Genomic DNA, 56,626 nt, shown 5'->3' with positions numbered 1-56,626 from the left:
TCGGTTTCCTCGATCCGGATATCGGCAGGCGCCACCCACTGGCCATTGGCCTTGTAGGTTTCATGCACGACCATGCCCTGCGTGAACAGGCCCTTGAACGGCTCGTCGATGCCGACATGACCGGCGACCTTCATCGCGCGGGTGAAGAAACGCGAATAGAGCAGATGCAGGATCGCGTGTTCGATGCCGCCGATATACTGGTCGACCGGCAGCCAGCGGTCGGCAACCGCGCGATCCGTCGGCTCGTTTTCCCATGGCGCGGTGAAGCGTGCATAGTACCAGGACGAATCGACGAACGTGTCCATCGTATCGGTCTCACGACGCGCATCGCCGCCGCATTTCGGGCACTTCACATGACGCCAGGTCGCATGACGGTCGAGCGGATTGCCCGGACGGTCGAACTCGACATCATCCGGCAACTTGACCGGCAGATCGGCGCGCGGCACCGGATTGACGCCGCAAGCCTCGCAATGGATCATCGGGATCGGGCAGCCCCAATAGCGCTGGCGGGAAATGCCCCAGTCGCGCAGGCGGAACTGTACCTTGCGGCTTGCCTGCGGACGATTGCCGAGCGTGGTGTTTTCCAGACGGTTCGCCACTTCATTGAAGGCGGCTTCCGGCGAAAGCCCGTCGAGGAAGCGCGAATTGATCATCACGCCATCGTCGGTATAGGCCGTCTCGCCAATGCTGAAGCTTGCCGCATCCTCGCCCTTCGGCAGAACGACAGGCGTGACCTTCAATTTGTACTTGTTGGCGAAATCCAGATCGCGCTGATCGTGCGCCGGACAGCCGAAAACGGCGCCCGTGCCATATTCCATCAGGACGAAATTGGCGACATAGACCGGCAGTTCCCAGTTCTCGTCGAACGGGTGCCTGACCTTCACGCCAGTATCAAAGCCCTTCTTCTCGGCCGTTTCGAGCGCCGCCAGCGATGTGCCCTGATGATGGCATTCATCGATGAAGCCGGTGAGCGGTGCATTGTTTTCGGCCAGCTTCTTCGCCAGAGGGTGATCGGCGGAGATCGCAACGAATGCCGCACCAAACAGCGTATCCGGGCGGGTCGTATAGACTTCGATTTCCGAGAAACCTTCCGGCGCGGTCTTGTCGTCCAGCCCGAAGCGGACCTGCAGGCCTTCCGACTTGCCGATCCAGTTGCGCTGCATCAGGCGGACCTTTTCCGGCCACTGGTCGAGCGTATCGAGACCGGCCAGCAATTCCTCGCTGAAATCGGTGATCTTGAAGAACCATTGCGTCAGTTCGCGCTGTTCGACCAGCGCGCCCGAACGCCAGCCGCGACCGTCCACCACCTGCTCGTTGGCAAGCACGGTGTTGTCGACCGGGTCCCAGTTGACCTTGGAAGTCTTGCGCGTCACCAGGCCCTTTTCAAAAAGGTCGATGAACAGCATCTGCTGGCGATGATAATATTCCACGTCGCAGGTCGCGAATTCACGCGCCCAGTCGAGCGAAAGCCCCATCGATTTGAGCTGGCCGCGCATGGTGGCGATGTTCTGGTAGGTCCATTCCTTGGGATGAACCTTGTTCTGCATCGCAGCATTTTCCGCAGGCATGCCGAATGCATCCCATCCCATCGGATGGAGCACGTTGAAACCCTTGGCGCGCTTGTAACGGGCGACAACATCACCCATCGCATAGTTGCGCACATGGCCCATATGGATGCGCCCCGACGGATAGGGGAACATCTCGAGCACATAATATTTCTCGCGGCTGTCGCTATTGTCGGTTTCGAAAGTCCGGTCTTCTTCCCAGACTTTCTGCCAATGAGCTTCCGCCACGCGCGGATTATAACGTTCGGCTGCCATGACCGTATTTACTCGCACGAAGGTGATGCAATAAGGAGAGTCGATATTTAATGGCGACCTTCACCACGTATTGGCGAAAGCGTCAACCTTTTGCGGATGAAAAGCCTGAAAGCGAGAGTTTCATGTCGGATATCGTAGCGAACCTGAACGCGGTCAAGGCCGCAATCGCCAGTGCCGAAAAGGAAGCACGGCGCGAAAAAGGCTCTGTGACACTCGTCGCGGTATCGAAAACCTTCGACGCCGACGAGATCCGCCCGGTGCTCGACGCGGGCCAGCGCGTCTTCGGCGAAAACCGCGTGCAGGAAGCGCAAGGCAAATGGCCGCAGCTGCGCGGGGATTATTCCGGCATCGAACTGCATCTCATCGGCCCGCTGCAATCCAACAAGGCCGCCGATGCCGTCGCTCTCTTCGACGTCATCGAAACCGTCGACCGCGAGAAGATCGCCGCCGCCCTGGCCGCCGAGATCAAAAAGCAGAACAAGACGCCGAAGCTCTACGTTCAGGTGAATACCGGGCTGGAAGAACAAAAGGCCGGGATTGCCCCGAAGGAAGCGGTCGCCTTCGTCGAACGCTGCCGCAAGGAACATGGCCTCGCAATCGAAGGGCTGATGTGCATCCCGCCTGCGGATGAAAATCCCGGCCCGCATTTCGCACTCCTGGAAAAGCTTGCCCGTGAGGCTGGCGTTGAAAAACTCTCCATGGGCATGTCGGGCGATTATGAAACCGCCATCGGCTTTGGCGCGACATCGGTGCGTGTCGGCTCGGCCATCTTCGGTGGGCGGAGCTATGCCAACCCCGCCTGAATTGTGACCCCTACTGCTTGTTTTTGTCGCATGATCCTGCGCAAAACCGCATCACACTTTTGCTGGAAATGCTCCTAATGCAGGACGATCTCGCCCTGCACATTCCTCCAGTCCGAAGGGCCAAGCAGCCGGAAATGCGTGTAGCTGACCGAATGCAACGGCCCGTCGATTTCCCGATTCCAGAATTCGATGAAATGATTGAGCACCGGAAAATCCGGCGCGAGGTCATAATCCTGCCAGACGAAAAGCTGCAGCAGATGCGGATGATCGGGCAGGTGATAGAAGACTTTCGCCGTCGTCAGGCCGTAGCCGGCGAGTTGCAGTTCAAAGGCTGATTTCGCGTTCAAAGCGGACGTCGTCATGGCGATTTCCCCTTTTTGTGAAGAGCCATATTGCATGGCTCCTGATTAGAAGATAATCACTCCAAATGGTTTTTAAACTGTAAAAACAATATATTAGCAACAGTCGGCGGCGAGTGCTGCCAGTTGCCGTTTCTGACGATGCGTCATTGTGGATCATGGACGCGCCGATTGTCTAATTTACCTTGCCCGCAATGGAAGGTAGACAGGCACCCGATGGTCTCGCCATTCACGGCAGGCCGTCTCATCCGGCGGGAGGTGCCGGGCAGTTTTGGGTGCATTATGCGTGCGGGACATGTCTGTCCGGTTCGCACAATGCTGAAGGAGGACATCATGTCGGAAAAGCTTTACCCGGTTCTTGCCGAGGCAAAGAGAAACACGCTCATCGACAACGCAACCTATCTCGACTGGTATCAGGAAAGCGTGAGCGACCCGGACGGCTTCTGGGCAAAGCACGGACGGCGCATCGACTGGTTCAAGCCCTTCACCAAGGTCAAGAACACCGATTTCAACGGCGACGTGTCCATCAAATGGTATGAGGACGGCGTCACCAATGTTTCCTACAACTGCATCGACCGCCACCTGAAGAGCCGTGGCGACGAGGTCGCCATAATCTGGGAAGGCGACAATCCCTATATCGACAAGAAGATCACCTATCGCGAACTCTATGAAAACGTCTGCCGTCTGGCGAATGTGCTGAAGAAGCACGGCGTGAAGAAGGGCGACCGCGTCACGATCTACCTGCCGATGATCCCGGAAGCCGCCTATGCGATGCTGGCCTGCGCGCGCATCGGCGCGGTGCACTCGGTCGTCTTCGCCGGCTTCTCGCCAGAAGCGCTGGCCGGCCGTATCGTCGACTGCGAATCCACCTTCGTCATCACCGCCGATGAGGGCGTGCGCGGCGGCAAGCCGGTTCCGCTCAAGGAAAACACCGATACCGCCATCGACATTGCCGCCAAGCAGTATGTGATGGTCAACAAGGTTCTCACCGTGCGCCGTACCGGCGGCAAGGTGAGCTGGGGTCCGGGCCGCGATCTCTGGTATCATCAGGAAGTGGCAAGCGTCGAACCGACCTGCGATCCGGAACCGATGAACGCGGAAGACCCGCTCTTCATCCTTTACACCTCCGGCTCGACCGGCAAGCCGAAGGGCGTGCTGCACACCACCGGCGGCTATCTCGTCTATGCATCGATGACGCACCAATATGTCTTCGACTATCACGATGGCGACATCTACTGGTGCACGGCGGATGTGGGCTGGGTGACGGGCCACTCCTATATCGTCTATGGCCCGCTGGCCAATGGCGCGACGACGCTGATGTTCGAGGGCGTGCCCAACTTCCCCGATCAGGGACGTTTCTGGGAAGTCGTCGACAAGCACCATGTCAACATCTTCTACACGGCGCCGACCGCCATCCGCGCGCTGATGGGTGCGGGCGATGAATTCGTCACTCGCTCGTCGCGCTCATCACTGCGCCTGCTCGGTTCGGTCGGCGAGCCGATCAATCCGGAAGCCTGGGAATGGTATTACAACGTGGTTGGCGACCAGCGCTCCCCGATTGTCGATACATGGTGGCAGACGGAAACCGGCGGCATCCTCATCACGCCGCTGCCCGGCGCAACGGACCTGAAGCCGGGTTCTGCGACGCGCCCGTTCTTCGGCATCAAGCCGGAACTGGTGGACAATGAGGGCGCCGTTGTCGAGGGTGCCGCAGACGGCAATCTGTGCATCATCGACTCCTGGCCGGGCCAGATGCGCACGCTTTACGGCGACCACAAGCGCTTCGTCGAAGCCTACTTCTCGACCTATAAGGGCAAGTACTTCACCGGCGACGGCTGCCGTCGCGACGAGGACGGTTACTACTGGATCACGGGCCGTGTCGACGACGTGCTCAACATTTCCGGCCACCGCCTCGGCACGGCGGAAATCGAATCGGCGCTCGTCTCGCATCACTCGGTTTCGGAAGCCGCTGTCGTTGGCTATCCGCATCCGATCAAGGGACAGGGCATCTATTGCTACGTCACGCTGATGACCGGTGAAGCAGTTCAGGATGAGGACGCCCTGCGCAAGGAGCTGACCCTGCACGTGCGCAAGGAAATCGGTCCCATCGCCACGCCGGACAAGATCCAGTTCTCGCCGGGCCTGCCGAAAACCCGCTCGGGCAAGATCATGCGCCGCATCCTGCGCAAGATCGCCGAAGACGAGTTTGGTGCACTGGGCGATACCTCGACGCTGGCCGATCCGGGCGTCGTGGACGACCTGATCGAAAATCGGCAGAACAAGAAATGACAAACGAAAGGCCGGGGATTTCCCGGCCTTTTCACACTCCCCAATTCTTTGACTTGCCTGAGAATTGAAGGGCCTTACACTTGCTCCCAGTCAATCAATTCCTGGAACTGGTATGGACTCCATCTTCAAAGATACATGGTTTCTACATTGGTTGACTGCGTCGGGTGGACTCGAAGAATTTGAGCAACCTATCTTCATCGAAATTACCGCAGCCTTCAGGACCTTGGAGCACTTCGTTTCGCCGCCCAAGCTCGATATTCTTCTCAATCGTTCAAAACATATAATTCCAGAGATCGGAATTCTGGGTCGGTCCCACAACAGTATGTTATTTTCGTTGAACTTCGATCCAGACAATCCCAACCTTAAACCAAGCCTTACGAACGGAACGCTTCAGCGCCAATTGCTGCATGAAATCCATCACTGCATGCGCATGGCGGGACCGGGCTATGGATGGACACTTGGTGAGGCGTTAGTGAGCGAAGGCATGGCAGGCCATTTCGTTCAACATCTCATGAACACTCCACCGGAACTATGGGAACGTGCAGTCCCCATCGACCGGCTGAAGGTGCATTGCCCGACAGTCGCAGAATTGCAGTCTACCGATTACGATCACGCCGAATGGTTTTTTGGTAGAGGAGAAATTCCTCGTTGGCTTGGTTATTCAATGGGATTCGAACTCGTGCGGCTCTGGCGTGAAACCGTTCGGCCGGAAACCCAAGATCAATGGATCAACACGCCTTCAAGTGAAATTCTTGCCATTGGTGAAAAAGCCGGACTGATCAAAGATTAAAAATCTATCGTCCGCCCCTTGATCTCCCAGTCACCATAACGGGCGGGATCCTTGCCGCCGCGACCGCCGATTTCGCGAGGCGCCTGAGCTTCCTTTTCGGCGGCACGGCGCGCCTCGGCTTCCTTCAGCGCGCGCTGGGCAGCGGGCGGCAGATCGTCAAACGGGCGCTTGTCCACGTTTTCCGGGCTTTCGGTTGCTTCGGTTTTCTCGCTCATCGGTCACATTCCTGTTGGCTGCGTCAGCTCCCATTATTGAAGCGAAGCCTGTTCATACCCATCATATAGGCAGAAAGGCACCCGCTGCAAAACCCTTGCAGGCCATGCAGCTTCAGATTTTGGAGACCGCCACGGATGAATATGACGAAAACTGCCATGCTGATCGCCCTCATGACGGTCATGTTCATGAGCATCGGCTATTTGTTAGGCGGCGGGGGCGGCATGATGATCGCGCTTGTGATCGCCGTCGCCATGAACCTGTTCGGTTACTGGAACTCCGACAAGATGGTGCTGCGCATGTACAATGCGCAGCAAGTGGATGAGCGCAGCGCACCGGACTATTACCGCATGGTGAGCGGCCTTGCCGCCAATGCGGGCCTTCCCATGCCGAAGGTCTACATCATCCATGAGGACCAGCCGAACGCTTTCGCCACGGGCCGCAATCCCGAAAATGCCGCCGTTGCCGCCACGACCGGCCTTCTCAACCGGCTTTCACCCGAAGAAGTGGCGGGCGTGATGGCGCATGAGCTGGCCCACGTCCAGAACCGCGACACGCTGACCATGACCATCGTCGCAACGCTTGCCGGTGCCATATCCATGCTCGGCAATTTTGCCTTCTTCCTTGGCGGCAACCGTGAAAACGGCAACGGCATCATGGGTGTGGTCGGCACCATCCTCGCCATGATCGTCGCACCCTTCGCCGCAATGATCGTGCAGATGGCCGTCAGCCGCACACGCGAATATGCCGCCGACAAGCGCGGCGCGGAAATCTGCGGCAACCCGCTTTGGCTGTCCTCGGCACTGGGCAAGATCGCGCGGGGCGCAAAAGCCATCCCGAACGAGGAAGCCGAACACAACCCGGCAACCGCGCATATGTTCATCATCAACCCGTTGAGCGGACGCGGTGCAGACAATCTTTTCTCGACCCACCCGGATACTGATAACCGCATTGCAGCGCTTGAACAGATGGCCGCCGAAATGGGCATCCGCTCTGCCGGAATGGCTCCTCGTGCCGCGGCCCCTTCCCAAAGCAGTGGTCCATGGGGTAATGCAGGCGGTAACAGCAATGGCGGTTCCGGTTTTCGAGGGCCGTGGTCATAAGGCATGATCCCGAAAAGTGGGAACCGGTTTTCGGACAAGATCATGCTTAAACAAAAAGTAGCAGAACAGCGTGAACGATAAAAAGCCTGCGCCGAAGCGCGGAAACAAAAAGCCGCTAACCAACAACAGCGCCGCAGACCTGCGCCCCGGTCTGGCGGCGCGTTTGTGTGCGGCGCGCCTTCTCGGCGCGGTGATCGAAAAGAACACCTCGCTTGACGGCCTGACCGACAATACCCACGGTCATCCGCAATATCTGGCGCTGGAGCCGCGCGACCGCGCACTGGTTCGCGCCATTCTTGGCTCTGCGCTGCGCAATCGCGGCAGCATCGAGCGCGCCATCAACAAGCGGCTCGACCGGCCATTGCCGGAAAATGCGGTGGCGCTGAAACATCTTCTGCATGTCGCCATCGCCCAGATTTTCTATCTCGACCTCCCCGACCATTCGGCGGTTGATCTGGCCGTGGAGGCGGCGAACAGCGACCCGCGCAACCGCAAATATGCCGGTCTGGTCAATGCGCTGCTGCGCAGGCTGTCGCGCAACAAGGAACGTGCGCTCGCCCACACGCTTGAGCCTGAAACGAACGTGCAGGAATGGTTTGCAAAGAGCATCACCGAGGCCTATGGCGCGGAAAAGGCAGCAGCCATTCTCGCCATGCACGCCTATGAGCCGCCAATCGATTTCACGGTCAAGGGCGACGCGGAAGCGTGGGCCGAAAGGCTGGGTGGCGTGGCGCTCCCCAACGGCTCGGTGCGCCTGCAGACTGTCGAAGGCAATCTCACCGATCTGCCCGGATTTGCCGAAGGCGACTGGTGGGTGCAGGATGTGGCGGCAAGCCTGCCTGCGCGCCTGATGGGTGACATCAAGGGCAAACGGGTTGCCGACCTGTGCGCCGCCCCCGGCGGCAAGACGGCGCAGCTTTTGCTCCAGGGTGCGGATGTGACCGCGCTCGACCTTTCCGAAAACCGGCTGAAGCGCCTGCGCGGCAATCTGGAACGGCTCGGTTTCGAGGCGAAGACCGTCGCCACCAATCTTATGGATTTCCAGCCGGACGAACTGTTCGATGCCGTGCTTCTGGATGCGCCCTGCTCGTCCACCGGTACGGTGCGCCGTCACCCCGACGTGCCATGGACCAAGACGCCGCAGGATATTGCCAAGCTTGCCGAACTTCAGGGCAAGCTTCTGGCGCATGCGGCCACCCTGGTCAAACCCGGCGGTGTAATCGTATTTTCCAACTGTTCCCTGCACCCGCTCGAAGGCGAGGAAATGGCGCGCAAGGCGGCGGAAAATCCGCTGCTGGAGCCTTTCCCGATCACGGAGCAGGATTGTTCCGGTCTGGAGGGGCTGGTAACGGCGGAAGGCTTTTTGCGGTCCACGCCGGCAGACCTGCCGCCGGAGCGTTTTGACGGCAATCCGCAGATGGCCGGCATGGACGGTTTCTTCGCCGCCCGCTTCAAGCGTCGGGCCTGAGACCGGATATAAGCAGACAAGTCGGATAATTTGCCATAACGGGCCGGGATGCCCGTTATGGTTAACGCTCGATTCACCATTTCTGTACAATTGTATCAAGGGAAACCGGCCTTTCGATCTGGCCGCAGCATGATGACAAACAATACGGAGAAAGACCGGGTGGCAGTCGCCCTCAGCGAAACCCCACATCTTTGGGGACTGGCCGTTGCACAGGCGTGGCGCAAGTTCAGCCGCCGTCTGCGTATGGGGCCGCTTTATCGCTGGCGCTTCACCGGCTTTACCCCGGACCGAATCCTGATCGCCCCGCCTGACCTGCGCGTCGCCGACCCCCAACTGGCGCAGGAGTTTTACCACGGCCGCTTTGCGCTTGCCGGTCGACTGGTCGAGACCGGCGGGTTGTCGCCTTTCGCCGTCGAGCCGCCGACACCGGAGTGGGAAGCGGCACTTCAGAGTTTCGGCTGGCTGCGCCATCTGAAAAGCGCCAACAGCGAACTGGCAACCGCCAATGCGCGCGCGCTCGTCGATGACTGGATGCGCATGTTCGGCAAGCGCATCGGCGGTCTTGCCTGGTCGCCGGAAGTCACCGCGCAGCGCATCATCGCCTGGCTGCAGCATTCCAATCTCATTCTGTCGGGCGCGGAACTTCCCGCCTATCGCAAGTTCATGCGCTCGCTCGCCATGCAGGTGCGTTACCTGCGCACCGTCGCTGCCGCCATGGATGATGGCGAGGAGCGCTTGCGCGCCCGCATCGCATTGGCTTTCGCCGCTCTGGCGCTGCCGGTTTCGCCGCCGACGGCACGTGCCGCGCGGCGCAATCTGGAATATGAGCTGAAGCGCCAGATCCTGCCCGATGGCGGACATATTTCGCGCAATCCCGTTACGGTTCTGGAGCTGCTGGCCGATCTTCTGCCGCTGCGCCAGACCTATGCCAATGGCACGGAATCCCCGCCCAAGGCGCTGATCGAAGCCGTCGAGCGCATGTTGCCGGCCCTGCGTTTCTTCCGTCATCAGGATGGCAGCCTTGCGCTTTTCAACGGGGTCGGCCCCACCATGCCGGAACGCATCATTTCGGTTCTGCGGCACGATGAAACTGCCGGATCGCCGCTGACCCACGCGCCCTATTCGGGCTATGAACGGCTTTCGATGGGTTCGACCACCATCATCGCCGATACCGGACTGCCGCCGCCGGTCACCGCATCGCGGGACGCCCATGCCGGCTGTCTCGCTTTTGAAATGTCCTCCGGACGCCAGCGCTATATCGTCAATTCCGGCGTCGACCGTTTCGGCCCGCCGGAATTTCGTCCATTGGGCCGTTCGACGGCTGCGCATTCCACCGCTACCATCAATGACACGTCCTCGTGCCGTTTCAGCCTGAATGCGGGCCTCTCCAACATGATCGGCACGCCGATTATTGCAGGCCCGACGCGCGTACAGCGCGACCGGATCGAGGAGATGGGGCGGCAGGGTTTTGTCGCCAGCCATGACGGCTATGCGCGCCTGTTCGGCATCTATCACGAGCGCCGCCTCGTGCTGTCGCATAATGGCAGCGTCATCCAGGGCGCCGACCGCTTCTATCGCGGCGACGGTCGTCCGTTGAAATCAAACGGACGCGACAATATTGCCGTCCGTTTCCACCTGCATCCCTCGGTCGATATTTCCTTCGATGAGAACGGATTGATCGTCCTTTCGGCTGACCGCGACGATACCTGGGTCTTTTCCTGCTTCGAGGTTGCGCCGCAGCTGGAAGATTCGATCTTCTTTGCAGGCTTCCGCGGTCCTGTGACATCGAAGCAGATCGTGCTCTCCTTCCCGGCTTCCGAATTGCCGGAAGTGAACTGGCAGTTCAGCCGCGTCGCACTCGGCAGTTACGTGTAATTCGCTCTCCCGCTCCTCCCCTTCGAGACGGCGCTGCGCGCCTCCTCAGGATGAGGGTGGAGCGTAATTAATCAGCCTCAACGAACGCACGCTGCGTTTGCGAGTCGACAGCGACATATCCATTCTGGAACGCTCTTCAAGCACCACCGCCCTCACCCTGAGGAGGCGTCCTGAGCTTGTCGAAGGGCGCCGTCTCGAAGGGTCGAGGATCAATGGGATCGAATGCGGGGCAAGAAATACCTCTTCACCGTTCATTTCCGGCCTTTTGCGGTAGGATTCTCGGCGCGCCTGTGTTAGGGCGAGCCGTCCACTTTCCTGAACGCATCCGTTTCAGCAACGAAGAGACCAACTCCCTATGGCTGTCAGCTCCAAGCATATTCCCGCTCCCGATCTTCATCGGGTGCGCCGCGCCCTCCTTTCCGTTTCCGACAAGACCGGTCTGATCGATTTCGCCAAGGCGCTTCACGCGCAGGGCGTCGAAATCCTTTCGACCGGCGGCACCGCCAAATCGATTGCCGCCGAGGGCATTCCGGTGAAGGACGTGTCCGAAGTAACCGGCTTCCCGGAAATCATGGACGGGCGCGTCAAGACGCTGCATCCGGCAGTCCATGGCGGCCTGCTCGCCGTGCGCAATGATCCGGAACACGTCGCGGCCATGGAAGCACACGGCATTGGCGGCATTGATCTCGCCGTCATCAATCTCTATCCGTTCGAGGAAGTCCGCTTCAAGGGCGGCGACTACGACACGACCGTCGAGAATATCGACATTGGCGGCCCGGCCATGATCCGCGCTTCCGCCAAGAACCATGCCTATGTCGCAACGGTCGTCGACCCCGCCGACTATGCCGACGTGGTGGCCGAACTGGAAAAGCATGCAGGCTCCCTGCCGCTCGCCTTCCGCAAGAAGCTTGCAGCCAAGGCCTTTTCGCGCACCGCTGCCTATGATGCGGCTATTTCCAACTGGTTTGCCGAAGCGATCGAGGAAGAAACCCCGGTGTATCGTTCGGTCGCAGGCAAGCTGCATTCCGTCATGCGTTACGGTGAAAACCCGCACCAGACGGCCGGTTTCTATCTCACCGGCGAAAAGCGCCCCGGCGTCGCCACCGCGACCCAGGTTCAGGGCAAGCAGCTTTCCTACAACAACATCAACGACACCGATGCGGCTTTCGAGCTGGTGGCCGAATTCGATCCGGCCCGCACCGCAGCCGTCGCCATCATCAAGCACGCCAATCCTTGCGGCGTGGCGGAAGCTTCCACCATCAGGGAAGCCTATCTCAAGGCGCTCGCCTGCGATCCGGTTTCGGCCTTTGGCGGCATCGTCGCGCTCAATAAAACGCTCGATGAGGAAGCAGCCGAAGAGATCGTGAAAATCTTCACCGAAGTCATCATCGCCCCGGACGCCACCGAAGGTGCACAGGCCATCGTGGCGGCCAAGAAGAACCTGCGCCTGCTCGTGACCGGCGGTCTGCCGGACCCGCGCGCCAAGGGCATTGCCGCCAAGACCGTTGCCGGTGGCCTGCTGGTCCAGTCGCGCGACAATGGCGTGGTGGACGATCTCGATCTCAAGGTCGTCACCAAGCGTGCGCCGACCGAAGCCGAACTCAACGATCTGAAATTCGCCTTCCGCGTCGGCAAGCATGTGAAGTCGAACGCCATCGTCTATGTGAAGGACGGCGCTACGGTCGGCATCGGCGCAGGCCAGATGAGCCGCGTGGATTCAGCCCGTATCGCAGCCCGCAAGGCGGAAGATGCAGCTGAAGCCGCCGGTCTTGCAGAGCCGCTCACCAAGGGCTGCGTGGTCGCTTCCGATGCGTTCTTCCCGTTTGCAGACGGTCTTCTGTCAGCCGTTCAGGCCGGTGCAACCGCCGTCATCCAGCCGGGCGGTTCCATGCGGGACGATGAAGTGATCGCCGCTGCCGACGAACACGGCATCGCGATGGTCATGACCGGCATGCGCCATTTCCGGCATTAATGCATGTCTCCCAAAAGTGGGAACCGGTTTTGGGATAAAGACATGCATGGAAACTAAAGCTTAAAGCGTGTCATACGAGTACGATAAAATGCGACACGCTGTTAAAGCTTATACGCATTATAAAACAGGCATTTACCGAGGCCCCGAAACCAGCCGTTCCGGGGCCTCGTTTTCATTGAGTTTCATATTGTTTCGTTTAAATTCGTTTTCAGAATAGACCGGATCAACGGAGGAGCCCGCCCCATGACGCAGTTTATCGGTTCCATCGACCAGGGAACCACGAGTTCGCGTTTCATCATTTTCGACCGGCAGGGCGATATCGTCGCGAGCGACCAGCGCGAACACGAGCAGATTTATCCAAAGGCGGGCTGGGTCGAACACAATCCAACGGAAATCTGGCGCAATACGCAGCACGTCATTGCCGCAGCGCTGAAGAAGGCAAACCTGAAGGCAGCCGACATAGCTTCCGTCGGCATTACCAACCAGCGCGAAACCACTCTGCTCTGGGACCGGAAGACCGGCGTGCCGCTCCATAATGCGGTCGTCTGGATGGATACGCGCACGGACGAGCTGGTCGCCCGTTACACGAAAGACGGCGGCGCGGACCGCTTGCGCGAAAAGACGGGCCTGCCGATCTCGACCTATTTCTCCGGCCTCAAGCTGCGCTGGATACTCGATCACGTTCCCGGTGCCCGTGAAAAGGCCGAAGCTGGCGACGCGCTTTTCGGCACCATCGACACATGGCTGGTCTGGAACCTCACCGGCGGCACCGATGGCGGCATTCACATCACCGATGTGACCAACGCCTCCCGCACCCAGCTGATGGATCTTTCGACGCTGAAATGGGATGAAGACATACTTCTTCTTTTCGATATTCCGTCAGCCTGCCTGCCGGAAATCCGTTCCTCGAGCGAGGTCTATGGCGAGATCGCCCTGCCCTCGCTTTCCGGCGTCAAGCTGGCGGGTATTCTTGGTGACCAGCAGGCAGCGCTCTTCGGCCAGGCCTGTCTGGAACCGGGCGAAGCCAAGAACACCTATGGCACCGGATGCTTCATGCTGATGAACACCGGCGAGAAACTGGTGCCCTCCAATTTTGGCCTTCTGACCACGGTTGCCTACAAGCTGGACGGCGCGAAGCCGGTCTATGCGCTGGAAGGGTCAATCGCGATCACCGGCGCTCTGGTGCAATGGCTGCGCGACAATCTCGGCATCATCAGGCACAGCAGCGACATCGAAACGCTGGCCCGCACCGTCGAAGACAATGGCGACGTCTATTTCGTCCCGGCCTTCTCCGGCCTCTATGCGCCGCACTGGCAGGATTCCGCGCGCGGCATCATCGCTGGCCTCACCCGCTTCGCCAACAAGGGGCACATCGCCCGCGCGGCGCTGGAGGCGAGCGCCTATCAGGTGCGCGAAGTGCTGGATGCGATGGTGAAGGATTCCGGCGTCGAGATCACGGAGCTGCGCGCCGATGGCGGCATGACCGTCAACGAGCTGCTCATGCAGTTCCAGTCCGACATTCTGGACGTGCCGGTCGTGCGCCCGAAAATCATCGAGACCACGGCGCTGGGCGCTGCCTATGCGGCGGGACTGGCCGTCGGCTACTGGAAATCGACGCGGGACATCGTGGAAAACTGGCAGGTGGGCCAGCGCTGGCACCCACGAATGCCGGTCGAGGAAAGCACGCGCCTGTTCCACTCGTGGGAAAAGGCCGTGCAGCGTTCGATGGGCTGGATCGAATAGAGCCGTCTCGAAAAGACCGGAACCGGCTCCGGCCCGTCAATGCGGGCCGGATGCAAGCGGCCTGTCGGCCGGATAAGGCGTAATGGCAGCCAGATAGAGCCCCACGACAAAAAACAGCAGCAGCACCGACATGCCAATCGCCGCGCAACCAGTGAGAGCGGTGATCGTCGCGACCAGAAACGGCCCGAGAAATCCCGTCGCCCGGCCCGCCAGCGCATAGATGCCGAAATAGCGACCCGATTCCTCCGGCCTGATGCTGCGCGCAAACCACGAACGGGCGGACGCCTGCACCGGCCCCAGAGCGGCCCCGATCATCAGCCCGTAGACGAGAAATGCCTGTTCCGCAGCCGTCGAGAACAACCCATTTCCCTCGGAATAGCCAACCGGCAAAAGCCCGAGCAGGAAATAATCCGTTCCGGTGGAAACGATACCGAACGAGGCGATGAGCAGAAGCACCAGCGATCCGAGCACGATGGCTTTTGAGCCGAGCCTTGCATCAAGACGAGCCGCGACGAGGCAGCTCAGGATCGCCGACACATTGGTGATCATGCCGAAGAGGCCGATTTCGTTGATGCTCCAGCGAAACAGTGAAGCGGCATAGCCCGCGCCGAGCGCGACAATGGCATTGAGCCCGTCCTGATAGACAAGGCGGGCGGCAAGGAAGCGGACTATTCCCGGACGCTTCCGCACTTCCCTCAGCGTCGACTTCAGTTCCGTCAGGCCGCTGCCGACCGCCTGGCGCAGCGGCTGGCCGCGCGCCTGATCCGGCGTGAACAGGAACATCGGCATGATGAAAACGAGATACCACAGCGCCGCGATGGGGCCGGTGATGCGGGCATCTTCGCCGCTGGCAGGGTCAAGCCCGAAGAGTGGCGGAAGCCCGATCAGGGTCCTGCCCGTCTCGGGTGACGACGCCAGAAAGACCACGACGAAGATCAGCACCAGCACACCGCCCAGATAGCCGAGCCCCCAGGCCAGATTGGATACTTTGCCAATCTCCCTGGCGGGGACGAGCCGCGGCATCATGGAATCGTTGAAGACGATGGAAAACTCCGCCGAGATCATGGCGATGCTGAATGCCAGAAGCACCCAGAACAGGTTTGCGCCCGGCACCGCGAACCACAGCGTCATCAGGCCCGCGATCTTCAGGACGGCAAAGAAGCCGATCCACGGTTTGCGCGCGCCGGTCTTGTCGGCAATCGATCCCAGAACGGGCGACAGCAGTGCGATCACGAGGCCCGCGGCGGCAAAGCCGTACCCCCAGGCGATCTGCCCCGCTTCCGGCGTGTCGGCCATGCGTGAGTTGAAATAGGGACCAAAGATGAAGGTTACGATGACGGTGAAGAACGGCTGCGCCGCCCAGTCGAAAAATATCCAGCCCCATACGCCACGCCGCGAGGCATGGCTGCGGGCAGCCATAAGCTGATCGCTCAATTACTCTTTCCTTCCCCCCACGCCCGAAGCGGCTTCCGACGATAGAGCACCATGCGCCTTTTGGCGTATAAAGACCACTCCAGCCCGATACATCTGCACACGATGCTTTGCGAAAACCGGTTCCGGATTTCATGCAGATGCACGCAGGCCAGCCGAGCCGTTCGGCTGCATCGTTCCTTCAATGTGTCGGATGAATTTCAGGCCCAAATCATATTAGCGGGAGCTTATACCCCGAAATGTGCACTGGAAAGAAATAAAAAGGGCGGCCACAACCGCCCTTCTGCAATAGAATTTCCCGACCTGCCTACTGGGCGAGATCGGACATCAGGCCCGCTGCAACCGCCAGTCGCGAAACGGTCAGGTCGCCACCTTCCGTCAGCGCGACCATGCGGTTCTGCACCTGCTCGATGCGGGCGCCATCGGCTGCAAACCAGGCTGCCGCCGGGTCCTTGTCCTTGGCGAAACGCTTGAGCGCCGCAATGGTGATGCCGCGTGCAGCCTGCGTGATCGTATCGCTTGCCCGTGACAGCGCCAGCCCGTCATAATAGTCCGTGACGGGGATGGAGCGCGCGGCTTCCTCGATGCGACCGATGCGGAAGGCTTCCGAAACACCGAAATAGGTCTTGGCGGTAACCACCCGGTCGGCGCCCGCCAGATGCGCGATCAGCGCAATGTCCGGCATGATGCCTGCAAGCTGCAGATTGGCAAGACGCTGTGCCAGCTTTTCCGGCGCACCCATTTCCACGAAAGCGGCCTTGTCGGCCTGAAGCGTGGTTTTGAGATATTCCGGCATCAGGCCGTCGAAACGCGGTTCCAGTTCGGCGCGCGCCCTGGTGATCGTATCCACCAGTTCCGTCAGGTTGGCGCGCGTCGTGTCGTTGCGCAGCACCCATGCCGTCGTCGCCTGCAGCATTTCGCCGACGAGATGGTAGAACTGGTTCTGCACATCGCCCGCAACGCGATTGTCCAGCGCATCGATGGCGTCATAGATCGTGTCGATGTCGAAGCCGTCACGCACCGCCACATAGGCGCGGACGATATCGGCAGGCGACTTGCCGGTCGTATCGGCCAGGCGGCTGATGAAGGTGATGCCCCCGCGATTGATAACATCGTTCGCCAGCAAGGTAGCGACGATTTCACGGCGCAGGCGATGGCCGGAGATTTCCTCGGCATAGGTCTTCACCATGCGCTTGGGGAAATAGCCCATCAGCAGCGACTGGAAGTACGGCTCGTCGGGAAGCTGGCTCGCCACCAGATCGTCACAGAGCGAAAGCTTCGCATAGGCCAGCAGAACCGCCAGTTCCGGGCGGGTGAGCGGCTGGCCAGCCTTCTGGCGCTCGGCGAGCAATGCGTCCGACGGCAGGTTCTCCACCTTGCGGTCGAGCAGCTTGCGGGCTTCCAGTTCCGCCATGAAGCGCGCCTGATAGGGCAGCTCCGCCAGTCCCTGACGTTCGCTTAGCGAAAGCGCCAGCGGCTGCAGATAGTTGTTGCGCAGCACCAGTGCCGAAACATCATCGGTCATGCTGACCAGAAGCTTGTCGCGCGCCGGGCGCTTGAGCTTGCCCGAGCGCATGGCAGCAGCCAGCGCGATCTTGATGTTGACCTCTACGTCCGAGCAGTTGACGCCCGCCGAATTGTCGATGGCGTCCGTGTTACCGCGACCGCCCGACAAAGCATATTCGATGCGCCCGCGCTGGGTCACGCCAAGGTTTGCGCCTTCGCCGATCACCCGCGCACCGACTTCCGAGCCGGTGATGCGGATCGCATCATTGGCGCGGTCGCCAACCTGCGCATCCGTTTCAGCGGAGGAGCGGATATAGGTGCCGATGCCGCCGAACCAGAGCAGATCGACCTTCGACTTCAGGATCGCCGTCATGATTTCCTGCGGCGTTCCGGAGGTCTTGCCGAGGCCGATGGCATTGGCCGCTTCCGGCGAGAGCGTGATCGTCTTCTGGCTGCGGCTGTAGATGCCGCCGCCAGCCGAAAGCTTGGAGCGGTCATAGTCCTGCCAGCTCGAACGCGGCAGCTCGAACAGGCGCTTGCGCTCGGCAAAGCCGTCCGCCGGAACCGGGTTCGGGTCGATGAAGATATCGCGATGGTCGAACGCCGCCACGAGGCGAATCTGTTCGGAAAGCAGCATGCCGTTGCCAAAGACGTCGCCCGACATGTCGCCCACGCCCGCAACCGTGAAAGGCTCGTTCTGGATATCCATGTCGAGTTCGCGGAAATGGCGCTTCACGGCTTCCCACGCGCCGCGCGCGGTGATGCCCATGCCCTTGTGGTCATAACCGGCGGAACCGCCCGATGCGAAGGCATCGTCCAGCCAGAAATCATGCGCCTGGCTGATGGCATTGGCCGTATCGGAGAAAGTGGCCGTGCCCTTGTCGGCGGCGACGACGAAATAAGGATCGTCATTGTCATGGCGCACGACTTCCGCCGGCGGCACGACATGGCTGTCCTCGATATTGTCGGTAACGGACAGGAGCGTGGAGATGAAGACCTTGTAGGCATCGCGGCCGGCTTCGAACACCGCATTGCGATCGCCGCCGACCGGCAGACGCTTCGGATAGAAGCCGCCCTTGGCGCCGACCGGCACGATAACCGCGTTCTTGACCTGCTGCGCCTTTACCAGCCCCAGCACTTCGGTGCGATAATCCTGCGCGCGGTCCGACCAGCGCAGGCCGCCGCGGGCGACCGCGCCGAAACGCAGGTGCACGCCTTCCACTTCCGGCCCGTAGACGAAGATTTCGCGGTACGGGCGCGGGTCAGGCAGGCCGTCGACCAGACGCGGATTGAGCTTGAAGGCGAAGGTGACGCGCGGCTTGCCCTCGGCATCCGGCTGATAGGCGTTGGTGCGCAGCGTCGCTTCGATCAGATTGCGGAAACGGCGCAAGATCTGGTCGTCATCAATGCTCGGCACGCCCAACAGCGCGGTTTCGATGCCATCGACCAGCTTCTTTTCAGCCGAATCCCGGCGCTTGGCCGACGGGTTGAAACGCAGGTCGAACAGCGAATAGAGGTCGCTGGCGATTTCAGGATAACGGTTCAGCGCTGCCGCGATGAATCCCTGCGAATAGGCGATGCCCGCCTGCTGCAGATAGCGCCCATAGGAACGCAGGATCATGATCTGGCGTGCCGTCAGGCGCGCGGTCTGCACCAGCGCATTATAGCCGTCATTATCGGCCTGACCGTCCCAGACATTGCGGAACACGTCTTCCAGCATCTCGCCATCGTCGGAAAGATCGACCGGTGCCCCATAGGCGTTCACGAGCTGCATGTCGTGCAGGTAGACGGTTGCGCCGTCTTCGCCTGCCTGCGGCAGGTCGATGGTCTGCTCGCTGACGACACGGAAACCCATGTTTTCCAGAAGCGGCACGCGCTGCGACAGCACGACCGGCGCACCGTGATGATAGATCTTCAGCGAAACCGCATCGGGACCATCGGTGCGATAACGATAGAAATCCACGAAAAGCGGAGCCTCGGCGCTGAGGCTGGCAATGCGTTCCGCATCGACCAGCGCTTCCGGCGCCGTGAAGATTTCGCGGTAGGACGGCGGAAAGCTTGCGGCGAGCGCAACGGTCTTCGCATCGGCGCTGTCGGAGCTTTCACGCACCGCATCGTCCCAGGTGCGGACGATGGCGCGCACTTGCGCTTCCAGCGCTTCCCGGTCCACATGCGGCGTGGAACGCTCGTGACGGCGGATGACGAACTGGACGCGCGTCAGGCCGTTCTGCAGGAAGACCGGATGGAATTCAAAACTGTCGCCGCCATAGACGTCGACCAGATAATGCCCGATCTTCTCGCGCACGACCGAGTCGTAACGGTCGCGCGGGATATAGACCAGCACGGTGGCAAAACGGCCAAACCGGTCGAGACGCGGAACAGCGCGCACCCGGGGACGCTCGCCCAGCGCCAGGATCAGTTCGGCATTGGCCGTCAGGCTTTCCACATCGATCTGGAAAAGCTCGTCGCGCGGATATTCCTCCAGCACGTTGATGAGCGCCTTGCCCGAATGGTCCTCGCGGTTGAAGCCGAGATGCTTGATGACCGCATCGGCCTTGGAACGGATGAAGGGAATGCCCGCAACCGAACTCGTATAGGCGACCGAGGTAAAGAGGCCGACCAGGCGCAGTTCGCCGATGGCCTCGCCCTTCTCGCCGAATATCTTCACGCCGACATAATCGAGATAGGAACGGCGATGCACCAGCGAAAGCGAGTTCGCCTTGGTGACGATCAGCGGCTCGTTGCTGTCGAGGAATTCGGTCACTTCGCGCGGCGTCACCGTGTCGTCGTCATCCTTGCGCAGGACGCGGACCTCGTGATCGTTGAGAATGCCGAGCGTTTCCTTGACCGGCACGAGTTCGCGCTTGTCGCCCTTGCCCTTGAAGGTCAGCTCGCGAAGTCCGAGGAAGATGAAACGGTCGTCGCGCAGCCATTCGAGAAAGGCGATCGCTTCCGGCATGGCCGGATCGCCCGTCATGTCGTGCACGCGCTTGTAATCGGCGATCGCGCCATCGAGGCGCTTCAGCATCGGCTTCCAGTCGCTGACGGCGGCGCGAACCTGCCCCAGCACGCGCTTGATGGCGGCGGTCAGGTCGGCCTTGGTCTGCTTGTCGAGAGCCGGGAGATGGATCTGCACCAGGCTGACGCGCTCGACGCCCTTGGCAGGCGCAAGCTGCGATGCCTCACCCAGAATGACGAGCTCGTCCTTCTCGCGCGCAATGTCCAGAACCGGATGCACGACCATGAAAATCTGGTTGGCATGGTCGTTCAGCTCACCCATGATGGAGTCGAGCAGGAACGGCATATTGTCGTTGACGATGGTGATGACGCTCACCGGGCGACCATGGCGTTCGATACCGTTATCGACGCTGATGATGCTCTTGCCCTTGCGATAGGATTCCAGAGCGGCATAGCCGTGACGGGCTGAACTGTCGAGAGCGGCGGCATCGTAAGCGGCCAGATCTTCCGGCGGCGCCCATTCGAAGAGAAGCTGCGAGAAGGCTGTAAGCGCCTTCGACTTTCCTCCCTTCTTCTCCTCCTTGCCTGCCTTTGAACCCTTAACCTTGCTCGACCGATCCTGCTTTGCAGTCACGTCGGATACTCCTGTCATGATGGCAATGCGCGCCAAACTAGCAGATTAGGCACCGGATTCGATGGCAATTCGTTGAAAATAACGAAAAATTTCCCGGAAAGTCAGAAAAACCGCATTTAATCCATTTAATTTGGAACAAAACTTCGAAAACTTCCCGCGAAATTTCGGATTATGCCAGTGGATTTCTCCACGGCGCGCAGAAATGGTGCCGGAAGGGCAAAGCCGCAGGCCGGTTTTGCCATGTTTCAGACTAAAGTTGCAGATGATTCTGACGGAACCGAACGGCTCTCATAACTCGATCAGGTGATCGTCGAGTTCGTTAACATTGTCCGCCCCTGCCGGGAAATGCGTCTCCAGCAAAAGGCCCGCCTGACCGATCGCCAGCACGAAACCCTCGGCCACCTGCGCCCGCGATGCATGATGGACGAGCGTCGCCACGATCGCATTCCACTCGTCCTGTCCGACCCGCGCATTGATGCCCGCATCGGCGATCACCTCGGCATAATGTTCGGCCATGGAGACGAAGAGCAGGATGCCGGTGCGATGCTCGGTGATGTGCACATTGCGCGCCAGAAACTGTTGCAACGCATTGAGATGCGCGCGCTTGTAACGGATGCGGCGCGGCACCAGCAGCATGCGGATGGCCGGAAAGACCCACAGCACCAGCATCGCGGTCAGGAAGGCCGCCAGCACCGCAAGCCCGAACATGGGCAGGCGGACATCGAACCAGTACCAGTGCGCCAGAAACGCCACGACGACCGATGCCAGCAGGATGCCGCAGGTGGCGACAAAGCCCGCCGCAAAGAAATAATCGTCGCTGGAACGGGCCAGAACCGCATAGATTTCGCCGCTGGTCTCGGCTTCCGCCTTGCGGATCGCCTCGGCAATGCGGGCATGGTCCTCGGCGCCAATCAGCGTGTGATGCTTCATCCCTGCGTCTCCCTACCAGCTGCCCGAGGCGCCGCCGCCACCCGATGAACCACCGCCGCCGGAGAAACCGCCGCCGCCCCCACCGGACGACCAGCCACCGCCGCCACCCCTGCCGCCAGACCCGCCGCCGCGATTGTTATAATCCACCACCATGCCGAGCCACTGATACCGGCCCGGCCCGATCTTGCGCCCGAAAACCGGCGTCAGGATCGCCATGCCGAAACCGCCGAAGAAGATCAGGCACCAGAAGGCAATGAAGACGACGAACACCCAGTCGACATCATCGGAACTCGACTGCACATTGCGCCTGGCGCGCGCTTCAAGCTCGGCGGCATCGCCGGAAAGCACCGAAAGAATGCCGTCAACGCCCTGCACGATGCCTTTCGAATAATCGCCCGTGCGGAATTCGGGAATGATGGTGCCATTGATGATGACGCTTGAAAGCGCATCGGTCATCACGCCTTCGAGGCCGTAGCCGACCTCGATGCGCACCTTGCGGTCATTGGGCGCCACCACCAGCAATATGCCGTTGTTTTCCTGTTTCTGGCCAAGCGCCCAGGCGCGGAACAGACGGTTGGAATAGGTTTCGATGTCTTCGCCATTGAGGCTCGGGACTGTCACCACGACCACCTGATCCGACGATTTGGCTTCGAAATCGGCAAGCTTCTGCGTGAGGCTCTGGCGCTCTGCCGGATCGATGATCCCCGCCGCATCCACCACGCGGCCAGTCAGGGTCTGTGCGGGTTTCGATGCATCCTGTGCCAAGGCTGCCGTATGCAGCATCAAGGCTGCGGAAAACAGCAGAAAGACAAGCGCAATAAGATGCCGCGGCCAATAAAAGCCGCGACGATCACGCATGGGTGCTGCACCCGCCTCCAGACGCATCATGAGACGCGCCGTCAGTTGAAGTTGACTTTGGGCGCGGTCTGGCTGCCTGCATCGGCGCTGAAGCTCTGCATGGGCTGCGCATCGCGATACCAGATCCACGTCCAGATCATCGTCGGCATGGTGCGCAGCGACGTATTGTAGACGCGAACCGCCTCGATATAGTCACGGCGGGCGACGGCGATGCGGTTTTCAGTGCCTTCGAGCTGCGATTGCAATGCAAGGAAGTTCTGGTTGGCTTTCAGGTCCGGATAACGCTCGACCACCACCATCAGGCGCGACAGCGCGCTCGTCAGGTTGGCCTGATTATCCTGAAACTGCTTGAAGAGTTCGGGATTGTTGAGCGTTTCGGGCGTGATCTGCACCTGCGTCGCCTTGGCGCGCGCCTCGATCACGGCCTGCAGCGTCTCCTGTTCGTGAGCGGCATAGCCCTTCACGGTCTCGACCAGATTGGGCACGAGATCGGCGCGCCGCTGATACTGGTTCTGCACCTCGCCCCAGGCGGCCTTCGCCCGTTCCTCATTGGTCGGGATAGTGTTGAAACCGCAGGCGGAGAGCAGCGGAACCAGAACAGCCAGACCAAGAGCGATGAAAATACGGCGGCCCAGGGCTGCAAGCGAGAAAGAAGTGGCAACCGTCGTACCCGACATGGATTTCTCCTGAAAAGGGCGCTTTGCCAAGCGCCGGGGAAACAAATTCAACACCCGCATGAGTGCGTTCACGCAAATGCGAGCCGTCAAATCAGCAAGATAGTCGAAATTCACTCGTTTTCCAGTCGGTTTGGACAACAAGGTAAAACCGCGACCGCCTGTTTCAGGGATGCAGGCGGAAAGCGCCGCTTTCGACCGCAGCGCGAACAGCGGCAAGCGTCTGACTGCGAGACCACCCTTCGGCAGCCAGCACGTGCGGCTCTAGCGGCCCCAGCGCGGACAATTGCCCGTGCAGTTCCGCAATCGGACCCGGATCGGCAAGCGTATTGCCGCCACGCTCGCGGCAGCGCCGGATCGCCTCATCGAGAGATGGACGCAGAACCACATAGTGAAGCGGCGTGGCAAGGTTTCGGAATGGCTCGAGGAACCATGGCCCGATTATGCCGTCGACGATGACGAAATAGCCGCCGTCGGCATAGGCCTTGGCCGCCTTGGTCAGCGCATCCATCACAATGACATTTTGCGCATGGGCTTCCGGCAGATAGGGCTGGATCGCACCATTCTTGATGAAGTGCCAGAAATCGTCCGAATGAAGATGAACCTTCGGCGAACCCGGCTGGTTCGCAAGCCTCTCGGCGGTCGTGGTTTTACCGGCGCCCGGCGTGCCGGTCAGGATAAGAATTTCACCAGAATGTTCCATGATCCGACCTTATCATGGAATGCCATCAGGTCAGTCCCGATATCTCAATCCATATCGGGATCATCGCCACAAGCACCCGTGAAATAGCATCTGGACCCAATCCTCGCCTTGTGGGCGGGCAGCGCGTTGACGTTCTCGCATATGTGGATCAGGGTTGCATAGGTACTATCGATCTCACTCCCTTCGATCATGACAATACCATTCCTGACAACCGGTTCAGCTCCGCCGTTCGAAATGAGAAGCACAATGATCCTGAGAGCGATGTTCGCCTGATGACAGGGGCCCAGGGCGCTCGCCAAGCGTGCCAGTTCGCTGCCGGGAGCAGGCTTCGCCTCACCTGCCGGCGCTTGATTCTGTTCCGCAAGTGCTGTCAATGCATCGAGAAAGGGGCCGTCCTCCCTCGAGATTTGCGAGGCCAGTGCCTCCAGCCCAGCCTTGTCACCCGCTTCGATGAGGTCGGCAATCCGGTCTTCCAATTGTTGCGCTGCCGCTCCGTCTCGATAAGAGGCGGCCGCCGCAGCCAGTAGCTGCGCGTCGATCGCGCGCGCCGGACTGGCAAGTACGGCGACAATAAGCGCGGGCAGCACGGCGGCGAGTTTCAATGTAATCCCCATTTGCCCTCCAGGAAAGCGGTCAACAAAAAAGCGGCGGATTGCTCCGCCGCCTTTTTATAACGCAAACTGCGCGAAAGATTATTCGCTTGCAGCTTCTTCAGCCGGGGCAGCAGCGGCTTCTGCGGCGGCCGCAGCAGCTTCAGCAGCCTTTGCAGCGGCTTCTTCTTCAGCCTGCTTGGCCATGGCCAGACGTTCCTGGGCCTTCTTGCCCGGCTCGCCCTTGGTCGGGTTGCTGCGGGCCGGACGCTTGGCAAGGCCAGCCTGGTCGAGGAAGCGCAGAACGCGGTCGGTCGGCTGTGCGCCCTGTGCAATCCAATGCTGGATGCGGTCGGCGTCGAGCTTCACGCGTTCAGCGTCCTTGGCCAGCATCGGGTTCCATGCGCCAACGGTTTCGATGAAGCGGCCGTCACGCGGGCTGCGGACGTCGGCAACGACGATGTGGTAGTAAGGACGCTTCTTGGAGCCAGCGCGGGCCAGACGAATCTTCAGAGACATTTTTTCTTTCCTTTAGACAATTGCTTCGCCCGGGGAATGGCCGTGGCAAAACGGGTTAAGCTATCGATATAGCTATTGTTTTCCGCCGTGATTGGCGGCGGCATGCTCATGATGCCGAATGACTTCCTTCACGATGAAGTTCAGGAATTTTTCGGCGAAATCGGGATCGAGATGGGCATCGACTGCCAGCGCGCGCAGACGCTCCACCTGACGCTTTTCGCGGGCGGGATCAGCCGGTGCGAGGCCGCGTTCGGCCTTGAGTACGCCAACGGCCTTTGTGCAGCGAAAACGTTCGGCCAGCATATGGATCAGCGCCGCATCGATATTGTCGATGGAGGCGCGCAGTGCCAGAAGTTCAGCCGGTGCAGTGTTCTGTTCGTCGCTCATGATTCTCACTTCTTCTTCGGCAGGCCCGGAAGACCGCCACCGAGACCGGGAAGCTTGGGTCCGCCCAGACCGGGCAGACCGCCCGGAAGACCGCCGCCGGGCAGGCCCGGCAGACCGCCGCCTTTCGTCAGGCCCGCTGCTTCCGCCTGCTTGGCAAGCGCCTCAAGCTGCTTGGGGTCCATCTTGGAGAGGTCAGGCATGCCCATTCCTCCACCCAGACCGCCCAGCCCCATCTTGTTGGCAAGGCCGCCCATCATCTGCTTCATCATTCCGCCCTTGCCCTTGCCCATGACTTTCATCATGTCGGCCATCTGGCGATGCATCTTGAGAAGCTTGTTGATGTCGGCGGCGCTGGTGCCGGAACCCTTGGCGATGCGCTGCTTGCGGCTGTGCTTGAGAATGTCGGGATTGGCGCGCTCGGCCTTGGTCATCGAGCCGATGATGGCGAGCTGGCGGTCGAACACCTTGTCGTCGAGACCGGCAGCGGCCACCTTGTCCTTCATCCCGCTCATGCCCGGCATCATGCCCATGATGCCGCCCATGCCGCCGAGCTTCTTCATCTGCTTGAGCTGTTCGGCAAGATCGTTGAGATCGAACTTGCCCGACTGCATCTTCTTGGCCATCGCCGCGGCTTTTTCCGCGTCGATGTTTTCGGCGGCTTTTTCGACCAGCGAAACAATGTCGCCCATGCCGAGAATGCGGTCGGCAATGCGCTTCGGATAGAACTCCTCGAGCGCATCCATCTTTTCGCCGGTGGCGATCAGCTTGATCGGCTTGCCGGTGATGGCGCGCATCGAAAGTGCCGCGCCGCCACGGCCATCGCCGTCCATGCGGGTGAGCACGATGCCGGTAATGCCGACGCGCTCATCGAAATTGCGCGCCAGATTGACGGCGTCCTGACCGGTCAGGCTATCGGCGACGAGCAGGATTTCATGCGGATTGGCGGCCTTGCGGATATCCGCCATTTCCACCATCAGCGGCTCGTCGATATGCGTGCGGCCTGCCGTATCGAGAATGACGACATCATGCGCGCCAAGCTTTGCAGCCTGAACGGCGCGCTTGGCGATTTCCACCGGCGACTGTCCGGCAATGATCGGCAGCGTGTCGACGCCGGTCTGTATGCCAAGCTGGCGAAGCTGTTCCTGCGCAGCCGGACGGCGCGTATCGAGCGAGGCCATCAGCACTTTCTTGCGCTGGCGCTCGGTCAGGCGCTTGGCGATCTTGCCCGTCGTCGTCGTCTTGCCCGAACCCTGCAAGCCCACCATCATGATCACGACCGGGGCCGGCGCATTCAGATCGATGGAGACGCCTTCGGTGCCAAGCATTTCGACAAGTTCGTCATGGACGATCTTGACGACCATCTGGCCGGGCTTGATGCTTTTCAGGATTTCCGCGCCGACAGCCTTCTCGCGAACGCGGTCGGTGAAGGAGCGAACCACTTCCAGCGAAACGTCGGCCTCGATCAGCGCGCGGCGCACTTCGCGCAGCGCCGCCGTCACGTCGGCTTCTGAAAGAGCGCCGCGTCCGGTAAGGCCGTTCAGGATGGAGCCAAGACGCTCCTGAAGTGATTCAAACATCGAATTTCCTTTTAATCCGAGAAGAGGCTTATGCTTCGTCAGGGATAAATCGTCCCGTGTGTCTGCCAGTTCAAGAAGCAACCAAAGCGGTACAGCACCCGAGGGCGCATCGCGCTGTCGGATGTGGACCTCCGGGATCGCTTTATACCATGATGGGTCCCGGTCGGTGGCTCGCGTTCTGAAGATCGCGGATAGATTGGAGCAGGCTTTAAGGCGATCAGCCCGCAATGTCAAGCAAAAGGCCCGAAACGGGCTGAAACCCGCACCGGAAGTATCCTCCAGCGCATTCTCCCGCTTGCCGCCCCCAAGAGGTAGCCTGAAGAGGCAGATCGTGGGACCTGCCGGCGGGCTGCATTTCTTCTGCGACCAAAGAAACACTTGCCGATCCGGTGCAAAAATGCTTGAAACCGCGCCGCTCGACCACTCTTCAGCTGCCATTCCGACATGACATTTGGTGTAAGGAATGGCAAGTTCGCGTTGAAGTCGAATCAATTCCAAAGGAGAAACGAATGGCGTTGGTTGCCAAGGGCCGGACTTGGACGGCAGCAGCAGTTCTTGCAATGGGCATGATGACGGGAACAGGCATTGCCGAGGCGGCCCAGTGCGGCAACAACGCCGCAGGCTATAATGCCTGGCTCCAGCAGACCCTGAAGGAAGCGCCGTCGCGCGGCGTTGGCAAGGCGGGCCTCAATGCGCTGGCCGGCACCAAATATGCGCAGGCCACCATCAATGCCGACCGCAATCAGAAGAGCTTCAAGCTCTCCTTTGAAGACTTCATGAAGAAGCGCGGCGCCGACACCATCATCAAGCGCGGCCGCGCGCAGAAGCAGCAGAACGCCGCTCTCTTCGCCGCAATCGAGAAGCGCTATGGCGTTCCGGCCGGCCCGCTGATCGCGATCTGGGGCATGGAAACCGGCTTCGGTTCCTATCTCGGCAAGCAGCACACCCTGTCGGCCGTCGCAACGCTGGCCTATGACTGCCGCCGTTCCGATTACTTCACCGGCCAGCTCTATGCCGCTCTCAAGCTCATCGATCAGGGCGACCTCAGCCCGCAGGCCGTTGGCGCGATGCATGGCGAAGTCGGCCAGACCCAGTTCATGCCCGCAAACGTCCTGAAATACGGCGTCAGCGGCTCGGGCGGCTCCCATTTCGACCTGCGCAACAAGGCGGACGCGCTCCATTCGACCGCGAACTTCCTCGTCGGCCACGGCTGGCAGCGCGGCGCAGGCTATCAGCCGGGCGAACCGAACTATGGCGCGATCCAGGGCTGGAATGCCGCACAGGTCTACCAGCGCGCCATCGCCGTCATGGGCAAGGCCATCGACGGCAACTAGAGCATGATTCCGAAAAGTCGGAACCCGGTTTTCGGATAAATTATGCTCTACAAAATTCGGAGCGGGACGAGGGCTCAGTTTATAAACACCCCGCTCTGAAGCCCAAATCCGCAATTTCGCTTTGAAATTGCCACAGAAAAGCCACACGCGACACAAAATAGCCCCAAGATTTGGGGCTATTTTTGCATGTTCTGGTGCGGTTTTTCGCGTTTTGGCAACGAAAAACACCGATTTTCGGTATTTCAGAAAAAACAAAACGGCCCCTCTCGATCAGAGAGGAACCGTTTCGGAAGGCATTTTCGGGGAGCCGGATCAGGCAGGGTCAGGACGTTTGAAATCGCCCGTCTGATGATCCATCACCCACAGCTCGCCGGTCGAAATATCGAACCATGCGCCATGCAGGGTGAGCTTACCCTTCTTCTCCAGAATATCGACGCAGGGGAATGTGCGCAGATTGTTGATGGAGTAGCGGATCGATATCCGTTCCAGCGCTGTCTGGCGTTCGCTCTGCGTCATGAGCTGGTTGCCGCTGACGGCTTCGGCGGCGGGGGCGATCAGGCTCATCCACTTGCCGATGAAGTCACCCGGCGAAAGCGGTGCGCTTTCGGTGTCGAGCGCCGCCTTGATGCCGCCGCAGCGGCCATGGCCCATGACGACAATGTTCTTCACCTTGAGGCTCTGCACCGCAAATTCCAGCGCTGCGGAAGCCGCATGATATTCGCCATCGGGTTCGTAGGGCGGGATGAGATTGGCAACATTGCGCAGGACGAAGATTTCGCCGGGTGCCGCGTTGAAGATGGTTTCGGGGGCCGCACGGGAATCACAACAAGCGATAACCAGCGTTTCCGGTGATTGTCCCTTGTCGGCCAGATGGCGATATCGTGCAGTTTCGTGGGCAAAATGCTCGCGCATGAAGGTTCGATAACCGGCGAGAAGTGTGTCTGGAAGATCAACCATATTTTTCCAATATCCCTATCGAAAACCGAGATCAATCGAAATGCATTGAACGGGCTGCGTCGAATTGGACGCATGTTTCCGTTCGCATTCACGCATGTTTCTCAAGCCCAAATCGCCATGCGGAGACCGAAATCGTCGCGTTCCACATGATCAGGATACGGACGCGCCTCGCCACGTGCATGGCGACGGGCCACGAGATACATGGCGCAGGCATCGAGAAAGTCATCCTCCTTCGCGCCGCGCGGAACGGGACTTTTTAAAAAATCCTCCGGCAGTCCGCAGCGCTGCAACAAGGCCCGGCGCTCCGCCAGCCCTTCCGGGTTTACGCGCCCCTTGATCTTCTTCGGCAGGGACATGGAATTCATGCCGTTCAGCGCGGCAAAAGCCAGTTCCGGATGCGATTCAATGATGCGCGCCGCCAATGCGGCATCGCTTCGCAACAGAGTGTCCAGCTCGCAGATCTTAGGGAAAAGCCCGAATGCCTGCCTTGAAACCTTGCGCGGCGGATCGGTCCGTTCGAGCGACAGGGAACAGCTTTCGCGGTAATCCCCGGCATAGACGGCGGCGCGCGGCGGAATGGAGAAAAGGCTCGACTGCCTTTCGCCAAGATGGGCGCGCGCTGCCCGTTCCGCCGAACGCACACCCCTTTCCGGCAGGCCGATCGGCATGTCCACGGCAATGATCGCCTCGCCGGGAAGCGAAGCCGTCAAGGCGGCAAAACTGCCGAACACTTCGGCCCGCAAACTCCCGCCCTCACCGGCCACCGCGATCCAGCCGCCGGGGCAACCGTCGACACCGGCAAGCACGGCTTGCGTCAAGCGCGGAACCCCTTGGTCGGATGCATCAGCCGCCGCGTCTGCACCATGGCCATCGGCGTGGCGAGGCTCGACGCATCGGCCTCCAGCATCAGTTCGTCCGCCCCGCGCTTTGCCGAGCGCGCCATGATCTCGAACACCGCCGCCGTGGTGCTTTGCAGCATTTTCTCCTCTGTCATGCCGGAAAGACGCCGCGCCAGAAACACGGCGGAGGTCAGATCGCCAAGCCCGTTGGTCGGGCCTTCCACGCGGCGATGTTCGGCCATCAGCGCCATGGTCGGCGTCAGCAGAATATTGCCGATGCTGCCGCTCATCAGCGGAAAGGCCGATGTGACCAGCATGGTTGCCGGACCAGCCTCCAGCGCGGCTTCCATCAGGGCTGTATTGTCTTCGAGCGGCACGCCGGTCAGCCAGGAAAGCTCGAATCGGTTGGGCGTTGCGATATCGGCGAGCGGCAGGAGCTTGTCGCGAATGCCGGTCGCCGTCGCCTCGGGCACGTAAAGCCCCTTCTCGTCGCCGATGACCGGGTCGCACAGATAGACCGCGTCGGGGTTTTTCGCCTTCACGGTCTTCACCAGTTCGGCGACGGCTGCCGCCTGTTCGGGATGGCCGAGATAGCCGGTCAGGATGGCGCCCACTTCGCCAAGCCACGGCGCGCGCTGAAGATCCTGCATCAGGCGCGAAAACTCTTCCGCCGGCGGCACGATGCGGCCCGCCGGAGCGCCTGGAACCCCGTGTCCCGGATGCCATGGCAGCACCACGGTCGGCACGGCCCAGACGGGAAAGCCCAGTGTTTCCAATGCGAAAACGGCGGCCCGATTGCCGACCGAACCGCGCACGACATGGCTTGAGATGACAATAACGGTTGTCGCATCCGAAGGCGCAGAAAGCGTCATTGGGTACCTAGCTTTGCATGAGATAGAAAATGAGCCAGACGATGATGGCCAGCGTGATGAGGAAGCCGAGCCCGCGTCCGACACGTGTGGCCCACAGTTCGACAGCGTCGTTTTCAGGAGCGTCGGCGGCTGAAAGATGCTGTGCCGTGCGGGTAAATCCACGCCGCACGATGCCTTCTCCGCCGGTCTGCTCGCGCTCAAGCCGGTCGAGAATGCGCCGGGCCTCTTCCTGGCGCTCACGTCCCGGCCCGCCGCCTTCCCCTATGCCCGCCTGCTGGCGCTCGCCCATGCTCTGCCTGCCCTTGGAGCGCATCCTGAAACGTGTGAAACGGCTTTCAGAACAGATGCGCGTTAAAACAAATGACCGGAGCGCCGATCCGATTCAGGAGATCGAAACGCGCTTCAGTTTGAATTGACGGGCACAGCATCACGCTCAAAAGGCCGTTCTGCAAGCAGAATATTGCGAGCTCAAGAGAGCTTTATGATAAGCTTTCCGAAATTGCCGCCTTCGAGCAGGGAAATGAAGGCTTTCGGCGCGTTCTCCAGACCTTTGACAATGTCTTCGCGGTAGCGCAGCTGGCCGTCGGCAATCCACTTCACCATGTCGTGATAGAAGGCTGGCCGCTGATCGGCGAAATCGCGCTGGATGAAGCCGCGAATGGTCAGGCTTTTCGACAGGATGTCCCGCATCACCAATGGCAGCCGGTCCGGCCCGTCGAAAGGCCCGCTCTGATTATACTGTGCGATCAACCCGCAGACCGGCACGCGCGCAAACTGGTTCAGCAGCGGAAACACCGCATCGAAGACCTTGCCGCCGACATTCTCGAAATAGACGTCGATGCCCTTCGGGCAGGCCTGCGCCAGTTCCTGCGCGAAATTCTGGCTGTGGTGGTCGATGGCTGCATCGAAGCCGAATTCATCGATCAGCGCCTTGCACTTGTCTGCCCCGCCCGCGATGCCCACGGCGCGCGCGCCCTTCATCCGGGCAATCTGCCCGACGGCAGACCCGACCGGGCCGGTCGCCGCCGCAACCGCCACGGTTTCGCCGGATTTCGGCTGGCCGATGGTCAGAAGGCCGGAATAGGCGGTAAAGCCCGGCATGCCGAGAACGCCGAGCGCCGTCGTCACCGGTGCCTGTTTCGGGTCGAGCTTGCGCAGGGTGGAAGCATCGGCCACCGCATAATCCTGCCAGCCCGAATGGGACAGCACGAAATCGCCCGGTGCAAAGCCCGCGCTCCTGCTTTCAACGACTTCGCCGACCGTGCCGCCCTCCATCACATCGCCGATGGCCACCGGCGCGGCATAGGATTTCGCCGCGCTCATGCGCCCGCGCATATAGGGATCGAGCGACAGATAGCGCAGGCGCAGCAGAACCTCGCCATCACCGGGAGCGGGGAGCGCCGCCTGCTCCAGCCGGAAATTTTCCGCGGTCGGGCGACCTTCGGGGCGGGACGCCAGCACGATACGGCGATTGATCTTTTGGCTCATGGACGGAACTCCTGATGATCGGCTTCGAGCGTTCCGATCTTATTGAAAGGGATCGGCGCTCCAAGCATTTGTTTTAAGCCGGGATCGAAAAAACTGACCGCCCGCAGCCGAACCAAGCTATACATCGGTTGTGAACGCCTGGCTTGGAAAGCTGTTCCAAATCGCATTCCGAAAAGTGCGAAGCGGTTTACGGAATGCGCGCTCCGAAGCCTGGGATTTTGCGCCACGCATCGCCCTTTTGCAGCAACCCTTGGATGACAGCATGAATCAGGACAAGCTTTTTCTCTTGAAACCGGGTTTTGAAGATCCGGCCTATCCCGGCCAGAAATTTTATTGCTGGCACTGCGCGCTCATCGAGGGCGTGCTGGCTTCGTTTCCAGCATTGGGAAGCGATCTGGACATCGAGCGCGTGGAATGGCAGCGCCCGCGCAAGGCCGTAATCGCGCTGGCTGGCGAGGACAACCAGAGCCTGCCTTTGCTGATTGTGAAGGATGGCGACCGCTCCGCATTCGAGACCGGCGTGCATGAAGGACGTTCGCTGATTGCCGACCCGCACAAGATATTGGCCGCCCTAACGGAACGGCACGGATTTCCACCCCTGCATCCCTGAAAGCCAGCCTCACAGTCATCCCCCGACCCTTGACAGGCTCAGGATGACGTTGGGCATTGGCGGTGGGGGGCCCTCACCTCGTCCTTCGAGACGGCGCTTTGCGCCTCCTCAGGATGAGGTGACAGACGCCATGCCGCCTGCTTCGTTGTCGATGATGACCAACTCTGCGCCCTTATTGATGCCCGGATACAAACAAAAACCCCGCCACAAGGGCGGGGTTTCGCTTGGGGGCAGTAAAGATTGCCAACCACCTCATCCTGAGGAGGCGCAAAGCGCCGTCTCGAAGGACGAGGTGTTTAGCGCAATGCTTACTTCATCGTCGGGATGACGAATTCCGCACCGTCCTTCACGCCTAGCCGCGCGCCCGCAGCCAAGGCGAGGACGCGCAAGCAAAGAAGCGTCTGGTGTTACTTCATCGTCGGGATGACGAATTCCGCACCGTCCTTAACACCAGACGGCCAGCGCGAGGTGACAGTCTTGGTCTTGGTGTAGAAGCGGAACGCATCCGGGCCGTGCTGGTTGAGATCGCCGAAGCCGGAAGCTTTCCAGCCGCCGAAGGTGTAATAGGCGATCGGAACCGGGATCGGCACGTTGATGCCGACCATGCCGACCTGCACGCGGCTGGCGAAATCGCGGGCCGCATCACCATCACGGGTGAAGATCGCAACGCCGTTGCCATATTCATGGTCGTTCGGCAGGGCCAGCGCTTCCTCGTAATTCTTGGCACGCACGACCGAGAGAACCGGGCCGAAGATTTCTTCCTTGTAGATGCGCATGTCCGGCGTCACATGATCGAACAGGCAGCCACCCATGTAGAAGCCATCTTCATAGCCCTGCATCTTGAAGTTACGGCCATCGACGACCAGCTTCGCGCCTTCCTCGACACCGAGATCGACATAGCCGCGCACGCGGTCGAGCGCTGCCTTGGTGACCAGCGGGCCGTAATCGGCGGAATTGTCGGTGGAGGTGCCGATCTTCAGCGATTCAACGCGCGGGATGAGCTTTTCCATCAGGCGGTTGGCGGTGTCTTCACCGACCGGCACCGCGACCGAGATCGCCATGCAGCGTTCGCCAGCCGAACCATAGCCTGCGCCGATCAGCGCATCGACGGTCTGGTCCATGTCGGCATCCGGCATGATGAGAAGATGGTTCTTCGCACCGCCGAAGCACTGCACGCGCTTGCCGTTCGAGCAGCCGCGACCATAGATATATTGCGCGATCGGCGTCGAGCCGACAAAGCCGATGGCCTGCACATCCGGATCATCGAGCAGCGCATCGACCGATTCCTTGTCGCCGTTGACGACGTTGAAGATGCCTGCCGGAAGACCGGCTTCCATGAACAGTTCGGCAAGGCGCATCGGCACGCCCGGATCGCGTTCGGACGGCTTCAGCACGAAGGCATTGCCGCAGGCAATCGCCGGACCGGCCTTCCACAGCGGGATCATGGCCGGGAAGTTGAACGGCGTGATGCCTGCAACGACGCCGAGCGGCTGGCGCATGGAATAGGTGTCGATGCCGGTACCGGCATTGTCGGTGAACTCGCCTTTCAGCATATGCGCCGCGCCGAGGCAGACTTCCACCACTTCGAGGCCGCGCTGGATATCGCCCTTGGCGTCGGCAACGGTCTTGCCGTGTTCGCGCGCCAGCAGTTCGGCAAGGCTGTCATATTCGGCTTCGACCAGTTCGATGAACTTGCGCAGGATGCGGACCCGGCGCTGCGGGTTGGTCGCAGCCCAAGCGGGCTGCGCGGCCTTGGCGTTTTCGACAGCGGCGCGCACTTCGTCCTTGGTGGCCAGCGCCACCTTGGCCTGCACCGAGCCGTCGAGCGGCTGGAAGACGTCCGCCGTGCGGCCGCTCTTGCCTGCCACATGCTTGCCGCCGATGAAATGTCCGATATTGCGCATCGAAGAACCTCCCTGATGATCGCTTTGGAGGGCGCAGGCGCCCCCATCGTTGCCCTCATCTTGACTCTGCAAATTCGTGATTGCAAGGCGCTGAAAAGCGTATCTGTTGTGCAAATTTTATAGTAACAAAGACGCATCCTCATGCAGGGAACATCATGAACTGGGACGATATCCGCATTTTTCTCGCCGTCGCCCGCTCTGGCCAGATTCTTGGAGCGGCCAAACGGCTTGGCCTCAACCACACCACCGTCGCGCGGCGGCTGACGGCGCTTGAAACGGCGCTCTCCACCACGCTTCTGACGCGCCGCACCAATGGCTCGACGCTGACGCAGGCGGGCGAGGAATTTCTGCTTGCCGCCGAGCGCATGGAGGCGGAAATGCTTGCCGCCCGCGCCCATGTCGGCAATGCGGACATTGCCGTGTCGGGCACGGTGCGCATCGGCGCCCCGGACGGGTTCGGCGTCAATTTCCTGGCGCCCCGGCTGGCGCGGCTGACCCAGAAATATCCGGACCTCACCATCCAGCTTGTGCCTGTGCCGCGCTCCTTTTCGCTGTCGCGCCGCGAGGCGGATATCGCCATCACGGTCGAACGTCCGGAACAAGGCAGGCTGATTGCGCGCAGGCTCGTCGATTACACGCTGGGCCTCTATGCGCATCGGCGCTATCTGGCAGAAAACGGCACGCCGGAAAGCCCGGAGGACCTCGCCCGGCACCGGCTGATCGGCTATGTGGAGGATCTGGTCATCAATCCGTCGCTCGCCTATGCGCCGGAAATTTCCCGCGACTGGAAACCGGCTTTTGAAGTGTCGAGCGCTCTGGGACAGGTCGAGGCCGTGCGCGCCGGTGCGGGCATCGGCATTCTTCACGCCTTCATCGCCCGCGCCGATCCTGACCTTGTCCCCGTCCTGCCTGACCGCGTGATCCGCCGCGCCTATTGGCTCGCCTATCACGAATCCGCTCGCACATTGCGGCGCGTGACGGCGGTTTCGGCCCTGATTTCCGAACTAGTGGAAAGCGAAAAATCGCTTTTCAGCTGAGCATGATCCCGAAAAGTGTGAAGCGGTTTTCGGATCAGATCATGCTAAATCAATTGAGCCGTATATAGGCGACCATGACGCCCACAATCATCGCAGCCGGAACGAACAGCGCGTCGAGGCCGATGAAATAGTGCCCAAGACCGCCGCCGACAGCGCCAAGCATCAGGGAAAGCCACACGGCCACATGCTGGAGCCAGCGCCATTTCGGCGTTTCGCCGCGCAGCGAACAGGCAAGATCGGCGGCGGCGTTGAAGAGCGTGCCGGTCACATAGGTCACGCCAAGACGCGCCGCGCCTATCGGCTGCACCGCCGCATTCTGCGCGCCCATGGCGGCGGCAAGCAGCAGCACCGGCTGGATAAGCAGCGCGCCCTCCCGCCGCAGCACGCCGACCAGCAGCAATATCGCCACGACGCTCGCCATCACATAAAGGCTGCCCCGGCGTCCATGGGCGCGCACCGTCAGCGTGCCGAAGAATGCTCCGGCGAAAAACAGCACGATCAGGATGGCCGGAAACCACACCAGCACCGCGCCCTGCGGCCCCGGCTGTCCGGCCAGCGCGGTGCCGAGCTGGGTCGTGTTGCCGCTCATGAAGGACGCGAAAAAACCGCCAAGCTGCAGGAAGGCAATCGCATCGACGAAACCGGCCGATGCGGTGAGAATCAGCCCGAGCGACAGTTTGGAATTCGGTGTCATCTGATTGAACTTCGCAATGAAGAAACCCGGCTTTCGGGAAGCCGGGCCTGTTCAGAGAAATATTTGCAGGTCAGGCGCGTTTGATGATGCGCAGGATAACAAGCAGGATGGCCGCGCCGATAAAAGCGTTGACGATTGCGGCGATAATCCCTCCGCCGACAGAAAATCCGAGACGCGGCAGCAGCCAGCCCGCAAAGAAAGCGCCAATCACGCCGACGATAATATTGCCGATCAGGCCGAAACCGCCGCCCTGCACGACCTTGCCTGCCAGCCAGCCAGCGATAAGACCCACAAAAAGAAATACGAGAAGACTTCCAACATCCATGCGTTTTTCTCCCTCTCAAAACGCGCCGTCCGGCGCGCCTGATGCGAGTTGACTATATGTTCGCGGAAGGCACAAGGGGGCACGAACACCTCCCCCGTTAAATCAGGCCACGAGATGCCGGAAAGCAGCAACCACGTCCTCGTAAACCTTGCGTTTGAAGGGCACGATCAGCCCCGGCAGCTCAACCATCGGCTTCCATTCCCAGCGGTCGAATTCGGCGGTATGGCCGCCGGGCGGCGGGTTGATGGCGATTTCGCTTTCGTCGCCCTCGAAACGATAGGCAAACCACTTTTGCGTCTGGCCGCGATACTTGCCCTTGAGCGCCACGCCGACCAGATGCGGCGGCAGGTCGTAATTGATCCAGTCCGACGCCTCTTCGAGCAGCGAGACCGACTTCATGCCGGTTTCCTCATAAAGCTCGCGGATGGCCGCCTCGACCGGCTCCTCGCCCTTGTCGATGCCGCCCTGCGGCATCTGCCAGAGCTGCGTCGCACCGTCCATCTCGTCGCCGGGGATGACGATGCGCCGGCCAGCCCAGACCAGACCGGCCTTGTTCAGCACCATCAGCCCGACACAGGGGCGGTAAGGCAGGCTTTCCGGGTCGACAGGGCCTTTGTGCTTCGACATGACATTCTCCATGATATGAAAATCTACTGCTGTTCGGGATCGCGGACCAGCGCCGAAACCGGCACGATTTCAATGCCGCGCTTCTTGATCTCATTGGCCCATGCGGCAACCGCATCCACCGTCACGGCAAAGGCCGAGCCGGTGCCGATGGCGCTGCCATTGGCGCGCGCTATCCGTTCCAGCTCATCCAGACGATCGAGGATTGCGCCGCGCTCCTGCGCCGCATCGATCAGCACATCCGCCGCCGCGAAAGGCACCGCGTCGCTTTCGGCAATCCGGTCGGCCTGGCTGCGCGCCGATGTGCCGTCATCCAGATAATAAAGGCCGCGCCTGCCGATCTCGCCCAGCACCGGTGAAAAGGCTTCCGTCTCGGCTGTGAAACGCGCACCCATATAGTTCATCACTCCGGCATAATTGGTCATGCGCGACAGCGCCCACAGCAGGGAAGCCTGATTCTGGCTGGCCCCGTCATTCACCGTCAGCGTATTGCGGCCGGGATTGACGCGCGGATAATCGAACGGCTCCATCGGCAATTGCAGCACAAGTTCATGACCGTTTTGCCGTGCGGCCTGCATCCAGCGCTGCAAACTGTTGCCCTGCGGCGCAAATCCGAGCGTGATTTCCGGCGGAAGCTTGTCGACCGCCTCCATGCTGCCGGTCTGCGACAGCCCGAGACCGCCAATGACAAGCGCGATCCGCGCCCCGCGCGCGCCGGACCAGCCGACCGCATAGGCATCCATCGGGCGCAGGCCATCCGCGCCGCGCACGGGAAGCGGCCCGGTCGGGCTCTGCTCGACCAGCGCCGGTTCCGGCAGATGGGCGACGCGCTGGTCCTGCCCGGACCGATGCGTGTTCTGCACCACGACCACGTTACCTTCCGCACCCGGAGCGACATTTGGCATACCGGGCGGCATGTCCGGCGTCACCTTGATGATGGCCGGTCCCGGCGGACCGCTCGCTCCGCGCAATGCGCTGCCGGGCGGCGGCGTGTTGCCGGTCGCAGGCTTCACCTCTGGCTTGACGGCGGGCGCTTCGGCTTGCGCCGGTTCCACAGCGGCGGTTTCGGTCTTGCGGAAACCGGCCTGATTGGTCTGCCAGATGGCGAACACCGCGCCCCCGGAAAGGCAAAGCCCGGCGACGATGGCCAGACCCTTCACGGACGAACGAAAAGCGCGGGAGCGTAAGCCCCCGCGCTTTTGCGGTTTCTTGTCCAGTCCTAACGGGCTGTTCAGGTCAAGCATGGAGCGATCAGTTCAACACGCCCTTTTTCGGGTCCGGCGGGAATGCGGCATTGGCCACTTCGCCCCGCAGGAGCTTGAAGGCTTCATTGAGCTGAATATCGTCCTTCGGTTCAGCCGGGACATAGGCCGACGAACCGGAGCCGTTATCGTCTTCGGCATTGCCCTTGATGTGGCCCTTGAGTTCGGATTCGCCGCGCACGACGTCCTCACCCTTCAGTTCCGGCGGCAATGGCTGGTCGACCTTGATATCAGGCGTGATGCCCTTGCCCTGGATCGACTTGCCCGACGGCGTGTAATAAAGCGCGGTCGTGAGGCGCAGCGAACCATTTTCGCCAAGCGGAATGATCGTCTGCACCGAGCCCTTGCCGAAGGACTGCGTGCCGAGCACGGTGGCGCGGCGATGATCCTGCAACGCACCGGCAACGATTTCCGACGCGCTGGCCGAACCGCCATTGATGAGAACGATGACCGGCTTGCCGTCGGTCAGGTCGCCCTTGCGCGCATCGAAACGGGTCACGTCCTGCGGATCGCGGCCACGGGTCGAAACCACCTCGCCCTTGTCGAGGAAGGCGTCGGACACGGCGACCGCCTGATCGAGCAGCCCGCCCGGATTGAGGCGAAGATCCAGAACATAGCCCTTGAGCTTGTCGCCCGGAATCTTGTCCTGAATATCCTTGATCGCCTTCTTCAGGTCGTCGGACGTCTGTTCGGTAAACGAGATGACGCGCAGATAGCCCACATCGTTCTCGACGCGGTAGCGAACGGCCTTCACCTTGATGACGGCGCGCGCGATCTTCAGCGTGATCGGCTTGTCAGCGCCTTCGCGCTGGATGGTCAGCTCGATCTGCGAACCCACTTCGCCGCGCATCTTGTCCACGGCGTCGTTCAGCGAAAGCCCGCGCACTTCCTGCCCGTCGATCTTGGTGATGAGATCGCCTGCCAGCACGCCGGCCTTGGAAGCGGGCGTATCGTCGATCGGCGCGATGACCTTGACGAGATCGTTGTCCATCGTCACTTCGATGCCCAGGCCGCCGAACTCACCCTTGGTCTGCGCGCGCATGTCCTGCGCGGCTTCCGGGTTGAGATAGGACGAATGCGGATCGAGCGAGGTCAACATGCCGTTGATCGCGCTTTCGGTGAGCTTCTTGTCGTCGGGCGGCGTCACATATTGTGCGCGCACACGCTCGAAAATATCGCCGAAAAGGGCCAGTTCCTTGTAGACATCGCTATCTTTCCCTGCCGCGAAAGCAGTGGAAGCCGGCGCGCCCTGGACCATCACCATGGCTGACGCCCCCAGAAGGGCCCCGGCGAACAGCAGCGACAGTTTACGCATCATTTTCACGTCCTTCCAGAAAGCCGTTCGGTCCACCACGGAGCGGGATCGACGGGTTTTCCATCCTTTCGAAATTCAATGTAAAGCAATGGCGCGCCATTGCCCACCTCTATCGGTGCAACACTTGCGAGAAGTTTTTCTCCCATTGCGCCGACCGGCTCTCCCGCAAGTACAAATTGGCCTTGCGATACGTCGATTCGCCCCATGCCAGCCATGACGACATGATATCCATTGCCTGCATCGAGTATCAAGAGCTGCCCGTAGGAACGGAATGTGCCCGCGTAAAGTATCACGCCATCGGAAGGTGACGTAATCGTGGCAGAGGGCAAGGTTTCGACCACCTGCCCCATCATGGAGCCGCCGACGCCGTCCCTTTCGCCGTAGCGGCGCACCGTCTTGCCCGCCGCAGGCAAGGCAAGCTTGCCCTGCAAGGAGGCAAAATCGATCTGCGGGCGCAGATGCGTGTCATCGGGCGCGGCTTCCCCGGCCTTTTCCCTTGCTGCGGCAAGGCGATCGGCTTCCGCCTTGCGGGCCGCTTCGGCTGCATCGCGCACGCCTGCCATCTGCTTGTCGAGCCCGTCGATGAGATCTTTCAGATTGCCTGCCTTGGCCGCAAGCTCTTCGGAACGCTTGCGCTGCGCCTCGATTTCCTGTTCCGATTGCGCCTGCAATTTCTTCTTCTCCTCAAGAAGAAGTGATTGCCGTTTCTGCTCTTCCGCCTGGACCGTGCGCGTCGTCTTCAGCTTTTCCTGCTCCTGGCCGATGGAAGCGGTGACCTGCTGCATGTCTTTCAGATCGCCGGTCAGCTCCTCCACCTGCTCGCGCATTTCGGGCACCACGGCGCCAAGAAGCACGGCGCTGCGCACCGAGGCGAGCGCATCGTCGGGCCGCACCAGAATGGCGGGAGGCGGGTTCAGCCCCATGCGCTGCAACGCGGCCAGCACTTCGGCCAGAACGCCGCGCCGTGCGCTGAGCGATGCGCGGATGCCGTCTTCCTGCTCGCGCAGCGCGGTCAGCTTGTCGGCAATATCGGCAATATCCTGCTGCAGCTTCTTGTCGGTCTTGGCCGACTGGATCAGCGCGGCGGTAATGGTGGCCTGATCCTTCTTCAGCCCGGCCACCTCGTCCTCAAGCTGTTTCAGCCTGTCGCCGGTGACGGTGAGTTCGTTGCTGAGCTTTTCATAGTCGCTTGCCGCCTGATCGCGCTGCTGCTGCAAGGCGTCCTGCGCAAGAACCGGCGCGCAGGCGAACAGCCCGGCCACGACAAGGCCAGCCCGCGCGGATGCAAGCAATCTTGGTCTTTTGAAAAGGCGTACAGGGTACATTCGTGTTCTATCAGGACGAAACAAGGCTAAATTCAGGGCTGAAACCGCAACCTAGACCGATACCGTTAACGAACCATCAACCATAACAGCCAGCATCAGGTTGGAAGGCGCTCCATCAGCTCGATGCGGTTTCCGAAAGGATCGGAAACATAGCAGCGCTTGTAGCCTGCCAGCGGCTCATCCTCGCTCACCGGATGACCGGCTTCGGACAGGATACCGATCAGATCATCAAGATCATCGATCAGAAATGCCGGATGCGCCTTGCGCGCAGCCACGAAGGCCGGATCGACGCCCAGATGAATTTTCAGAGCCCCGCGCTCGAACCAGCAGCCGCCGCGGGCCGCAAGGTTCGACGGCTTCGGAACCTCCGGCAGCCCCAGAAGGTCTCCATAAAAGGCGCGTGCCTGCTCTTCTCCGCCTTCCGGCATGGCAAGCTGTACATGATCCAGTTGCTCGACGCGCATAATGCCCTCCCGCTGCTTGCGATCAAGCCTACAAAGCGGGGCATGACCGTACAACAGAAATCAGGACGGTGTCGCCGCCTCCAGCCACTCCGTGAGGGCACGGCGGATTGCGGTCTCCGCTGGCTCGCAACGCGTGAAAGCCCACCAGATATGCGCGCCCTGCCAGATGCTGGCCATCTGCCAGCCGAGACGTTCGGCTTTTTCCGCATCGCTGGAAAGACGTCGCCCGAGCGCACCGGCCAGATAGACGCCCCATGCCGCGCCCCGCGCCCGCAGCACCGGATTGCGAATATCCTCGCGCAAAAGCAGAAGCCCGTCGGTGGCATTATATTCAGCGGCGTCCGATGGCATCAGCGCCATCAGCAGGTCGATCGCGCCCTGCGGGCCGGGTTCTGCATCTTCATCGGCCGCGCGCGTTGCCGCATCGAGCTTGTCCCACGCCCGCAGCAGCACCGCCTCAAGCATGGATTGGCTGTTGCCGTAACGCTGGACCAGCGTGGCGGCAGAAAGCCCCGCCGCCTTTGCAGCCCGCGCGAAGGTCAGTCCATCGGGACCGGCTTTCGCCACGACAGCCAACAATCGGTCGAGCACTGCCTCATCGGGCACGGATTTGGTTCTTGCCATGGTGAATATATAAACGTATATTCATTTATAAATCAACCGGAGAAATCACAATGGCGAAAATTGTCGGCTACATCGCCGCCAGTCTCGACGGCTTCATCGCGGACGAGAACGGCAGGCTCGACTGGCTGTTCAAATATGATGGCGCTGATCTGGGCGAGCACGATTACCGCACCTTCATCCAGTCGGTCCGCACTGTTGTCATGGGTCGCGCCACCTATGACTTCGTGGCTGAAAGCGATGCGCCCTGGGCCTATGGCGACCAAAGATGCATCGTGGTCACGTCACGGCCTGTCGAAAACCCCAGGGGGCCGCTTGAAACCCGCCACGACGTCGATGCGCTGATCGCGGAACTGCGCGCGCTCGATGACGGCGATGTGTGGATGCTCGGCGGCGGCCAGTTGCAAATGGCATTTCTGGAACGCGGCGCGCTGGATGAAATCGAGATTTACGTCATCCCCGAACTCATCGGCGGCGGCATGCCGCTGTTTCCGCCGACCGGCTTCAAGGCGAGCCCTGTTCTCCTCAGCGCCAAGACGCTTGACCGCGGCTGCGTACGCCTGCATTACGCATTTCACGACTGATGATAGGGATGGCCACAGAACCAAAAGCGATTGAGATCAGCCTGATGATCATATAAGGAAAAACAGTGTTTAATGATTTTTTTAAAAAAGAACCAATTGGAATTGGTGGTTTTCTGCTAATTCCAATTGTAGCCGTAATATCCTCAGTAATATTCATTTCACTTGATATATTTTATACAATAGAGGCATTTCCTGAGGAAGTCATTATTGAAATATATCGCCAAAATATATTACTCGGATCATCCATAGTTTTTGTTATAATATTACAAGTATTTCTTGTTATTCTAGGCATATTATCTTTATACTTCATGATAAGGCGCGATATAAAAACAACAGGGTGCCTTATTGCATTCTTCATAATAAAAGTAATAACGCTCAATATCGCAAAAGCAAACTTGAATGAACTTTCATACGATTTCATCATTGATGGAATCGAGAAAACTGGCCAATCATTTCTTTCAAGTTCGGCGTCATTGATATTTGTACCATACCTTGTTCTATCAAGAAGAGTAAAAAATACCTTCACGAGAAATCAGAAATCTTCAATATGAAAAACCGTCACGACCGATGATAGGGATGGCCTGCCAGAATGGTGGCGGCGCGATAAAGCTGCTCGGCAATCAATATGCGGGCAATCTGGTGCGGCCATGTCAGTTCGCCCAGCGCCAGAACGAGATCGGCGCGTGATCGCAATGCCGGATCGTGACCGTCCGGCCCGCCAATGGCGACGATAAGCTGGCGCTTGCCGTCGTCGCGCATCCGTCCGACCGCTGCCGCAAAAGCTTCCGATCCGAGCGCCTTGCCGCGCTCGTCGAGCAGGATCAGGGCCGCGCCGCCAGAACTGGCATTATCGAGCGCGTCGTGGATGCGCTGGGCTTCCTCGGCCTTGCGCAGTTCCGCCGTCTGGCCACGGCTTTCCGGAATTTCGCTCACACCGGCGAATTCAAGCCCCAAAGGCGGCCCAGCCTTGGAAAACCGGTCGAAATAACGCTCAACCAGTTCCCGTTCGGGGCCGGTTTTCATTCGGCCCACGGCAAAAACACTCACACGCATGACGCTCTCAATTCATCGAATTAAAGCGTGTCACGCTTTAATCTTTTCTTTCACGCATTCTTCCGCGCAAAAGCGCTTCGCACTTTTGGCTCGAGAATGGCCTAATGCACCGTTTCCAGCGCTCGTTCGTCGTCGAAACCCTCGTCGAGCCAGATCTTCTCGATATTGTAGAAGTCACGGACTTCCGGTCGGAAGATATGGACGATGATATCGCCGGTATCGATGAGAACCCAGTCGCCACTCTCGAGACCTTCGACCCGGATGTCCTTGCAGCCTGTTTCACGCAGGGCCTGCAAAAGATGGTCGGCAACCGCCGTCACATGGCGATGCGAACGGCCCGACGCGACGATCATAAAATCGCCGATCGTTGATCTTCCGCGAATGTCGATGGGGATGATGGATTCCGCCTTGGAGTTTTCGAGACTGGCCAAGGCCGCGTCGAAGGTCTGGGACACGAGATTGGACTCGTCCATCCCGACCGTGGAAGGCACGTGATGAGCCTTCTTCTCAATTGCTGTTCTCAGTGTAATCCCTTTCTCAACAGAACAACGCAATGTGGCAGTTGTAAGCACCACACTCCCTAAAATAGGCAGAGTCCCTGTTTTGTTTCAAGTGCACGAGCTTTTCCAGCCCGTTCACTTTTTCAGTTTCTTTGCCCGTTCTACCCATATCTTGCAGGAATTGTCATGAAACCATCAAGATGCGGTACGGGTTTTGCGGATAGCGGTGGAGGAAAGCGACGACCGCGGCCCATGGATGAAGGTCCAGGCCGGAGGCGTGCGCCGCGCCAGCATGGGCGCATATTGTTCGTCGATGCGGCTGTCGGAAAAAGTCTGCGCCATGCGCGACGACAGATAGGCGAGCGTGGAGCCCGGCCGGTCGATGACCGCAATCGGGAAATTCTGCGCAATCTCGCGCCAGCGCTGCCAGCGATGGAACGAGGCGAGATTGTCGGCGCCCATCACCCATACGAAGTGAACGCCTGGATTGGCGTCGCGGATGAGCGCCAGCGTATCCGCCGTATAGCGGACGTTGAAGGCAGCTTCCAGCGCCGTCACCTTGATGCGTGGGTCTTCCGCCACTTCCTCGCTCAGCTTCAGCCGCTCGGCAAGCGGCGCCAGTTCACGGCTGTCCTTCAGCGGATTTCCCGGCGTCACCATCCACCAGAGCTGGTCGAGCTTCAGCCGCCTGATCGCGATTTCCGCCACCAGCGCATGGCCTCCATGCGGCGGATTGAACGAGCCGCCGAACAGCCCCACCGCCATGCCCTTTTCGACATGCGGCATGCGCAGATAATGCGCACTGACACCCGGATATTTTTCCTTCAATGCGGAAAGCCCGAAGCCGAACTTCATCCGAAACTAACCACGAACCTGTCCGCTGCCGCGCACGCGATATTTGAACGAGGTCAGCTGCTCGACGCCAACCGGCCCGCGCGCATGCATCTTGCCGGTGGCGATGCCGATTTCGGCGCCCATGCCGAACTCGCCGCCATCGGCAAATTGCGTCGAGGCATTGTGCAGGAGAATGGCCGAGTCGATTTCGTTGAAGAAACGCGCAACCGCTGCCGCATCTTCCGCCACGAGGGCTTCGGTGTGATGCGAGGAATAGCGGTTGATATGTTCGATTGCGCCCGAAATGCCATCGACCAGCGCAACGGAAATGATCGCATCGAGATATTCTGTCGACCAGTCCTCCTGCGTGGCGGGCTTCGCCGGATAGAGCGCCAGCACATCGGTGCTGCCGCGAATTTCGCAGCCCGCGGCGGCAAGATCGTCAAGGATCGGCGCCAGATGTGTCGCAGCCACCGCACGATCCACCAGAAGCGTTTCCGCAGCGCCGCAAATGCCGGTGCGCCGCATCTTGGCGTCGAGCGCAATTCTGCGCGCCATATCGAGACCGGCTGTTTTATCGATATAGAGATGGCAGATGCCTTCCAGATGCGCGAAGACCGGCACCCGCGCTTCCGACTGGACCCGCGCAACAAGACTTTTGCCGCCACGCGGCACGATTACGTCAATCGCGCCATTGAGGCCCTTCAGCATTTCGCCGACAGCGGCGCGGTCGGTCACCGGCACGATCTGGATCGCATCGGCAGGCAGGTTGGCGGCTTCAAGCCCCCTGACCAGCGCTTTGTGAATGGCAGCCGACGAATGCGCCGAATCCGAGCCGCCGCGCAGGATAACCGCATTACCCGCCTTGAGGCAGAGCGCACCGGCATCGGCGGTTACATTGGGGCGGCTCTCATAAATGACGCCAATCACACCGAGCGGCGTGCGCACGCGCTCGATGTGAAGGCCGTTCGGACGGTCCCATTCGGCAATCACCTCGCCCACCGGATCAGGGAGCGCCGCGATGGCGCGGATACCATCGGCGATGGCATCGATCCGGCTGTCATCGAGCGTCAGGCGGTCGACGAAAGAAGCCGCCATGCCGTTCTTTTCCGCATTGGCGAGATCGAGCTTGTTGGCTTCCAAAATCTCGGACCGAGCTTCCAACATCGCCTCGGCGGCGGCAATCAGCGCCTTGTTCTTCTGTTCGGTAGTGGCGATGGAAAGTGGGGCGGCGGCAGCGCGCGCCTTGCGCCCCACTTCCGCCATCACGGCAGCAATATCGTTTGCCGTATCTGCCTTGGTCAGCATGTCCTCTCCCCTTACACCGCTTCCGCATTGCTGGCCGCGCGCACGACCAGATCGTTGCGATGGATCATCGCCGCGCGCGCATCATAGCCAAGAATTTCGCTGATCTCATCGCTTTTATGGCCGGCGATCTTGCGCGCATCCTCGGCATCGTAAGCGATCAGTCCGCGCGCGATCTCGCGGCCGTCCTCATTGAGCACCGCGACCGTATCGCCGCGCTCGAATTGACCGTCGATTTCCTTCACACCCGCCGGCAGAAGCGATTTGCCGGATTTCAGCGCCTTGGCCGCACCGGCATCCACCGTCAACCGGCCAGCCGGTTCCAGATTGCCGGAAATCCACGTCTTCCACGCATTGACCGGCGCACGCGCCGGTTCAAACAGCGTTGCGCGCTCGCCGCGATCGATGGCTGAAAGCGGGCCGAAACGCGTGCCCGATGTGATGATCATCGCGGTCCCGGCCGCATTGGCGATCTTGCCCGCATCGAGCTTGGTCTTCATGCCGCCGCGCGACAGTTCGGAAGCCGCCGCTCCCGCCATGGCTTCGATCTGCGGCGTGATGGTTTCGACCAGCGGCAGAAACTCCGCGTCCGGGTTCTTGTGCGGCGGGGCCGTATAAAGCCCGTCAATGTCGGAGAGCAGAACCAGAAGGTCCGCGCCCATCATGGTCGCCACGCGCGCAGCGAGACGATCATTGTCGCCATAGCGGATTTCGGTGGTTGCCACCGTGTCGTTCTCGTTGATGACCGGCACAGCCTTCAGCTTCAAAAGCGTCTCGATGGTCGCGCGCGCATTGAGATAGCGGCGGCGCTCCTCGGTATCGGAAAGCGTGACCAGAATCTGTCCGGAACGGATGGAATGTCCGCCGAGCACATCCGCATAGGCCTTGGCGAGCGCGATCTGGCCGGCGGCGGCAGCGGCCTGGCTTTCCTCAAGCTTGAGCGCCTTTTTCGGCAGGCCGAGGACGGTGCGGCCAAGCGCGATCGCACCGGAAGAAACCACCAGCACCTCGACGCCTGCGTGATGAAGCGCTGCAATATCCTGCCCCAGGCTTTCCAGCCAGTCGCGCTTGAGGCCGGTTGCGCGATCCACCAGAAGGGCGGACCCGATTTTGACAACGATGCGGCGATAGTCCTTCAGTTTCTTCAGCATGTTTCATTCCCTCGCCGCATCCAAAGCGCATCCCGAAAAGTGTGAAACGGTTTTCGGATAAGATGCGCGCCCAAATAAAATCCGACGCTTAGTCTTCGGCTTGCGCCGTACCGGCCTCTGCGGCGCGGCTCTGATCAATCACGGCAGCAAGCTGGCGCAACGCATCGTTCAAACCTTCATGGCTGACCGCCGAAAGCAGCAGCGGATCGCGTCCGCATGCCTTTTTCAGCGCCTTGACCTTGGCCTTGCGCGCTTCCGCATCCAGCGTATCCACCTGCGACAGCGCCACGATTTCCGGCTTGTCCGCAAGCCCGTGCTCATAGGCTTCCAGCTCGCCGCGAATGACCCGATAGGCCTTGGCCACATCTTCTTCCTGCGCTGACACCAGATGGAGCAGAACCCGCGTGCGCTCGACATGACCGAGGAAACGGTCGCCAAGGCCGACGCCTTCGCTCGCCCCTTCGATCAGGCCCGGAATATCGGCAATGACGAACTCGCGGCCATCCACACGCGCGACGCCCAGATTGGGATGCAGCGTGGTGAAAGGATAATCGGCAATCTTCGGCTTCGCCGCTGTCACGCTTGCGAGGAAAGTGGACTTTCCGGCATTGGGCAGGCCGACCAGACCGGCATCGGCAATCAGCTTCAGGCGCAGCCAGATGGTGCGCTCGATGCCTTCCTGCCCGGGATTGGCGCGGCGCGGCGCGCGGTTGGTCGAGGTGGTGAAATGCAGGTTGCCGAAGCCCCCGTTTCCGCCCTTGGCGAGACGATAGCGCTGGCCTATCTCGGTAATGTCGCAGATCAGCGTTTCGTCGTCTTCCTCGAAAATCTGCGTGCCGACCGGCACCTTGAGAACAACGTCGTCGCCCTTGCCGCCGGTCATGTTGCGGCCCATGCCGTGCATGCCGGTCTTGGCCCGGAAGTGCTGCTGATAGCGGTAATCGATCAGCGTGTTGAGACCGTCCACGGCCTCCACCCACACATCGCCGCCGCGTCCGCCGTCGCCGCCGTCTGGACCGCCGAATTCGAGAAATTTCTCGCGGCGGAACGAAACCGCCCCCGCCCCGCCATTGCCGGAGCGGATATAGATCTTTGCCTGATCGAGAAACTTCATCTGAACGTAACCTTCTTGATGCCCGCGCTGCGGCAGGCTTTTGGGCGGCGCGCGCCCTGAATAGGAATTACATGCGGGCGCGCCCGCATGTGGTGTGTTGCAATTACAGCAAAACCGGCTTCCTGCAAACAGTCGAGGAAGCCGGTTTCCGCCTATTTCCGGTTTCGTTCAGGATCGGTGAAATCGATATAGATCAATTCCTGATCCAGATACTGGCCCTGAACGTAAAGCGACTTGGGTTCGACGCCGTAAGTCTTGAAGCCGAGCGCATAATAGACGCGTTTTGCGGCTTCGTTCGTGGCGACCACCTTGGCATCCAGAACGACGACCTGCGTTGCCGCATGGTCGATGACCTTGCCGACAAGCGCCTGGCCGAGTTGCAGCCCGCGCGCTTCGGGAGCCACATAGACGCCCCAGAGCGTGCCGCGATGGCGCTCGGACCTGCGATCATGGCGGAACATGCCCGCCGTTCCCAGCAGGTTTTCGCCATCGAAGGCCCCGAAGACCACATTGCCGTTCACCTGTTCCAGGCGGCGTGCGAAGACGCTGTCCGAATAGGCGTTTTCTTCCTCGAAACTCGAACCGAAGGCCATCGGCGCGCGCTGCAAGGCGCTCAACCTTATGGCCCGGTAACGATGCAGGTCGCCCTTTTCGAGCGCGCGCACCACGATCCTGTCGCGTGCGATTGAGTGGGTATCCATCATGTCATTCCCCGATGATTATCGGTCCTGCGCCAGCCGGAAGGGCTTCACGCAGGACCATTTTGCAGCCACACAGGGCTAGTTTTGGAACAGCCCTTACGACTGCCAGCTTCTCAGCCCGATCCAGGTACGCCGATCGAGGACATAGCGCTCGACCGGCACATTGCCTGCGGCGAGCGAGTCGGCCATGCCCATGCTGCTGAACTGGAAGCCGCACTTGTGGATCACCCGGCGCGAACCGCCATTGATGGCATGGCACGAGACATGCAGCCGTTCGATGGCGGTCGCACGAAAAGCCAGATCGATCAGGGCGTGCGCGGCCTCGGTGGCAAAGCCATGCCCCCAATAGGGTTCGCCCAGCCAGTAGCCGATTTCAAGCCCGTCGCCACGATCGAGCGGATGAATGCCGCAGCAGCCCATGAAGATGCCGGTTTCCGCTTGCGTGATCGCGTAGATGCAATTGCCCATCTCGCCTTTTCGCACGCGCTCGACAAAGTCGACGGCGTTTTCACGCGTGTATGGATGCGGCATACGGGCAAGCATACTGGAGACGCGGGCGTTATTGGCAAGATAGGAAATCGCATCCACGTCTTCGACATGCGGCGGGCGCAGCACCAGCCTTTCGGTGACGAGGACGGGGCAGTCCAGCTCGTAGGCCAGGTCGGGAGCCTTTGCATCCTCCAGGCCGGGCGACAGATCTGCGTAACTGCCTCTTCTTTCGCTACTGCTTGCGTCGTAACAATCTTCTTCCAGAACTTCGACAACCATTTTTCGTTCCTCCAGAGCGTTTCATTTGAGCGCACCTTGTTTGAAAACCGCTTCGCACTTTTCGAGATGCGCCCAAATGCAAAAAGGGAAGATGGGTGGCCCCATCTTCCCTTCGATCTTTTGGCTAGGCTGCCATTTACACCGGGTCCGATGGGACGCCGGTGCTTGTGAGAGTGCCCGGCTTACTCTGCTGCTTCCGCGATCGGGTTAACCGACACGTACGTGCGACCGTTGGCTTTCGTGCGGAAAGACACGGAGCCGTTTACGGTTGCAAAAATCGTGTGGTCCTTGCCGAGGCCGACATTGGCGCCCGGATGCCACTTCGTGCCGCGTTGGCGCACGATGATGTTGCCGGCGAGCACAGCTTCGCCGCCGAACTTCTTCACGCCAAGGCGTTTGGATTCTGAATCGCGACCGTTACGCGAGGAACCGCCAGCTTTTTTGTGTGCCATTGGTGTTCTCCTTTAATCTCTCTGTTTACTCAGCCGACTCGGCCTTGGCTGCGGCCTTCTTGGGCGCTGCCTTCTTCGGCTTTGCGGCTTCGCCTTCGACGGCGTCTGCCTTCGGAGCCTTCTTCTCGGCGGCCTTCTTGGAAGGCTTCGCGCCGTCGGTGAGGATTTCCGAGATGCGGATGGTCGTCAGTTCCTGACGATGGCCGCGGGTGCGCTTCGAGTTCTGACGGCGACGCTTCTTGAACGCGATGACCTTGCGGGCACGGCCCTGTTCAACGACTTCGGCGGTGACGAGAGCACCGGCGACGGTCGGGGCGCCAATGGTCGAGCCGACCATCAGGACTTCTGCGAATTCTACGATGTCACCGGCTTCGCCAGCAACTTTTTCGACCTTGATGAGGTCGTTTGCGGCAACGCGATACTGCTTGCCACCGGTCTTGATGACTGCGAACATTTGTTGTCCTTTCGGTTGTTCGGTCCGGCTCTCATTCTGCGACATTGGCGTCGAAGCGATGGGCCGTCTTTTTATCAGTCGGTTGATGAGCGGGCTTTTGCCCTTGATCGCAGCCCCGGAAAAGCCCGAAATCTGCAATCAAAACAATAGGCGCGGATCACCCCACGCCTAAGGTCTGGTGCTTATAAGTGCGAAGCGGCAGAAAAGTCAAGAATTTTCACAAGGGAATGCAAATTAGCTCTTGTCTAATCGGCGCTGGCCCGTTATTGAGCCGCTGCACGCTCGGCATTCGTCATTGATGCTTGTTACTGTGCGATTCTTCAAGGGTCGTTTTACAGTGCTGCACAACGCGGAGAGGTGGCTGAGTGGTTGAAAGCACCGCACTCGAAATGCGGCATGGGGGCAACTCCATCGGGGGTTCGAATCCCTCCCTCTCCGCCATTTATTTCCTTGCAAGAACATCCAGCCATCCGGTGAACAGCGCATCATTTACCGCCGCCGGTATAAGCGCGTGCTTCTCCGCACGGCGCAAACCGTGCTAGAAGAGCCTCATGAGTGTGTTATCAGCCGTTGCTCCCATCTATCATCCCCCGCTGGAACCCTATGTCTCGATCCTTCATCGCGATGCGGGCTTTCTCGTGCTGGACAAACCGAGCGGTCTCCTGTCCGTACCCGGACGCCATCCTTCCCTGTATGACAGTCTCGCAACGCGCGTTCAGGAAACATTTCCGCAAGCGCAGATGATCAACCGTCTCGACAAGGATACGTCAGGCATCGTCCTGATGTCGCTCGATCGCAAGGCGCATGCCGCCATCGCCGCGCAGTTCGAGGCGCGCACGACGCAAAAATCCTATATAGCCATCGTCTGGGGGAACGTTGAAGAAGACGAAGGGCTCATCGACCTGCCGCTGGCGATTGATCCCGACAACAAGCCGCGTCATCGTGTCGATCACGAGCACGGCAAGCCCGCGCAGACACGCTGGCAGGTGCTCGATCGCAGCGAGCGCACGACCCGGCTGCGGCTCTTTCCCCTGACGGGCCGCACGCACCAGCTGCGCGTGCATATGAAAGCGATTGGCCATGTGATCCTCGGCGACGAGTTTTACGCCGAAGGCGAAGCGCTTGCTGCCGCAGACCGCCTGTTGCTGCATGCGGAAGAACTTTCCTTCCGGCACCCCGATGGCCGCGCTGTTACCTTCACCGCGCCCTGCCCTTTCTGAGAGCATCCATGTCGCAGAAAATCGATACATCGGAACTGGTCGTTGATTTCGTCGGCGGCGCTGTCGGCCACCGGTTCCGCTCCGGCGAAGGACGCGGTCAGGCTCTCGCCAGGGCCGCCGGACTGACGCGGGATGCCACGCCGGAAATCGTCGACGCAACGGCTGGCCTTGGGCGCGATGCCTTTCTGCTGGCTTCCCTCGGCGCGAAAGTGACCTTGATCGAGCGCTCCGAAAAGATGCACGGGCTTCTCGCCGAAGGGCTGGCGCGTGCAGCCGCGGAAGGAGGCCGCTATGCCGAGACTGTTGCCCGCATGACGCTTTTGCACGGCGATTCCTGCCTGCTCCTGCCCGAATTGAAGCCGCAAGTCGTGCTGGTTGACCCGATGCATCCGCCGCGCGGCAACAGTGCGCTCGTCAAAAAGGAAATGCGGCAGATTCGCGAAATCGTCGGCACCGATCCGGATGCCGAAAGGTTGATGCAGGTGGCGCTCGAGGCAGCGCAATACCGTGTGGTGCTCAAATGGCCGTTGCGCGCCGATCCCATGGCCGGATTGCGCAAGCCCTCCCATCAGTTCCTCGGCAAGAGCACGCGTTATGACGTGTTCGTCAAGGCGAAGATCGGTTGAACATCGCGCAAGAACTATGGCTGTCCGCTTCCATCTGATGCGAAGTCGCGCGGCATCTCGACAGAATAGATACAGACGCTGTTGCGGCCCTTCGCCTTGGCCTCATACATGGCAGCGTCCGCAGCCGCGAGCAGATCCCCTGCCGACCGGCCATGTCTGGGAAAACAGGCGACACCAATGCTGCACGTGACCTCCAGAGAGGTTCCACCCAGTTCCACCGGCTCGCTTACCCTGCGCCGTATCTCATCAAGCCGGGAACAGAAATCCCCTTCGTCTGCCTTCAGAACCAGAATGAATTCATCGCCGCCCATGCGACCGGCAAGTTCACCCTCGCCGAGCAGAAGCAAAATCCGCCCGGCAACCTGCTGCAAAAGCCTGTCTCCGGCAGCATGGCCGAGCGTATCGTTGACCGGCTTGAACTGGTCCAGATCGAGAAAGCCGACGGCCACCTTCCGTGAATGGCTAGACGCCTGATCGAGCATCTGTTCGAGTTGCCGTTCCAGAAAGGCCCGGTTCGCCAGCCCGGTCAGCGCCTCGTGCTCGGCCAGATAGCGGATGCGCTCGTCGGCGATGCGCCTGTCGATGGCAATTCCAGCCATCCCTGCGGCGGTGGCCAGAAACTCCCGCAAGCCGCGATCATCGGAAACCTCGCCATCGACCATGAAACCCAGAACGCCATGCCCCGTACCGTCCGCCGAAGGAATTTCGATGGAGAATATCGCTTCGTTTTCAGGAGCAAGCGCTGCCAGTGCAGCTTCAAGGCGCGCCGGGGAAAGCGGCGCCTGTCTCAGACCAGTCGCCAGCGAAGGCAGCGAGGGGGCCGAAATAATGACATCATCTGCGTTTTGACCGGTCACGACGGCGACGCATCGAACGCCCCCGGCAAGGCTTTCCAGCAACCTGGCCAGTTGATCTACGAATTCCGATATCGCAACGGCGCTCACCGTCATTTCCAGAATGCGGGCCTGCACCTGCATGAAGCGCTCGGCCTTCTTCTTGATGGAAATGTCGCGCGAGACGCCCACGACACCGATGATGTTGCCGCTCCTGTCGCGCAGTGGGACGCGCGAAATCATCAGCCAGCGATCCGCTCCGCCGCGCATGGCGCGCTCTTCATAGCCGAGGTCAGGCACGCCGCTTTCCATGACCCGCCTTTCGATCTCGGAAATGCGCGCCGTAATCGCTGCTTGGCCGTGAATATCGACGTCCGTCAGCCCGATGAGTTCATTGATGTCTGACAGGCCATTGTTGCGGACCACCGCATCGTTGGCAAACAGGAACCGCCCTTGCAGGTCCTTGGCATAGATGAAATCCGGCACGTGATTGATCATGGCGGCGAGCCAGTCGAGCTGGTCCGTGCCTGTCGGGGCATTGTCGCCCGGCCTTGGCTGTGACAACCGGTACAGCCCTTCGCCGGGGCGCGGATCGCCGACACCCTCGCTGGCATTCTCGCCGTTATCCTCGTTGACACCCAGCGTGGATGCGTCTGCCAGACCTTTCATGGATCGGGCCCCTCCATGCCCAAGTTCATATTAGCAATCTTTTGGGTGGTGGGAATGGCATAAAAGAGCCACACCTGCGCTTTGCATCCTATGCGGCATTCTTTTCCGTGACTTTACCCACGGCGCGCAAACTGCCAACATTAGAGCGCGTTTCGATCTGACTGAATCAGATCGACGCTCTAAGCTGTTCTATTTCTGGCATAATCCTTATCGATCCTCGTTCCACTCGGGTCGGATCATGCTTTAAACCGGAACAGAATAATGATGGCAGTCGTTCCAGGTTTGCGAAGTTTCCTGTCAATTGCTCCCGGCACATCGTTTCGATCACGAGGACTTATGAAACAGAGCATCGACCTGACGACAGCCCCGATCAACCAGGCTCTGCTGCTCTTTGCCCTGCCGACCCTTGGCTCGTCCATATTGCAATCGGCTAATGGTTCCATCGACACGATCTGGATCGGGCAGTTGCTGGGCGAATACGCACTTGCCGCAACGACGAACGGCAATCTGGTCATGTTTCTGCTGACCGCTTTCGTCTTCGGTTTCGGCATGGCATCGACGATCCTCATCGGACAGGCTTTCGGGCGACGGGATATAGAAACGGCGCGCACCATAGCGGGCACCACGGTCGGCACTTTCGTACCGCTCAGCATCGTGGTCGCGGTCATCGGCTGGCTGCTCGCCCCAAAAGTTCTGGCGCTGCTGGGAACTCCTGAAACCATAGAACCGCTGGCGCGTGCGTTCCTGCAGGTCACTTTTCTGGCCATGCCGGCGATCCTGATGCAGACAATCCTGATGATGGCACTGCGCGGCAGCGGCGACGCCGTGACCCCGCTGATATTCATGGGAATGGCGGTGCTCCTCGATATAGGGCTCAACCCCTTCTTCATCCTGGGTTGGGGTCCGCTGCCTGCGCTCGGTATTGCCGGGTCCGCACTGGCGACAGCTGTCGCCAATTACATAAGTCTGGCGGCGATGCTCTACTATATCTACCATCGCGATCTCCCGTTGCGTCTGCGCGGCAGGGAGTTGTGGCTTCTTGTTCCGGACCAGAAGTTGTTGAAGCTGATCTTTGTCAAGGGTCTGCCGATGGGCATCCAGATGATCGTTGTCTCAAGCTCGATGCTGACCATGATGCGGCTCGTCAATCGCGAGGGTGTGGACACGACAGCCGCCTTCGGCGCCACACAGCAGCTGTGGACCTATGTGCAGATGCCGGCAATGGCGTTGGGTGCTGCGGTCAGTGCGATGGCGGCCCAGAACATCGGCGCCGGAAAATGGGATCGCGTCAGCTCCATAACCCGCATCGGAACGATCTACGCAGTGCTGATGACCGGAGCCCTTGCCGGGCTGCTGCTGGTCGCCGACCGGCAGGCCCTGCAGATATTTCTCGGCGCTGAAAGCCCGGCCATCGCGATCGGCCAGCACATCGGTCAGATCGCCACCTGGGGTTTCATCGCTTTCGGCGTGACAATGGTTCTCTTCGGAA

At 60.4% G+C, this 56,626-nt stretch carries 54 protein-coding genes and 1 tRNA gene (1 of these 55 cut by a window edge); 17 read left to right on the top strand and 38 right to left on the bottom strand.

Going from position 1 to position 56,626, the window contains the following annotated elements; all coding sequences use genetic code 11:
* Positions 1–1,820 carry the 5' portion of a leucine--tRNA ligase gene (gene leuS, locus ACOWVS_RS14655; RefSeq protein WP_063620176.1) on the bottom strand. 814 nt of this gene lie to the left of the window's left edge, so only the first 1,820 of its 2,634 coding nucleotides appear in the window; it begins with the start codon at positions 1,818–1,820; its stop codon lies beyond the left edge, outside the window.
* A gap of 122 nt (positions 1,821–1,942) precedes the next feature.
* Between leuS and ACOWVS_RS14650 the strand changes: the two genes are divergently transcribed.
* Positions 1,943–2,623: a YggS family pyridoxal phosphate-dependent enzyme gene (locus ACOWVS_RS14650; RefSeq protein WP_063620199.1), complete on the top strand. Its 681-nt coding sequence runs from the start codon at positions 1,943–1,945 to the stop codon at positions 2,621–2,623.
* Between the two features lie 74 nt (positions 2,624–2,697).
* Here ACOWVS_RS14650 and ACOWVS_RS14645 read toward each other — a convergent pair whose 3' ends face one another.
* Positions 2,698–2,985: an usg protein gene (locus ACOWVS_RS14645; RefSeq protein ID WP_006471250.1), complete on the bottom strand. Its 288-nt coding sequence runs from the start codon at positions 2,983–2,985 to the stop codon at positions 2,698–2,700.
* A gap of 330 nt (positions 2,986–3,315) precedes the next feature.
* Between ACOWVS_RS14645 and acs the strand changes: the two genes are divergently transcribed.
* Positions 3,316–5,271, top strand: a complete 1,956-nt coding sequence (gene acs, locus ACOWVS_RS14640) for an acetate--CoA ligase (RefSeq protein WP_006471249.1) — start codon at positions 3,316–3,318, stop codon at positions 5,269–5,271.
* 112 nt (positions 5,272–5,383) lie between these two features.
* On the top strand, positions 5,384–6,061 hold the full coding sequence (locus tag ACOWVS_RS14635) for a DUF2268 domain-containing putative Zn-dependent protease (protein ID WP_075042049.1): 678 nt from the start codon (positions 5,384–5,386) through the stop codon (positions 6,059–6,061).
* Here the strand turns inward: ACOWVS_RS14635 and ACOWVS_RS14630 are convergent.
* Positions 6,058–6,276, bottom strand: coding sequence for a DUF1674 domain-containing protein (locus tag ACOWVS_RS14630; RefSeq protein WP_021588074.1), 219 nt, complete (start codon positions 6,274–6,276; stop codon positions 6,058–6,060). The genes ACOWVS_RS14635 and ACOWVS_RS14630 overlap by 4 nt on opposite strands.
* A 135-nt stretch (positions 6,277–6,411) precedes the next feature.
* Here ACOWVS_RS14630 and htpX point away from each other — a divergent pair, with 135 nt between their 5' ends.
* From htpX to glpK, 5 genes are all read left to right on the top strand, one after another.
* Positions 6,412–7,377, top strand: a complete 966-nt coding sequence (gene htpX / locus ACOWVS_RS14625) for a zinc metalloprotease HtpX (RefSeq protein ID WP_006467825.1) — start codon at positions 6,412–6,414, stop codon at positions 7,375–7,377.
* Positions 7,378–7,447: 70 nt separating this feature from the next.
* Positions 7,448–8,845, top strand: coding sequence for an RsmB/NOP family class I SAM-dependent RNA methyltransferase (locus tag ACOWVS_RS14620; protein WP_075042050.1), 1,398 nt, complete (start codon positions 7,448–7,450; stop codon positions 8,843–8,845).
* A gap of 132 nt (positions 8,846–8,977) precedes the next feature.
* Positions 8,978–10,720 (top strand): heparinase II/III family protein, encoded by a 1,743-nt coding sequence (locus tag ACOWVS_RS14615; protein ID WP_021588077.1) that lies wholly within the window; start codon positions 8,978–8,980, stop codon positions 10,718–10,720.
* A 355-nt stretch (positions 10,721–11,075) separates the two neighbouring features.
* On the top strand, positions 11,076–12,692 hold the full coding sequence (gene purH, locus ACOWVS_RS14610; RefSeq protein WP_075042051.1) for a bifunctional phosphoribosylaminoimidazolecarboxamide formyltransferase/IMP cyclohydrolase: 1,617 nt from the start codon (positions 11,076–11,078) through the stop codon (positions 12,690–12,692).
* Between the two features lie 243 nt (positions 12,693–12,935).
* Positions 12,936–14,435 carry a glycerol kinase GlpK gene (glpK, locus tag ACOWVS_RS14605; RefSeq protein ID WP_075042052.1) on the top strand — a complete coding sequence of 500 codons (1,500 nt, stop codon included), beginning with the start codon at positions 12,936–12,938 and terminating at the stop codon, positions 14,433–14,435.
* Between the two features lie 36 nt (positions 14,436–14,471).
* Here glpK and ACOWVS_RS14600 read toward each other — a convergent pair whose 3' ends face one another.
* From ACOWVS_RS14600 to ffh, 10 genes are all read right to left on the bottom strand, one after another.
* Positions 14,472–15,854 (bottom strand): MFS transporter, encoded by a 1,383-nt coding sequence (locus ACOWVS_RS14600; protein ID WP_075042070.1) that lies wholly within the window; start codon positions 15,852–15,854, stop codon positions 14,472–14,474.
* Positions 15,855–16,173: 319 nt separating this feature from the next.
* Positions 16,174–20,964: an NAD-glutamate dehydrogenase gene (locus tag ACOWVS_RS14595; RefSeq protein ID WP_075042071.1), complete on the bottom strand. Its 4,791-nt coding sequence runs from the start codon at positions 20,962–20,964 to the stop codon at positions 16,174–16,176.
* A 288-nt stretch (positions 20,965–21,252) separates the two neighbouring features.
* Positions 21,253–21,894, bottom strand: coding sequence for a TPM domain-containing protein (locus ACOWVS_RS14590; protein WP_025090900.1), 642 nt, complete (start codon positions 21,892–21,894; stop codon positions 21,253–21,255).
* A 12-nt stretch (positions 21,895–21,906) separates the two neighbouring features.
* On the bottom strand, positions 21,907–22,677 hold the full coding sequence (locus tag ACOWVS_RS14585) for a TPM domain-containing protein (RefSeq protein WP_420973109.1): 771 nt from the start codon (positions 22,675–22,677) through the stop codon (positions 21,907–21,909).
* A 116-nt stretch (positions 22,678–22,793) separates the two neighbouring features.
* Entirely contained in the window at positions 22,794–23,429 is a 636-nt protein-coding gene (locus ACOWVS_RS14580; protein WP_025090902.1) for a LemA family protein, read from the bottom strand.
* 163 nt (positions 23,430–23,592) lie between these two features.
* Entirely contained in the window at positions 23,593–24,129 is a 537-nt protein-coding gene (locus ACOWVS_RS14575; RefSeq protein ID WP_063620181.1) for an ATP-binding protein, read from the bottom strand.
* 44 nt (positions 24,130–24,173) lie between these two features.
* Positions 24,174–24,743, bottom strand: coding sequence for a hypothetical protein (locus tag ACOWVS_RS14570; RefSeq protein WP_063620182.1), 570 nt, complete (start codon positions 24,741–24,743; stop codon positions 24,174–24,176).
* Between the two features lie 78 nt (positions 24,744–24,821).
* On the bottom strand, positions 24,822–25,238 hold the full coding sequence (gene rpsP / locus ACOWVS_RS14565; RefSeq protein ID WP_021588087.1) for a 30S ribosomal protein S16: 417 nt from the start codon (positions 25,236–25,238) through the stop codon (positions 24,822–24,824).
* 72 nt (positions 25,239–25,310) lie between these two features.
* Positions 25,311–25,625 carry a chorismate mutase gene (locus ACOWVS_RS14560; protein WP_006471242.1) on the bottom strand — a complete coding sequence of 105 codons (315 nt, stop codon included), beginning with the start codon at positions 25,623–25,625 and terminating at the stop codon, positions 25,311–25,313.
* 5 nt (positions 25,626–25,630) lie between these two features.
* Positions 25,631–27,202, bottom strand: coding sequence for a signal recognition particle protein (ffh, locus tag ACOWVS_RS14555; protein WP_025090906.1), 1,572 nt, complete (start codon positions 27,200–27,202; stop codon positions 25,631–25,633).
* Positions 27,203–27,711: 509 nt separating this feature from the next.
* Between ffh and ACOWVS_RS14550 the strand changes: the two genes are divergently transcribed.
* Positions 27,712–28,536 carry a lytic murein transglycosylase gene (locus ACOWVS_RS14550; protein WP_006467843.1) on the top strand — a complete coding sequence of 275 codons (825 nt, stop codon included), beginning with the start codon at positions 27,712–27,714 and terminating at the stop codon, positions 28,534–28,536.
* Between the two features lie 312 nt (positions 28,537–28,848).
* Here ACOWVS_RS14550 and ACOWVS_RS14545 read toward each other — a convergent pair whose 3' ends face one another.
* The 5 genes from ACOWVS_RS14545 to ACOWVS_RS14525 all read right to left on the bottom strand — a co-directional run bounded on the left by ACOWVS_RS14545 (position 28,849) and on the right by ACOWVS_RS14525 (position 32,692).
* Positions 28,849–29,493, bottom strand: a complete 645-nt coding sequence (locus ACOWVS_RS14545; protein ID WP_025090908.1) for a carbonic anhydrase — start codon at positions 29,491–29,493, stop codon at positions 28,849–28,851.
* 101 nt (positions 29,494–29,594) lie between these two features.
* Positions 29,595–30,311: a DUF429 domain-containing protein gene (locus tag ACOWVS_RS14540; protein WP_063620184.1), complete on the bottom strand. Its 717-nt coding sequence runs from the start codon at positions 30,309–30,311 to the stop codon at positions 29,595–29,597.
* Complete coding sequence (gene pdxY, locus ACOWVS_RS14535; protein WP_006467846.1) at positions 30,308–31,204, bottom strand: pyridoxal kinase PdxY; 897 nt, start codon at positions 31,202–31,204, stop codon at positions 30,308–30,310. Before pdxY ends, ACOWVS_RS14540 begins: the two co-directional genes overlap by 4 nt.
* Before the next feature lie 7 nt (positions 31,205–31,211).
* Positions 31,212–31,493 (bottom strand): hypothetical protein, encoded by a 282-nt coding sequence (locus ACOWVS_RS14530; RefSeq protein WP_075042055.1) that lies wholly within the window; start codon positions 31,491–31,493, stop codon positions 31,212–31,214.
* A gap of 179 nt (positions 31,494–31,672) precedes the next feature.
* Positions 31,673–32,692: an NADP-dependent oxidoreductase gene (locus tag ACOWVS_RS14525; protein WP_063620185.1), complete on the bottom strand. Its 1,020-nt coding sequence runs from the start codon at positions 32,690–32,692 to the stop codon at positions 31,673–31,675.
* 262 nt (positions 32,693–32,954) lie between these two features.
* On the opposite strand from ACOWVS_RS14525, the gene ACOWVS_RS14520 reads away from it, so the two are divergent.
* Positions 32,955–33,302 (top strand): DUF3088 domain-containing protein, encoded by a 348-nt coding sequence (locus tag ACOWVS_RS14520; RefSeq protein WP_063620202.1) that lies wholly within the window; start codon positions 32,955–32,957, stop codon positions 33,300–33,302.
* 407 nt (positions 33,303–33,709) lie between these two features.
* Here ACOWVS_RS14520 and ACOWVS_RS14515 read toward each other — a convergent pair whose 3' ends face one another.
* The gene (locus tag ACOWVS_RS14515; RefSeq protein ID WP_063620186.1) at positions 33,710–35,206 is read right to left on the bottom strand and encodes a CoA-acylating methylmalonate-semialdehyde dehydrogenase; all 1,497 of its coding nucleotides are present in this window, start codon (positions 35,204–35,206) and stop codon (positions 33,710–33,712) included.
* 155 nt (positions 35,207–35,361) lie between these two features.
* Here ACOWVS_RS14515 and ACOWVS_RS14510 point away from each other — a divergent pair, with 155 nt between their 5' ends.
* Entirely contained in the window at positions 35,362–36,243 is an 882-nt protein-coding gene (locus ACOWVS_RS14510; RefSeq protein WP_075042056.1) for a LysR family transcriptional regulator, read from the top strand.
* A 49-nt stretch (positions 36,244–36,292) separates the two neighbouring features.
* Here the strand turns inward: ACOWVS_RS14510 and ACOWVS_RS14505 are convergent, their stop codons facing one another.
* The 8 genes from ACOWVS_RS14505 to ACOWVS_RS14470 form a co-directional block, all read right to left on the bottom strand.
* Positions 36,293–36,937 (bottom strand): YoaK family protein, encoded by a 645-nt coding sequence (locus tag ACOWVS_RS14505; protein WP_075042057.1) that lies wholly within the window; start codon positions 36,935–36,937, stop codon positions 36,293–36,295.
* Between the two features lie 70 nt (positions 36,938–37,007).
* Positions 37,008–37,262: a GlsB/YeaQ/YmgE family stress response membrane protein gene (locus tag ACOWVS_RS14500; protein ID WP_075042058.1), complete on the bottom strand. Its 255-nt coding sequence runs from the start codon at positions 37,260–37,262 to the stop codon at positions 37,008–37,010.
* Positions 37,263–37,364: 102 nt separating this feature from the next.
* Positions 37,365–37,889, bottom strand: coding sequence for an RNA pyrophosphohydrolase (locus ACOWVS_RS14495; protein WP_075042059.1), 525 nt, complete (start codon positions 37,887–37,889; stop codon positions 37,365–37,367).
* Positions 37,890–37,912: 23 nt separating this feature from the next.
* A complete protein-coding gene (locus tag ACOWVS_RS14490) occupies positions 37,913–39,130 on the bottom strand; it encodes a divergent polysaccharide deacetylase family protein (RefSeq protein WP_075042060.1) in 1,218 nt (405 codons plus the stop codon).
* Positions 39,131–39,137: 7 nt separating this feature from the next.
* Positions 39,138–40,466 (bottom strand): S41 family peptidase, encoded by a 1,329-nt coding sequence (locus ACOWVS_RS14485; RefSeq protein WP_075042061.1) that lies wholly within the window; start codon positions 40,464–40,466, stop codon positions 39,138–39,140.
* A 2-nt stretch (positions 40,467–40,468) separates the two neighbouring features.
* Positions 40,469–41,788, bottom strand: a complete 1,320-nt coding sequence (locus tag ACOWVS_RS14480) for a murein hydrolase activator EnvC family protein (RefSeq protein ID WP_075042062.1) — start codon at positions 41,786–41,788, stop codon at positions 40,469–40,471.
* A gap of 95 nt (positions 41,789–41,883) precedes the next feature.
* The gene (locus tag ACOWVS_RS14475; protein ID WP_063620190.1) at positions 41,884–42,252 is read right to left on the bottom strand and encodes a VOC family protein; all 369 of its coding nucleotides are present in this window, start codon (positions 42,250–42,252) and stop codon (positions 41,884–41,886) included.
* A 60-nt stretch (positions 42,253–42,312) separates the two neighbouring features.
* Positions 42,313–42,876, bottom strand: a complete 564-nt coding sequence (locus ACOWVS_RS14470; RefSeq protein ID WP_063620191.1) for a hypothetical protein — start codon at positions 42,874–42,876, stop codon at positions 42,313–42,315.
* A 50-nt stretch (positions 42,877–42,926) separates the two neighbouring features.
* Here ACOWVS_RS14470 and ACOWVS_RS14465 point away from each other — a divergent pair, with 50 nt between their 5' ends.
* A complete protein-coding gene (locus ACOWVS_RS14465; RefSeq protein ID WP_063620192.1) occupies positions 42,927–43,457 on the top strand; it encodes a dihydrofolate reductase family protein in 531 nt (176 codons plus the stop codon).
* Between the two features lie 65 nt (positions 43,458–43,522).
* Positions 43,523–44,008, top strand: coding sequence for a DUF2569 family protein (locus ACOWVS_RS14460; RefSeq protein WP_075042063.1), 486 nt, complete (start codon positions 43,523–43,525; stop codon positions 44,006–44,008).
* 7 nt (positions 44,009–44,015) lie between these two features.
* Here ACOWVS_RS14460 and rlmH read toward each other — a convergent pair whose 3' ends face one another.
* The 10 genes from rlmH to rplU all read right to left on the bottom strand — a co-directional run bounded on the left by rlmH (position 44,016) and on the right by rplU (position 51,789).
* A complete protein-coding gene (gene rlmH / locus ACOWVS_RS14455; protein WP_006467863.1) occupies positions 44,016–44,510 on the bottom strand; it encodes a 23S rRNA (pseudouridine(1915)-N(3))-methyltransferase RlmH in 495 nt (164 codons plus the stop codon).
* Between the two features lie 101 nt (positions 44,511–44,611).
* Entirely contained in the window at positions 44,612–44,983 is a 372-nt protein-coding gene (gene rsfS / locus ACOWVS_RS14450) for a ribosome silencing factor (protein ID WP_063620193.1), read from the bottom strand.
* A gap of 222 nt (positions 44,984–45,205) precedes the next feature.
* Positions 45,206–45,865, bottom strand: coding sequence for a nicotinate-nucleotide adenylyltransferase (locus ACOWVS_RS14445; RefSeq protein WP_021588111.1), 660 nt, complete (start codon positions 45,863–45,865; stop codon positions 45,206–45,208).
* Between the two features lie 6 nt (positions 45,866–45,871).
* A complete protein-coding gene (locus tag ACOWVS_RS14440; protein ID WP_063620194.1) occupies positions 45,872–47,152 on the bottom strand; it encodes a glutamate-5-semialdehyde dehydrogenase in 1,281 nt (426 codons plus the stop codon).
* Positions 47,153–47,163: 11 nt separating this feature from the next.
* Entirely contained in the window at positions 47,164–48,300 is a 1,137-nt protein-coding gene (gene proB, locus ACOWVS_RS14435) for a glutamate 5-kinase (RefSeq protein WP_006467867.1), read from the bottom strand.
* 88 nt (positions 48,301–48,388) lie between these two features.
* Positions 48,389–49,414, bottom strand: coding sequence for a GTPase ObgE (obgE, locus tag ACOWVS_RS14430; protein ID WP_021588113.1), 1,026 nt, complete (start codon positions 49,412–49,414; stop codon positions 48,389–48,391).
* Positions 49,415–49,566: 152 nt separating this feature from the next.
* Positions 49,567–50,118 carry a GNAT family N-acetyltransferase gene (locus ACOWVS_RS14425; protein WP_063620204.1) on the bottom strand — a complete coding sequence of 184 codons (552 nt, stop codon included), beginning with the start codon at positions 50,116–50,118 and terminating at the stop codon, positions 49,567–49,569.
* 93 nt (positions 50,119–50,211) lie between these two features.
* Positions 50,212–50,883, bottom strand: a complete 672-nt coding sequence (locus ACOWVS_RS14420) for a GNAT family N-acetyltransferase (protein WP_006467870.1) — start codon at positions 50,881–50,883, stop codon at positions 50,212–50,214.
* Between the two features lie 182 nt (positions 50,884–51,065).
* On the bottom strand, positions 51,066–51,335 hold the full coding sequence (gene rpmA / locus ACOWVS_RS14415) for a 50S ribosomal protein L27 (protein WP_002964927.1): 270 nt from the start codon (positions 51,333–51,335) through the stop codon (positions 51,066–51,068).
* A gap of 25 nt (positions 51,336–51,360) precedes the next feature.
* Positions 51,361–51,789, bottom strand: a complete 429-nt coding sequence (rplU, locus tag ACOWVS_RS14410; protein WP_063620210.1) for a 50S ribosomal protein L21 — start codon at positions 51,787–51,789, stop codon at positions 51,361–51,363.
* A gap of 351 nt (positions 51,790–52,140) precedes the next feature.
* Between rplU and ACOWVS_RS14405 the strand changes: the two genes are divergently transcribed.
* The 3 genes from ACOWVS_RS14405 (at position 52,141) to ACOWVS_RS14395 (ending at position 53,635) form a co-directional block, all read left to right on the top strand.
* Positions 52,141–52,230, top strand: a tRNA-Ser gene (locus ACOWVS_RS14405).
* Positions 52,231–52,340: 110 nt separating this feature from the next.
* Complete coding sequence (locus tag ACOWVS_RS14400) at positions 52,341–53,009, top strand: pseudouridine synthase (protein WP_063620206.1); 669 nt, start codon at positions 52,341–52,343, stop codon at positions 53,007–53,009.
* A gap of 8 nt (positions 53,010–53,017) precedes the next feature.
* Positions 53,018–53,635 (top strand): class I SAM-dependent methyltransferase, encoded by a 618-nt coding sequence (locus ACOWVS_RS14395; RefSeq protein ID WP_063620207.1) that lies wholly within the window; start codon positions 53,018–53,020, stop codon positions 53,633–53,635.
* 14 nt (positions 53,636–53,649) lie between these two features.
* Here ACOWVS_RS14395 and ACOWVS_RS14390 read toward each other — a convergent pair whose 3' ends face one another.
* Positions 53,650–55,137, bottom strand: a complete 1,488-nt coding sequence (locus tag ACOWVS_RS14390; RefSeq protein WP_075042064.1) for a diguanylate cyclase domain-containing protein — start codon at positions 55,135–55,137, stop codon at positions 53,650–53,652.
* Positions 55,138–55,473: 336 nt separating this feature from the next.
* On the opposite strand from ACOWVS_RS14390, the gene ACOWVS_RS14385 reads away from it, so the two are divergent.
* On the top strand, positions 55,474–56,626 hold a 1,153-nt coding region (locus tag ACOWVS_RS14385), incomplete at its 3' end, for an MATE family efflux transporter (protein ID WP_420973090.1).

Origin of the sequence: Brucella sp. IR068, from assembly GCF_049065885.1 — a bacterium.
In the GTDB taxonomy this organism is placed as follows: Bacteria; Pseudomonadota; Alphaproteobacteria; order Rhizobiales; family Rhizobiaceae; genus Brucella; species Brucella intermedia.
Note: the sequence above shows the minus strand (reverse complement) of the source record. Positions and strands in the feature narration are given on the sequence as shown.

What these genes read in the sequence shown, in the direction of transcription:
- ACOWVS_RS14470 (WP_063620191.1), bottom strand. Translation starts at nt 42,876, where the DNA reads ATGGCAAGAACCAAATCCGTGCCCGATGAGGCAGTGCTCGACCGATTG.
- obgE (WP_021588113.1), bottom strand. Translation starts at nt 49,414, where the DNA reads ATGAAGTTTCTCGATCAGGCAAAGATCTATATCCGCTCCGGCAATGGC.
- ACOWVS_RS14485 (WP_075042061.1), bottom strand. Translation starts at nt 40,466, where the DNA reads ATGATGCGTAAACTGTCGCTGCTGTTCGCCGGGGCCCTTCTGGGGGCG.
- rplU (WP_063620210.1), bottom strand. Translation starts at nt 51,789, where the DNA reads ATGTTCGCAGTCATCAAGACCGGTGGCAAGCAGTATCGCGTTGCCGCA.
- ACOWVS_RS14585 (WP_420973109.1), bottom strand. Translation starts at nt 22,677, where the DNA reads ATGCTGCATACGGCAGCCTTGGCACAGGATGCATCGAAACCCGCACAG.
- pdxY (WP_006467846.1), bottom strand. Translation starts at nt 31,204, where the DNA reads ATGACGCTTTCTGCGCCTTCGGATGCGACAACCGTTATTGTCATCTCA.
- ACOWVS_RS14510 (WP_075042056.1), top strand. Translation starts at nt 35,362, where the DNA reads ATGAACTGGGACGATATCCGCATTTTTCTCGCCGTCGCCCGCTCTGGC.
- ACOWVS_RS14445 (WP_021588111.1), bottom strand. Translation starts at nt 45,865, where the DNA reads ATGAAGTTCGGCTTCGGGCTTTCCGCATTGAAGGAAAAATATCCGGGT.
- rpmA (WP_002964927.1), bottom strand. Translation starts at nt 51,335, where the DNA reads ATGGCACACAAAAAAGCTGGCGGTTCCTCGCGTAACGGTCGCGATTCA.
- ACOWVS_RS14465 (WP_063620192.1), top strand. Translation starts at nt 42,927, where the DNA reads ATGGCGAAAATTGTCGGCTACATCGCCGCCAGTCTCGACGGCTTCATC.
- ACOWVS_RS14520 (WP_063620202.1), top strand. Translation starts at nt 32,955, where the DNA reads ATGAATCAGGACAAGCTTTTTCTCTTGAAACCGGGTTTTGAAGATCCG.
- ACOWVS_RS14560 (WP_006471242.1), bottom strand. Translation starts at nt 25,625, where the DNA reads ATGAGCGACGAACAGAACACTGCACCGGCTGAACTTCTGGCACTGCGC.
- ACOWVS_RS14390 (WP_075042064.1), bottom strand. Translation starts at nt 55,137, where the DNA reads ATGAAAGGTCTGGCAGACGCATCCACGCTGGGTGTCAACGAGGATAAC.
- ACOWVS_RS14645 (WP_006471250.1), bottom strand. Translation starts at nt 2,985, where the DNA reads ATGACGACGTCCGCTTTGAACGCGAAATCAGCCTTTGAACTGCAACTC.
- htpX (WP_006467825.1), top strand. Translation starts at nt 6,412, where the DNA reads ATGAATATGACGAAAACTGCCATGCTGATCGCCCTCATGACGGTCATG.
- ACOWVS_RS14440 (WP_063620194.1), bottom strand. Translation starts at nt 47,152, where the DNA reads ATGCTGACCAAGGCAGATACGGCAAACGATATTGCTGCCGTGATGGCG.
- ACOWVS_RS14580 (WP_025090902.1), bottom strand. Translation starts at nt 23,429, where the DNA reads ATGTCGGGTACGACGGTTGCCACTTCTTTCTCGCTTGCAGCCCTGGGC.
- ACOWVS_RS14650 (WP_063620199.1), top strand. Translation starts at nt 1,943, where the DNA reads ATGTCGGATATCGTAGCGAACCTGAACGCGGTCAAGGCCGCAATCGCC.
- glpK (WP_075042052.1), top strand. Translation starts at nt 12,936, where the DNA reads ATGACGCAGTTTATCGGTTCCATCGACCAGGGAACCACGAGTTCGCGT.
- ACOWVS_RS14545 (WP_025090908.1), bottom strand. Translation starts at nt 29,493, where the DNA reads ATGGTTGATCTTCCAGACACACTTCTCGCCGGTTATCGAACCTTCATG.
- purH (WP_075042051.1), top strand. Translation starts at nt 11,076, where the DNA reads ATGGCTGTCAGCTCCAAGCATATTCCCGCTCCCGATCTTCATCGGGTG.
- ACOWVS_RS14615 (WP_021588077.1), top strand. Translation starts at nt 8,978, where the DNA reads ATGACAAACAATACGGAGAAAGACCGGGTGGCAGTCGCCCTCAGCGAA.
- ACOWVS_RS14420 (WP_006467870.1), bottom strand. Translation starts at nt 50,883, where the DNA reads ATGGTTGTCGAAGTTCTGGAAGAAGATTGTTACGACGCAAGCAGTAGC.
- rlmH (WP_006467863.1), bottom strand. Translation starts at nt 44,510, where the DNA reads ATGCGTGTGAGTGTTTTTGCCGTGGGCCGAATGAAAACCGGCCCCGAA.
- rpsP (WP_021588087.1), bottom strand. Translation starts at nt 25,238, where the DNA reads ATGTCTCTGAAGATTCGTCTGGCCCGCGCTGGCTCCAAGAAGCGTCCT.
- ACOWVS_RS14530 (WP_075042055.1), bottom strand. Translation starts at nt 31,493, where the DNA reads ATGGGCGAGCGCCAGCAGGCGGGCATAGGGGAAGGCGGCGGGCCGGGA.
- ACOWVS_RS14590 (WP_025090900.1), bottom strand. Translation starts at nt 21,894, where the DNA reads ATGAAGCATCACACGCTGATTGGCGCCGAGGACCATGCCCGCATTGCC.
- ACOWVS_RS14515 (WP_063620186.1), bottom strand. Translation starts at nt 35,206, where the DNA reads ATGCGCAATATCGGACATTTCATCGGCGGCAAGCATGTGGCAGGCAAG.
- acs (WP_006471249.1), top strand. Translation starts at nt 3,316, where the DNA reads ATGTCGGAAAAGCTTTACCCGGTTCTTGCCGAGGCAAAGAGAAACACG.
- ACOWVS_RS14425 (WP_063620204.1), bottom strand. Translation starts at nt 50,118, where the DNA reads ATGATGGATACCCACTCAATCGCACGCGACAGGATCGTGGTGCGCGCG.
- ACOWVS_RS14395 (WP_063620207.1), top strand. Translation starts at nt 53,018, where the DNA reads ATGTCGCAGAAAATCGATACATCGGAACTGGTCGTTGATTTCGTCGGC.
- ffh (WP_025090906.1), bottom strand. Translation starts at nt 27,202, where the DNA reads ATGTTTGAATCACTTCAGGAGCGTCTTGGCTCCATCCTGAACGGCCTT.
- ACOWVS_RS14475 (WP_063620190.1), bottom strand. Translation starts at nt 42,252, where the DNA reads ATGCGCGTCGAGCAACTGGATCATGTACAGCTTGCCATGCCGGAAGGC.
- ACOWVS_RS14500 (WP_075042058.1), bottom strand. Translation starts at nt 37,262, where the DNA reads ATGGATGTTGGAAGTCTTCTCGTATTTCTTTTTGTGGGTCTTATCGCT.
- ACOWVS_RS14635 (WP_075042049.1), top strand. Translation starts at nt 5,384, where the DNA reads ATGGACTCCATCTTCAAAGATACATGGTTTCTACATTGGTTGACTGCG.
- ACOWVS_RS14490 (WP_075042060.1), bottom strand. Translation starts at nt 39,130, where the DNA reads ATGCTTGACCTGAACAGCCCGTTAGGACTGGACAAGAAACCGCAAAAG.
- ACOWVS_RS14525 (WP_063620185.1), bottom strand. Translation starts at nt 32,692, where the DNA reads ATGAGCCAAAAGATCAATCGCCGTATCGTGCTGGCGTCCCGCCCCGAA.
- ACOWVS_RS14400 (WP_063620206.1), top strand. Translation starts at nt 52,341, where the DNA reads ATGAGTGTGTTATCAGCCGTTGCTCCCATCTATCATCCCCCGCTGGAA.
- ACOWVS_RS14480 (WP_075042062.1), bottom strand. Translation starts at nt 41,788, where the DNA reads ATGTACCCTGTACGCCTTTTCAAAAGACCAAGATTGCTTGCATCCGCG.
- rsfS (WP_063620193.1), bottom strand. Translation starts at nt 44,983, where the DNA reads ATGGACGAGTCCAATCTCGTGTCCCAGACCTTCGACGCGGCCTTGGCC.
- ACOWVS_RS14630 (WP_021588074.1), bottom strand. Translation starts at nt 6,276, where the DNA reads ATGAGCGAGAAAACCGAAGCAACCGAAAGCCCGGAAAACGTGGACAAG.
- ACOWVS_RS14575 (WP_063620181.1), bottom strand. Translation starts at nt 24,129, where the DNA reads ATGGAACATTCTGGTGAAATTCTTATCCTGACCGGCACGCCGGGCGCC.
- ACOWVS_RS14550 (WP_006467843.1), top strand. Translation starts at nt 27,712, where the DNA reads ATGGCGTTGGTTGCCAAGGGCCGGACTTGGACGGCAGCAGCAGTTCTT.
- proB (WP_006467867.1), bottom strand. Translation starts at nt 48,300, where the DNA reads ATGCTGAAGAAACTGAAGGACTATCGCCGCATCGTTGTCAAAATCGGG.
- ACOWVS_RS14505 (WP_075042057.1), bottom strand. Translation starts at nt 36,937, where the DNA reads ATGACACCGAATTCCAAACTGTCGCTCGGGCTGATTCTCACCGCATCG.
- ACOWVS_RS14570 (WP_063620182.1), bottom strand. Translation starts at nt 24,743, where the DNA reads ATGGGGATTACATTGAAACTCGCCGCCGTGCTGCCCGCGCTTATTGTC.
- ACOWVS_RS14600 (WP_075042070.1), bottom strand. Translation starts at nt 15,854, where the DNA reads ATGGCTGCCCGCAGCCATGCCTCGCGGCGTGGCGTATGGGGCTGGATA.
- ACOWVS_RS14495 (WP_075042059.1), bottom strand. Translation starts at nt 37,889, where the DNA reads ATGTCGAAGCACAAAGGCCCTGTCGACCCGGAAAGCCTGCCTTACCGC.